This window comes from Neobacillus novalis NBRC 102450, assembly GCF_001591805.1.
Lineage (GTDB): Bacteria > Bacillota > Bacilli > Bacillales > Cytobacillaceae > Neobacillus > Neobacillus novalis.
This window is the reverse complement of record NZ_BCVP01000024.1, coordinates 57,672-115,342: the sequence shown is the minus strand read 5'-3', so window position 1 is coordinate 115,342 and position 57,671 is coordinate 57,672. Positions and strand designations below refer to the sequence as shown.

Genomic DNA, 57,671 nt, shown 5'->3' with positions numbered 1-57,671 from the left:
TCCGGAAAATCGTTTTCACGAGCAGCGGGGCAAGACCCATGGAAGGCTCATCTAACAGCAATAATCGCGGTTTGGCCATCAATGCCCGCCCCATCGCCAGCATTTGCTGCTCGCCGCCTGATAGCGTTCCTGACAGCTGCTTACGGCGTTCCTGCAGACGCGGGAAAAGCTGAAACACCTTTTCAAAGTCTTCGCGGATCCCTCTTTTATCTTTCCTTAAGTAAGCACCTAATTCGAGGTTTTCCTCAACCGACATGTTAGCAAATACACGGCGGCCTTCAGGTACCTGGGAAATACCACGCTTCACAACTAACTGCGGGACCTTCCCAGCTAAATGCTCACCCTCTAACAAGATTTCGCCGTTCTTCGGCTTTAATAATCCGGAAATGGTTTTTAACAGCGTACTTTTCCCGGCACCATTGGCACCAATCAGTGTGACAATTTCACCTTGTTTGATGTCGAGGGAAACTCCCTTTAATGCATGAATATTCCCATAGTAAACATTAATATCGTTTATTTTCAGCATTTAAGAGACCTCCTCGCCAAGATACGCTTCGATGACTTTTGGGTTATTTCTGATTTGCTCCGGATTACCCTGGGCAATCAATTGACCGTGGTCAAGTACATATATTCGTTCACACACTCCCATAACAAGAAGCATGTCATGTTCAATTAATAGAATCGTTAACGAAAAACGTTCACGGATCAGGGCAATTAAATTCATCAGCTCCTCAGTTTCCTGCGGATTCATCCCGGCAGCTGGTTCATCAAGGAGCAATAATTTTGGATTGGCCGCCAAGGCTCTAGCAATTTCAAGCCGGCGCTGCTGCCCATATGGCAGGTTCTTCGCCTGTTCATGCATGACCGACTCAAGCTTAAAGATTTTTAAGAATTCAATCGCCTTTTCCTCCATTTCCTTCTCACCGGAAAAATGGGAAGGGAGGCGGAGGAGGGAGCTGACAATCGAATGCTTGGCAAGCGAATGATAGGCAACTTTTACATTATCAAGCACAGATAAATCGCTAAACAGTCGGATATTCTGGAACGTCCGGCTGATTCCTTTTTGGTTAATTTTATAAGGGGCCAGCCCATTTAATTTTTCGCTTCCCAGCGAAATCATTCCTTCAGTCGGAACATAGACGCCTGTTAACAGGTTGAAAAATGTTGTTTTCCCAGCACCATTCGGGCCAATTAAACCGACGAGTTCTCCCTGATTTAATTCTAAATTAACATCTGAAACGGCCTTTAAGCCGCCAAAACGGATGCCGACATTTTCAACTTTAAGCAACGGTGTTTTTGCCGTCATGATGCACTCCTCCTTTAGCAGCTTTGCCTAGTTTCAAGAAAGAGGTAATTTCTTTCGATCCCATCAGCCCCTGCGGACGGAAAAGCATCATCACAATTAGGACAAGGCTGTAAATAACCATCCGTACTTCTGGATAACTGGAAAGGAAGGTTGAAATGATCGTTAAAGCAATAGCCGCAATCACTGCTCCCGACATACTTCCCAAACCGCCAATCACGACTAAAATCAAAATATCGAACGATTTCAGAAACCCGAAATTTGGCGGCTGGATAATATAAAAGTTATGGGCATGAAGCGCACCGGCAACACCGGCAAAGAAGGCACCAATGATAAACGCCATTACCTTATAAAATGTCGTATTAATCCCCATCGCATCAGCAGCAATTTCATTTTCCCTGATGGAAATACAGGCTCGTCCATGCGTCGAGTTCGTGAAGTTGACGATGACAACAATCGTAATGACGACACAGGCAATCAGCCATGGCCATGTTGTTAGATGGGTTACGGTCATGCCGCTGGCCCCGCCGATATAATCAATATTTAAAAAGACAATCTTGACAATCTCACCGAAACCCAGGGTGGCAATCGCCAAATAGTCCCCTCTCAGTCTCAATGTTGGAATCCCGATAATCAGACCGGCAATCGCTGCCGCCGCACCGCCAGCAATGATGGCCACTGGGAACGGCAGACCCAATTTCATCGTTATGATGGCGGAAGCATAGGCCCCAACCGCGAGGAAACCGGCATGTCCAATCGAAAACTGCCCGGTCACACCGATAATTAAATGAAGACTGGCGGCAAGGATGATATTGATGCCAATCGAAAATAACGTGTTGACATAGAAGGAGTTTAAGGTCCCCCCGTTAATGAGTAATTGCGTGACAACCGAAAAGATAACGACTAGAACGATTGTGCCCCAAAAACCCTTTGCTTTTTTTAGTAGATTCATCGCGTCATCCCCCCTAGACCTTTTCCCTGACATTTTTGCCTAACAGGCCTGCAGGACGGAAAATTAAGATTAGAATCAGCACCACAAAAGCAACGGCGTCTCGCCATAGCGAGCCACCTGTCGCACTTACAAGCGCCTCAATCACACCCAATATTAATCCGCCGGTCATTGCTCCTGGGATAATCCCTATTCCGCCAAATACGGCAGCGACGAAGGCTTTAAGTCCGGGGATAATTCCCATAAGTGGTTCAATTTTTGTATAATACATCCCGAAAATCACTCCGGCTGCACCGGCAAGGGCCGAACCAATCGCAAACGTGGCAGAAATCGTGTTATTGACATTAATCCCCATCAACCTTGCGGCGTCCATGTCATGGGAAACGGCCCGCATCGCTTTACCGATTTTGGTCTTATGAACGATAAATTGAAGCAACATCATTAAGAAGAGCGATACCGCTAAAATAAGGATCGACTTGCCGCTAATGGTCACACCGAAAATTTCAAAGTTCTTCAAAGGCACGATATTGTCCGGATAGGACTCGAGCTGGGCACCGCGAATATAGATCGTCCCGTATTCGATAAATAAGGACACACCGATTGCCGTAATCAGGGCGGCAATCCTGGTTGCATTCCTTAGCGGTTTGTAAGCAATCCGCTCGATTAAAACGCCAAAGACGGCGCAGGCAGCCATCGAAATAAGTAAGGCTGGGAAAAATCCGAAATGAAAAATAGTAATAGAATAAAAGCCGATAAATGCACCCACCATGAAGACATCTCCATGGGCAAAATTAATGAGTTTAACAATCCCGTATACCATTGTGTACCCAAGGGCAATCAGGGCATAAATACTACCGATGGAAATTCCATTGACGAGCTGCTGAATAAATTGTTCCATGTCGAAAACACTCCTTAGAAAGGACTCTGTAAAAGTGAATAGGGAGACATTAATTCTCCCTATTCATTTTGAAAACTATAAAATTTGTCTAGCTCCTGGCCATACGCCGCTGACCAGGGCGCTTCCGCTTTTTTATTTATGGATTTACCTTCGTTTTAAATGTTTGTTCGCCGTCTTTGTACTCTAGAATAACAGCTGATTTGATTGGATCATGGTTTTTATCAAGCTTCATTTTTCCAGTGACAAGGTCAAGCCCATCTGTCTCAGCAAGAGCCTTCTGGATTTTCTTTGGATCGCTGCTGCCGGCACGCTTGATGGCATCGGCAATGAAATAAGCAGAATCATAACCTAAAGCGTTGAAAGCATCTGGTGACTTATCTTTGTATTTAGCTTTGAAGGCTTTCACGAAATCTTGAACCTTCGGATCAGAATCCCCAGAAGAATAGTGGTTGGTAATAAACGTATTGTTTAAGGCATCCTTGCCGGCAAGTTCTACTAGTTTAGGAGAATCCCAGCCATCTGCGCCCATCATTGGCACCTTAAGTCCTAATTCACGAGCCTGCTTAACAATGAGACCAACCTCTTCATAATATCCAGGAACAAAGATGAAATCGGGATTTTTCCCTTTAATATTCGTTAATTGAGCGTGGAAGTCCGTATCCTTCGCTAAATATGCTTCTTCAATGACTACATTTCCACCCTCTTTTGCAAATAATTCCTTAAAGGAAGCAGCAAGACCCTTAGAATAATCACTTGCACTGTCAATGAAGACAGCAGCTGTTTTAACCTTTAATTCCTTCGCGGCAAAGTTCGCTGCCACCGTCCCTTGGAATGGGTCAATGAAGCAAGTACGGAAGACGAAATCATTCAATTTGCCTTTTTGCACGGTCACGTCAGCGCTTGTCCCGGTTGGCGTCAAGAGCGGAATGCTGTTGCTTTGAGCAATTTCTATCTGTGCTTTTGTATTTCCGCTTGTGGCGGCACCGATAATAGCGGCAACTTTATCTTGGCTAATCAGCTTTGTAGCACCGTTGATTGCTTCTGGTGCATCAGATTTATTGTCAAACGGTACAAGCTTCAGCTTCTTGCCATTAACTCCATCTTTATTAATCTCTTCGAGCGCCAGTTCAATCCCTTCTTTAATGGATTGTCCGTAAGAGGCAACACCTCCGGATAACTCAAGGTTGGCCCCAATCTTAATCACGCCATCCTTGTCCGCGTCCCCGCTTGTACTCGCAGATCCACAGCCTGCCATCACACCTGCCGCTACCATAAGCGACATGAAAATACCAGCTACCTTTTTCTTCCTCATGGCTTTACCCCCTGTTTTTTTCTCCAAATCAATTGTCTCGCTGTTGCTAAAAAAGATAATATTCTGAAAATATTGTACCTAATATTTTGGAGTTCGTCTAGTCATAAAGCACTTATTTTAAAATAATTTGGAATATAGTGATAATTGGCATAATTACTAACTGCATAGGATTAATTCGCATAAAGTGAATAGAGTTTTATTTTCTAAAGATAAATAAATCAGCTTTCAATTATTTTGTCGAAATATAAAATAAAAGAGACTCCTGATTTAGGAATCTCCTGATTCTAATGATTAAAGCAATTCTTTGCTCTTCGTTTCGGTTCCCAAAAAGAGAACGGTACATGCGCCAATTAGGACTGAAATACAAAAACAAGTAAAAATGGTGGAAATAGAAATGTTTTGTGCAACAAGATAACCGACCAATAAAGGCCCTAACACACCGCCAATCCGGCCAAAGGAAGCGGCCATCCCTGTACCTGTACCGCGGATAATCGTCGGATATTGTTCCGGTGTATAGGCGTAAAGGCCGCCCCAGGCGCCGAGATTAAAGAATGACAACAGAATTCCCGCCGTCATTAACATCGCAGTTGTTTCGGCTGACCCAAAAAGGTAGGCACTTACAGCCGTACCCGTTAAATAGACGACCAACACAAATTTTCGCCCAAACCGCTCTATGCACCAGGCAGCGGTAAAATAGCCCGGCAGCTGCGCCAGCGTCATGATTAGCACATATTCAAAACTCTTAATTAAGCTAAAGCCTTTCATGACCATCACACTTGGGAGCCATAGGAACATCCCGTAATAAGAGAAGACTACGCAGAACCAAACAATCCATAGCATCGCCGTCTGGCGGCTGTATTCTTTGGACCACAGCTTCTTCATACTTTGAAGGGCCGAGATTTTCTTTTCCTCCTTGATGGCAGAAAAGCGCGGCGAATCGGGAAGACCGATACGCAAAAATAAAGCATAGATCGCCGGAAGGGCACTGATTAACAAAGCAGCCTGCCAGCCATACCTCGGAATCACGAAATAGGAAATGACAGCGGCAATCAGCCAGCCTCCTGCCCAAAAGCTTTCTAGCAGTACGACAATCCGGCCGCGTTTCTCGACCGGGACACTTTCGGATACAAGTGTCGAGGCAACCGGAAGTTCCCCGCCTAAACCGGCTCCAACAAAGAATCTTAACACTAAAAAGACCGATAACGTAGATGTAAAGGCGGACGCTCCGCTCCCGACTGTAAATAATAATAACGTAATGATAAAAACATGTTTGCGGCCAATCCGGTCAGCCATTAAGCCAAACACGAGGGCCCCAACTGCCATTCCAATTGAATTAATACTGCCAATCCAGCCCATCTGACCCGGAGTTAAATCCCATTCCAGCTTTAAAGCCGCGATAATGAAGCTGAGCATGCCTACATCCATGGCATCGAACATCCAGCCCATCCCGGCAACTCCAAGTAATTTCCGTTCTGATATTTCCTTCTTGTTGTTCATTGGATCCCCCTTATGCTGCTACATCTGATTACATTATTCCCCAAAAAATAATTTTTTAGAGACTGACTGTATATCTATCAGCCATAAAGGTATTTTAGCAACTGTCTTTACAGCTGTCACTATTTTTAATAAAAAAAGAGAGAATACAAATCTCGTATTCGCTCTTTTACTCAATTATTTAATCCAAGCTCCATCTGCACCTACGCGGTATGAGCCGATTTTTGTATTAGCTGCCATGTGGCCGTCACTGTATAGGTAGTACCATTTTTTAGATACTTCAACCCAGCCTGTTTTCATTGCTCCAGAGCCATCAAGGTAGTACCATTTGTTCGATACTTTAACCCAGCCAGTCTTCATTGCACCAGAAGCATCAAGGTAGTACCACTTGTTCGATACTTTTGCCCAGCCTGTTGCCATTGCGCCGCTTGAATTTAAGAAGTACCACTTACCGCCTGTTTTAACCCAGCCAGTTTTCATTGCACCACTGCCGTCAAGGAAGTACCATTTACCTCCTACTTTTGCCCAGCCTGTTGCCATGTCGCCGTTTTCCAGATTAAGGTAATACCATGTTCCTTTGTCCTTAACCCAACCTGTTGCCATTGCACCGCTTGGATTTAAGAAATACCATTTGCTGCCTGACTTAACCCAGCCAGTCTGCATCGCACCGTCTTTACCCATAAAGTACCATGTTCCATTATCATCAACCCAGCCAGTGGCATAATCAGTCATGGAATTACTTTCTTGTCCAATGAAATACCATTTACCGTTTTGCTTTACCCATTGTGTTGATTTGAATGCTACAGAATACTCTGTTTCATTACCGTTATCATCTGCAACAAAAAGTGGAAGCGCTCCACCATCTGTGAAATATTTGAGATCTTGAACGAACGCTAACCCCTCGGATTCATCATTTTTAATCAAGTCAAGAAGATCTTCATCATCAATTTCACCCACACGAATAAGCCAATCTACTAATTTCGCTTTATCTAAATAGGCTTTTCCATCTGCAAAACGTAAATCAACGTCATCTGAATATTCTTCATCTGTTCTTTGAAAAATGGAAACAGTTGTAGCATTTGATGATTTAAATTCAATCCGGTTTATTTCAAGATTCCCATTTTTACCAACCAAATTAAAGGTAAAGTTGCTGCCCTTCTTTTCGGCTACAATTGTTTTACCATCATTGGTAAACAAGGTAATGCTTGTTAAGTCAACATTTTTAGCGGCTGCTGCATGTGAAACATTTGCTGGAAGCACGGCTAAAAGGAAAAGAAACAAAAAGCTGGATAAAGCAATAATCTTTTTCACAATAATCCTCCTTGGTGAATGTGATGACCCCATGCAAATAGAACTAGATTACTAGATTACTATATGATGCAATAGTATTATTTTACATAAAACTACCATTTTATACAACATTTTTCTGCATTATTCAACAAATTATTTTAAATAGGCAACCGCTTTATCCATTAATGCAGATCTTCGCTGCTTTTTTAGATTTTGATAATGGTCTTTAATGGACTTGGCTTCATTGGAACTGTAGCCGTTTTTCTCTAATTCTTTAACAAGTGCGTTGTAAATATAGTCAAATGATTGATCGGTGCTGGCTTCAAGCTTTTTCGCTGCCCCGTTATACTTCGAGTAAAAGTAAAAATAAGAAATTTCATCACCATTGGATTTCTTTGTTTGATACTCACTGAACGCATAGGATAAGAGGGCATTCAGCTTGCCGTCTGCCTGCGCTTGTAAATCATGGAAAGCCGGCTGGTATTTTTCCAAAATAGCGCCAGCAGTCAGTTTCACAACTGACGGTTTTTTGACCTGACCCGAATTTTTATTGGTGCTTTGACTTTGTGTTGTTCCTGCCGCTGAGTCAGCCGGGGCAGCTGTTCCAGACGCATCTGCCGTAAGATTGGAACTTTGCTCTGTTACTTCTGCACCAGATTCATCCTCGGAACCATCCTCGGAACCATCCTCAGAAACATCCTCACTAGGTAATTTGACCTTGAAATCATTTTTAACAATCTCATCTACTTTTGCATCAGCAGTTTGATAATCTTTTATATTAAGAAAATAATAAAGAGTACCTGCTCCCGCTGCCAACAGTAAAACAACGACACTTAAGATAATTTTCCACTTTTTCACGTTATGTCCACCTTTTGCTTTTCAATAATCTCCTTCTTCACATTAACATATTTCGGCATTTTTGCGACATATTTTTTTCCATTTTAGAAATAATTACGACAAAATTCGCTAGGGCTATTCTCCCTGGGTAAAAAGACCCCTGCTTCATGAAAACAGCAGGGGTCTTTGGTCAGCACATTAATCCAGCGCTTCTTCGACATTTTTAAATTGGTTAAAAAACATTTGATAATATCGGCCTTGGGCGCTCATTAACTCATCATGGCTTCCTTGTTCGACGATTTGCCCGCCATCAATCACCATAATCGTATCGGCATCGCGAATCGTATTTAAGCGGTGGGCAATGATAAAGCTCGTCCGCTCTTCCATCAGCTTGAGCAAGGCCGCTTGAATATGGAGCTCGGTTCTCGTATCAATACTGCTGGTCGCTTCATCTAAAATCAAAAGCGACGGTTTGGCCAACATTACCCTGGCAATCGCTAACAGCTGGCGCTCCCCTTGGCTGAGGTTGCCGCCATTTTCTGAAAGGATGGTTTCATATTGCTGGGGGAGCCGTCTGATAAAACTATCGGCATTAGCCATTCTCGCCGCCGATTCGACCTCGTCATCACCTGCGCCGGGTTTCCCGTACTTAATATTCTCCTTAATCGTTCCGGAAAATAAATAGGTATCCTGGAGGACAAAACCAAAGCAGCTTCTTAAGCTGTCTCTTGTATAGGTTCGAATATCGCGGCCGTCTAGAAGAATTCTCCCCTCGGTGACATCGTAAAAGCGTGTCAGCAGATTGACGATGGTCGTTTTTCCCGCCCCCGTAGGACCGACAAGGGCGGTACTGCTGCCGACAACCGCCTCAAAACTGACATTTTTTAAAATAGGCACATCCGGCCGATAGCCAAAGCTGACATTCTCAAAGACAACATGGCCTTTCGGATTTTCTAAGACCACCGCATTGGCTGTATCCGCTGTCTCTTCCTGTTCGTCAATAATTTCAAATACGCGCTCAGCACCGGCAACACCTGACTGGAGGATGTTAAAGATGTTGGCAAGGTCATTAAGCGGTCTGACAAACTGCCGCGAGTAGGTGATAAAGCTAGCGATGGCCCCAACGGTAATTAAGCTCTTAGCGGCAAGGATTCCGCCCAGGACGGCGACAATTGCAAAGCCAAGATTATTAATCACGTTCATAATCGGCATCAGAAATCCCGACCAAATTTGTGCCTTAAGGCCGACTGCACGGAGCTTTGTATTGACGACTTCAAACTCTTCAATCACCTTATCCTCATGATTAAACGCTTTGACCACTTCAATGCCGGAGATGGTCTCCTCAATATGGCCATTTAATTTCCCAAGCTGTACTTGTTGATTTTTAAAAAAGACACTCGTTCTTTTCGCAATCGTCCGTGTCAGCAAGAAGACGAGCGGGACGGTAACTAAGCTTGCCACCGTTAACACGGGGCTTAAGACTAACATCATGATTAACGAACCGGCAATGACAATCAGCCCTGACATCAGCTGTGTTGTTGATTGCGAGATTGTATTGCTGACGTTATCGACATCATTCGAAAGCCTGCTCATCAGTTCCCCGTGTGTTCGCGAATCAAAAAAGGAAACCGACAGCTTTTGCAGCTTTTTAAACAGGGCAGCGCGAAGGCGCATGACCACCCTCCCGGCAACACCAGCCATCAGCCATCCTTGTAAAAATGTCAGACCAGCATCGGCAACATAGGCGCAGGTTAAAACGACAATCACCATTTCCAGGAACGTAAAATCTACCTTTCCATTATGAAGGCTCATCGCATCCACTGCTTTCCCGATTAAGAACGGGGCGAGGAGCATGAGGACTGAATCAATTACGATAAAAAGAAAAATTAGCAATAGCATTTTGCGCTCATTGCCAAAATAATGCCAAAGACGCTTCAATGTCGCTTTAAAGTTCTTCGGCTTAACGACTGGGCCACGAAGCCGCTGGGCACCGCCGGGTCTCAATGGGGGAGGGGCAGTAGGATTACTACTCGTTTGTTCCGTTCCCTTTGACATCATAGCACCTCCTTGCCCATCTGAGATTGATAGATTTCCTGATACACGGTACATGTGTTGATTAACTCTTGATGGGTTCCAAATCCAACTGCTTCACCTTGGTCAAGCACAACAATTTTGTCAGCATCGATAATTGAACTAATCCGCTGGGCAATCAAGAGACACGTAAGATTCTCGGCATACTCTTTCAAGGCAGCCTTTATTTTTGCCTCAGTGGCTACATCTACCGCGCTTGTACTGTCATCCAAGATTAAAATCTCTGGTTTTTTCACCAACGCTCTGGCAATCGAAATCCGCTGCTTCTGCCCTCCGGAAAAATTAACGCCGCCTTGACCGATTCTAGTTTCATAGCCTTCCGGCGCGGCGGCGATAAAGTCATGGGCGCCGGCAACCGCCGCCGCGGATTCAACTTCATCTTGGGAGGCGTCTTCTTTTCCCCAGCGAATATTCTCCGCTACACTGCCGGTAAAGAGAATATTCTTCTGCGGCACCATTGCAATCTTCTCCCTTAGAATCCTTGGATTAAGAAGTTTAATATCTTCGCCACCTACTTTAATCGTGCCGCTTGCCGCATCATAAAAGCGGGGGATGAGCCCGACAAGGGTGCTTTTCCCCGAACCGGTTGAACCGATGATGCCGACTGTTTCGCCGGGCAGGATGGTAAGGTTAATATCTTTTAATACGGCTTCACCGGTTGTCCCGTCATAAGCGAAGGAAACATGTTCAAAATCGATTCTTCCTTTTTCCTTATAAGTTGGCGTTACAGCCTCGTTTTCCCAAGTGATGTCATCCTGTTGTGAAAATACTTCGTCAATTCTGCCTGCTGACGCCTTGGCCCGAACAAACATATTAAAAACCATGGAAATCATCATCAGCGAAAATAAGATTTGCGTCATATAGTTGATGAACGCAATAACATGACCGACCTGAATGTTTCCGGTGCTGACCCCGAATCCGCCAATCCAAAGGACGACGACAATGCCGAGGTTAACCGTCAGCATAATTGCTGGGCTAAAGGTAGCCATTAGGCGTCCGGCAGCGATCGACTGCTGCTTAAATTGTTCATTTACCTTGGTAAACTTGCCAATCTCAACATCAAAGCGATTGAACGCCTTCACGACACGGACACCTGATAAATACTCACGCATCACACCGTTCACCCGGTCCAATGCCTTTTGCACCTTGGCGAAGAGCGGAAACCCTAAGCGCAAATTGACGATAATTAACAGGGCTACAATCGGCACGACTACCGCGAGCACCACGGATAAATGGAGATTGAGTCGCGTTGCCATGATGAGGCCGCCAATCGCCAGCAGCGGGGCTTTCACGAAAATCCGCATCAGTCCATTGACAAACACCTGCACCTGTGTGACATCGTTTGTTAGCCGGGTAATGAGCGACGCACGGTCAAACTTATCAAGATTTTTAAAGGAGAGCGTTTGAATTTTCTTAAATAAATCCGAGCGTAATTCTGTTCCAAAATTTTGCGATACGATGCTGGCCATAATGCTTCTTGTTGAGGCAGCCACTGCCCCAAATGCGGTAATCGCAAGCATCAGGCCGCCCATTTTCAAGACATAATGGATATCCTTATTTGCCACACCTTCATCGATGATTTTCGCCATAATCGTCGGCTGTAGCAAGTCACTAATCGCTTCAAAGGTGAGAAATAAGACGGCAATGCTGAAAGACCTCCAATATTTTTTTATGTATTTTGATAAAAATTTCATCTTCCCACCTCAGAATTTCGGGTCTCGTAATAATCCTATTATAATTTCGTATTGGGCAATTAAACAATTAATTAGTTTGAAAAATAAGGGTTTAGCGAAATCCGCGGCCAGTTTGGCGAGATTAATGAGAAAGTTGGCGAAATAAATCCGAAGTTTAGCGAGATTCCTGTCCAGTTTGGCGAGATTCCAGCACAAATAGGCGAGATCATTGATAAGAGTGAATGATCGGAGTCTATTCCTAATAAAAGGGTAATAAAAAATGGCCCATAAACATGGACCACTTGTTAGTCATATTAATCTTCGACGGGGCGAAATTCATGGACCCAGACACGCATTTGCGGGAGCCACGGCATTCCCGGGTGGTAAGCTAGGATCGATTGTTTATAATCCTCTACCGTTTCAAAGCCCTCGCGGCGCGCATCAGCATCGGTCAGCTCACCAAGGCTTTGCGAATAAACATTTTCAACGACGAACTGACGGCCTTCAAGCGTCATGATTTCACCGGGGTCAGCATATCTGCCATTTCGGCGCGTTGCCGTTTTTTCTCCTGCCAGCACCTTCTTAACATCTGCTTCCATCGTCACTAACCGCTCAACGGAACATGTTTTCGGCGGCAACGTATTGTTTTCATGTTGTGTCATGCTTGTATCCTCCTTTTTCCAATTCATTTACCTATATTAACATTATTGTTAACGTAATAAAAGCGACAGAGTCTTTCCCTTACAGATTCAAATCTCTTTTTTTATAAAAGAAAAAGGTGGCAAAAGCAAGCACGCCGATTAACACAGCCGAGAGGACAACGAAGCTTGTCTCGAGTCCGCCGCCATACATGACATTTTTCGCTTCAAAATATTTAAACGGCGTCAAGTATTTTAGACCCTTGAGGTGTTCGTTCAAATCGACGGCGACCGCTAACCCATATGTCAGCAAAAGAATGGCCGTCGCTTGCGATGCCGCCGTCTTAGGTTTCCTTTTGACCGCAGCGAGGGCACTGCCGATGACCATAAATAAGATTTGCAAAATAAACATTCCCATCATTAACACGGCAATTTCACCAGCGACGTCCTCACCATGGCTGTATTTCCCCATAAGAAGGATGGAAGAAACAAGCGTTACAAGATTAAAGATGACAATATTCACGAAAGCAGCCAATAATTTTGCGGTAATGATGGTCGTTCTTGCTACCGGCTTGGTGAACAAAAACTCCGCTGTTTTATCACGCTCTTCTTTGGCGATAATCGTTGCCCCGAGCATCGCTGCATGGATGGTTGCCATCAATAACAAATAGAGGAAGAGCATGCCATAATAACCGCTGGCCATCGATAAATCCAAGTCGCTCATACCTAAGACCACCTTTAGTGATTTTGGTAAGTCGGCCATCATCGTATTAATCGATTGGCCTGATGATGAAAACGCCTCAAATTTAGCCATCCCTGATGCTACCATGAAGAAGACCCCGATGCTCCAAAAGATGAGCGATTTCCGGTGCGACTTCAATTCTTTTAAAAATATATTCACGATTGATCCACCCCCATATTAGACAGCATGAATATCCTTTTTCGCATATACCAAATAACTCGCCGCGATGGCAAGAATGATTATAATGACTCCAGCAATTAAGAAGGATGCCTCGAAGCCTTTATTTTTCAGAATATAGGCAGTTTCGAAATATTTAAACGGCGAAAGATAGCGTTTTGCTTCCTCACCAGATGCGCCGCTAAGCATCCCTAAAAAGTAAAAGCCAAACACGGTTGCAAGTGAGACAGTCAGTACCGACTTGATTTTTGGAACAATGACAGAAATGATGATGCCTAGTGCTAGAAAAATCAGCTGGATAAACAACAGCGTGAGTGACAGCATGATAAAAAGTTTGAAGCTAAAGTCTTCTGTCTTCACTTGAAACATCATGATGCTCGCAGCCACGATATAAACGATATTGGTGATGACAAGTGAAGTAAGTGCTGCCAGCAGCTTGGCTGTCAAAACCTGGGTGCGGGTAATCGGTTTTGTTAATAGAAAATCAGCTGTTTTTTCCCGGACTTCCTTGCTGACAATGGCTGTGCCCAGATTCATCGCCTGAATAGCGCCGCACAAGGTAATAAACGCTAGCGGAAAGCAGTAGAATCCTAGAATCGTAAAGAACCCGCCCAGGTTGATTCCGAGTGCATTGCGGATTGCCTCCGGATACCCTTCAAGGATTTTGGTAAACTCCGCTGCATCACGCGCAAATGAAGGATAAAGCGACATATAAAAGACTACAATCGCTGCTAATGAAATCGACCAAATCATTGTCGACTTCCGATATGCCCTCAACTCATGCAAAAAGATATTCATAGCTTACTAGACCTCCTTTTCGTAATAGTGCATAAAGATCTCCTCAAGGTCAGGCTCTTCAATCCAGAGGTTGGCAATTTCTGTCGCGGCAATTTTTTTCATAACATCGTTAATATTTCCTTTAAAAATAAAGCTGGTAACGTTATTGTTAACCTCTAAATTGTTAACGCCGCTAATATTGAAGTAATTTCTGTCAAGTTGGGTTTTTGTTTCAATTTTAAACTTTTTATAGTTGTTTTCTTGCAAGGTGCTAATCTTTTCAACGGTGACAATCTTGCCTTCCTTAATAATGGCGACGCGATTGCATAGTCTTTGAACCTCACTGAGGATGTGTGACGAAAAGAGAATCGTCGCACCTTTTTTATTCTCTTCCTCGAGGAGCTCAAAGAATTTCTGCTGCATGAGTGGATCGAGGCCGCTCGTTGGTTCATCGAGAATAATCAGTTTCGGCTCATGAAGCAGCCCCTGAACAATCCCGACCTTCTTTTTATTTCCCAGGGAGAGGTCATCGATTTTTTTATTAAGATCGAGATCCATGATTTCCGCCAATTCTTTGATTCGCTTATTGCAATCCTTTTTATAAAAACTAGCTGAGTATTTTAATAGGTCCTTTACTTTCATATTGTCATAGTAAAAAACTTCTGACGGAAGGTAACCAATTTCTTTTTTGATTTCAGGAGCTGCTTGCACACAATCCTTGCCAAAAATCGTTGCACTGCCGCTGGTTGGGTAAATGAGTGACAACAGGGTGCGGATGGTTGTCGATTTACCGGCCCCGTTTGGCCCAATGAAACCAAAAATCTCGCCTTGTTCAACATGAAAGCTGATGTCGGTAATTCCTCTTGCCTTGCCGTACGTTTTTGTCAGGTTATTAATTTCAATTACATTCATCTTTGCGCCCCCCTTATTTATAAAAACATGTCGTTAAAACCTCGAAATACTCTTCTGCTTTGATTTGCAGTTGTTGAAAATCGATTTCGTGTCCGGGTGACAGCTTTGCTTTGTTAAGCTCCTCTTCGCTTAATTTTTCAAAGGTCCAGGTAATAATCTTGAGGATTTTTTGAACATCGACGTCTTCTCGGAACTTCGACAAATCAATGCCTTGGTAAATTTTCCCAAAGTTGATATCCGTCAGTTCCTTTATCCGTTTTCCTAATTCGATTTTTATTAGTGGCGAGTCCTCAAAATATGCCTCTTCGATAAATTTAAAGATGTCCGGATACTGACTGAGTAAGTCCATTTTGATCGATACTGCATGCCGGATTCTTTTGAAAAAATCTTCCTCCGAAAAATTAATTTTTTTGTAAAATTCATCCGCAAGCAATTCGTAGCAATAATCAAACAAAAATAAGTAAAGCTGCTTTTTGTTTTGGAAATAATGAAACAGCAATCCCTTTGATATTTCCGCTTCTTTCACGATTTCATTAGTCGAGGCTGATGAATACCCTTTCTGGGCAAATTCCTTTATGGCAGCATTGATGATACGGTCTTGTTTTTCTTTATCTAGGTTGAGAAATTTCGAAAACATTGTTGTGTTTCCTCCTTTAAACGCTATTGACCACATCAGTCAATAGAGCCATTATATTCCCGCTGACCCACCTGGTCAATAGGTGGCAAGTTATATTTTTTACAAAATTATGAACTGTTTGTAATCGGTATAGTATGGCTTTCCAACAAGTACATTGCACCTATTGGGGGGTAATTCGTGGATAGGTGAGGGTAAAGTTTGCTTTTTATAGAATAATTCGTGAATCGAGAGTAAATTTCGTTTATCGGAGAGTATTTTCTTTCAATGAGAGTAAAATACTCTTATCCGAGAGTAAACTCTCCCATGCACTGTGTGTTTCTAAAAACGTGTTACCGCTCTCTCAAAATGATATGATATATATGAAAAAAACTTAATAAAGGGGAGTGCGTTAAATTGAAAAACGAATTGATTGAAAGGTTTACTTCCTATGTTAAAGTAGATACGCAGTCTGATGAAAACAGTGAAACCTGTCCATCAACTGAGGGGCAGTGGACGCTGCTTCACATGCTAGTCGATGAATTAAAAACGATTGGCATGGAAGAGGTGACGATTGATGAAAATGGCTATGTGATGGCGACTTTACCGTCCAACACAGAAAAGGAAGTCCCAACCATCGGCTTTCTCGCCCATGTGGACACAGCAACCGATTTCACCGGCACGAATGTCAATCCGCAAATCATCGAAAACTATGACGGCGGAGAAATCAAGCTTAACGAGGCCCTTAAGGTGGTCATGTCACCAACAGACTTCCCAAGCCTAAAAGAATACAAAGGGCACACATTGATCACGACCGACGGCACGACGCTCCTTGGCGCTGATAACAAAGCCGGCGTCACCGAAATCATGACCGCGATGGCCTACCTAACCGCACATCCGGAAATCAAGCACGGTAAGATCCGCGTTGCGTTCACGCCGGACGAGGAAATTGGCAGGGGACCACATAAATTTGACGTTGCGGCCTTCGAGGCCAAATACGCTTATACCGTTGACGGCGGCCCGCTCGGGGAGTTAGAGTATGAAAGCTTCAATGCTGCCTCAGCGAAAATCACGGTCAAAGGCACCAATATCCACCCAGGTTCTGCTAAGGACAAAATGGTCAACTCGATGAAAATTGCGATGGACTTACATAGTAAGCTGCCAGCACAAGAAGCACCGGAACATACCGATGGCTACGAAGGCTTCTACCATCTGCTCTCCTTCAATGGCGATGTAGAACTAACAAAACTGAACTATATTATCAGAGACCATAACAAGGAAATCTTCCAGGCAAGAAAAACGACGATTGAAAACATCGTCAATGAATTCAAGGGGCAATACGGCAGTGACAACATCATTCTCGAATTGAACGATCAATATTACAACATGGGTGAAAAAATCAAACCAGTCATGGAAATTGTCGACATTGCCCAAGAAGCGATGGAAAGCCTTGATATCAAACCGATTATCAAGCCAATCCGCGGCGGCACTGACGGTTCACAGCTTTCCTACATGGGGCTGCCAACACCGAACATTTTTACCGGCGGCGAAAACTTCCACGGCAAATACGAGTTTATTTCCGTCGATAACATGATTAAAGCCACACAAACGGTGATTGAAATCATCAAACTGACCGAACAAAAAGCTTAATTTTTTTAAAAAAGCTAACCCGGGGAAAAGTCACGGGTTAGCTTTTTCATAAACCTTCCAATCCTTCAAAAAGTGCTGCTGCACACTGCTTAAGACAAGAAACGGTCTCCTCAAGCTGGGCATTCAGCTGCTCCACTGGCCATTTTCCAGCGTCCGCATCCAAGTCCTTTTGAATAAGCAAAATCATCCAAATTGAGAAAATAGCTGAAAACAAATAGTACTCGTGCAAAAACGCCTCGCCATCAAGCTCCAGCTCCACCTCAGCAAGATAGGATCGCAAAGCGCGCTCCCGAAACTGGCTGGTCATTTTTTTAGGAAAAAGGGGATGGGACATGTCAAGCACATGGTACAAATCCCAGTAGGGTGTGTTTAAGTGCAGATGCTCCCAGTCTAACACCGCAAACCTATCAGCAGTGACCGCAAAATTCCCCGAATGCAAATCTCCGTGCGACAAAACCAATTTCTTCGAAAATACCAATCTATCAAACAGAGAGAAAATAGGCCGAACTTGCCGCTCCTCCATTTGCAACTTCGGCAGTAATTGAAAAAATTTCTCCTGCTGCCTGCTAATGTCGGCAACAATTTCCTCAATCCGCGGTTTCAGACCAGAACTCGGCACATCCGTAAATTGATCAGTCGGAAGGGAATGCCACCAGGCCGCCCATTTGATCACACCTAAAACAGTTTCCCCGTTAAAATCGTGTGAAAGCTGGCCAAGGTCCTCGAGAATCATCCAATTTAAATCCGGAGAATCACTAATCTGATAGGAAATAATTTTTGGAAAAATGGCTGGAAATGAGGGGAGGACATGCTCATGGACCCACACCTCGCGGCCTAATTGACCATTATTCGTTAATGGTTTAAAAATATAGCTAGCCGAAGGAGACAAATAGAATCTTTCGACAAATCTTCCATTCATCCCTTGATAAAGGGGTTCCTTCTTCAGGATTAGCCCTTCATTTAACATCCCGTTGGCTAAGACAATGTTTTCAGGCAGTTCCATAGACCACCCACCTATTCATATTCGTTTTAAGTTACCCAACATCCAAATTCTCAACATCAGTAAAAAGCTGTCTTTTCGGAAATTCCTCCAAGGTACCAGGCAGGGGAAACAGGTCGGACAGTCTTTTCACTTGGCCATCATCTGTTTTAAAAACAATATGCTCACGCGTGAATTTCCGCGGTGTATCGATGCCGCATGCAGCTCCGAGGGCATAAAGTCCTTGGCGGACATTGATAATATAATTCATCACACGCCATTGCTTTTCCTCAGACACAAGCGCTTCTTGATATTTCGGGTCGGTCGTCGTAACACCTGCCGGGCATTTACCGGTATGACACTGCATCGCCATAATGCAGCCATTGGCAATCATAAAGCCGCGCGCAGAGTTGACCGCATCGGCACCAATCCCAAGCGCAATCGCAATTTTATCGGCAGAAATTAGTTTCCCGGAGGCAAAAATTTTCAACTTATCACGCACGCCAAACTGCCATGCCTTGTCAACAACAGCCACTAAAGCCGGATATAGCGGAAGTCCCATACTATCCGCCATCGATTTGTACGTGGCACCCGTGCCGCCTTCACCGCCGTCAACGGTGATAAAATCAGGATAAATTTTCAGTTGATTCATTGCCTCGAAAAATTCATCGAGGTTCGAATGATAGCCGACGACGATTTTGATGCCGACAGGTTTGCCGCCTTCAGCTTGTAATGTTTGGATAAACTGCAATGTTTCATAGGAATTATGCAAAAATGGAAAACGGTTCGGCGAATTAATCGTCTGCCCTACAAGCACTTTACGAATGCTGGCCACTTTTGGCGTGACCTTCGAGCCTTCGAGATGACCGCCACGGATTTTTGCCCCTTGACCAAATTTAAGTTCGAATGCTTTCACATTTGGTTCGAGTGCCTTCAACTTAAATTCTGCCAGCGAAAAATTCCCATCCGGATCACGGTAGCCAAATAAACCAGGACCAATTTGCGCGACAACATCGGCACCGCTTTCTAAGTGTTCCGGCGCAATGCCGCCTTCACCGGTATTAATCCATGAACCGCCCGCCATACTGCTGCCGCGGCCTGTCGAAAGGATATAGTGTTCCCCAACCGCCCCGTAAGAGGTTGCCGAGGCGCCGAAGGGTCCACACAGACGCCACGGGAAATCCCGCTCCGGACCAACGACAATCGCGTCCTCTTCAGGAAAGAGCCAGCGGGTAACCTCATCCTTTTCAATGTGTTCTCTTCGAGTAAACAAGCCTTCATGGTCAATCTTGTATTTCATCGCATGAATTTTTTCTTGATTGTCGACCCTCAATTCTTCATTTAACAACGGGAATAAACCGTTGGCTATATAATAGCCTGGTTTTTCAAAGTCACGTTTGGAACCAAAGCTTAACAGGTCGCTGCGATATTTGGCGGAAAAAACAATCCCCAAGAAGTCGGAGCGTGAAAAGGGACCGCTGCCATTATCGCTGTCAAACCAATATTGCCTGAGCTCAGGACCCATTTTTTCCAACAGGTAACGCATCCAGCCCAAATACGGATGGGCGCGGATAATCGAATGCTGCGGTTTTTTTGCGACAAAATGGAGCCAGATAAACAAACAAAGTGGAGCACCGATAAAAACAACCAATAAAATAAGCAAAACCGTCAATAACAAATTCATTTCCCCCTCGGGTGTCAGGCACCATCCCACTTTAATAACATATGTACAATAGCAATGTGTTTAAACCTAATTTTACCACAACGGACTACTTTCGAGCAGGAATTATTAATTTTGAAAGCTATTTAATATACTGAAAAACTCGCTTAGAAACTCATAAAACAGCTTTTCTGTTGGGAGCAGTTCGCGCTCACTGGGAATAATCACCCCGACGGTCCGGCTAACGTTAGGCTCCGTAATTGGAATCTTAACCGTTGAACGCGGCAGGCTGTCAATTAAGGTAATCTCAGGAATCAGCGTCACCCCAAGCCCGGCTGAGACCAAGCCTTTAATAGCGTCAATATCCTGCCCCTCAAATGATACCTTTGGCTGGAACCCAAGCTGATTGCAAGCATTAACAATAATTTCTCGCAAGACAAAACCATTTGGAAAGAGGACAAAGGAATCCTCGCGCAATTCACTTAATGTTAAGATCCGTTTGCTGGCAAGCGGATGGGTATGCGGCACTAGGGCAACAATATTTTCAGTAAATAATGTTCTTCCTTTAATTTTTTTTTCCTTTTTCGGCACCGGACCAAGCAGCGCAAGGTCAAAATCCCCTTTTATAACACCATCAATTAAATAGGGGTAGGACCCTTGATTTAGCTGAAATTTCACTTGCGGATAGCGCTCGCGAAATGCGGAAATACAAGTTGGCAGTATGTAGGCCGCCAGACTGCTTGGAAAGCCAATCCGAATCGTTCCTTTCTCCGGGTCCAAAAATTCCTCCACTTCCCGTTTGGCATTGTCAATCAGCTTCATCGCCTGCTCCATTTGCTCCAAAAATAGGGATCCAATCGGCGTCAGCTTCACATTTCGTCCTTCTCGAATAAATAAATCGACACCTAACTCCGCTTCCAAATTGACGATTTGTCTGCTCACTGCGGATTGGGCGACATGCAGGGCGTGGGCGGCCTCGGTCACATGCTCCCGTTTGGCCACCTCGATAAAGTATTGAATCTGTCGTAACTCCATCAAATTCCACCTCATTTTTTCAATCAATCTATTTTCGGCATTAATCTTATCTATTTTTCATATTGCTTAGATTATTTATCAATTATAAAATAAAACGATACTAATATGAAGAATATTCGGATTTTATATACGGCATAATAATGACTTATTTTATAAAAGGGGTGAATTCTATGCAAACAATTGAGGATGTAAAACAATCGGGGACACAAGCAGCAAGGAATTATGTGAATGACGTGTTCGAAACCGTGAAAAATCGCAATGCCTTTGAAAGTGAATTTCAGCAAGCGGTAAAGGAAATCTTTGATTCCCTTGTACCGGTTTTTGCGAAACACCCAAAATATATCGAGCAAGGGATACTAGAAAGAATCGTCGAACCGGAACGAGTCATTACCTTCCGGGTCCCATGGGTAGATGATTGCGGCAGAGTCCAGGTAAACCGCGGATTCCGTGTTCAGTTCAATAGCGCTATCGGTCCTTATAAAGGGGGATTGCGCTTCCATCCATCCGTGAATGCCAGCATTATTAAATTTTTGGGCTTTGAACAGACTTTCAAAAACTCTTTAACCGGCCAGCCAATTGGCGGTGGTAAAGGCGGTGCTGATTTCGATCCAAAGGGTAAATCAGACGGCGAAATTATGCGCTTCTGCCAAAGCTTCATGACCGAGCTTTCTCGCTATATTGGTCCGGATGTCGATGTTCCGGCAGGGGACATTGGCGTCGGGGCAAGAGAAATCGGCTATATGTTTGGCCAATACAAGAAAATCCGCGGCAGCTTTGAAGCAGGAGTGCTGACAGGAAAAGGCCTCGGCTATGGCGGCAGCCTAGGACGAACAGAAGCGACAGGCTATGGCACCGTTTATTTTGTCCACGAAATGTTAAAGGACAAAGGGTTAAGCTTCGCCGGCAGCACGGTCGTTGTATCCGGCTCCGGCAATGTTTCTATTTATGCGATGGAAAAAGCAGCGCAGTTTGGCGCCAAGGTCGTTGCCTGCAGCGATTCCAATGGCTATGTCTATGACGAAAATGGGATTGATTTAGAAACCGTCAAACAATTAAAAGAAGTGGATCGCAAACGAATCAGCGAATATGTGAAGTTCCACCCGCACGCCCAGTACTTTGATGGATGCTCCGGAATCTGGTCCATCCCATGTGACATTGCCTTACCATGTGCGACTCAAAACGAAATTGATGAAACCTCAGCCAAAATCCTTGTGTCTAACGGCGTCAAAGCAATCGGCGAAGGCGCAAACATGCCGTCAACACTGGACGCGATTGATGTATTCCTTAATAGCGAAGTGCTATTCGGCCCTGGAAAAGCAGCTAATGCCGGTGGTGTCGCTGTTTCCGCCTTAGAAATGGCACAAAACAGTGCAAAATTGTCGTGGTCGTTTGAAAAAGTAGATGCCAAACTCCACCATATCATGATTAACATTTATAAAAACAGCGTAAAAGCCGCTGAAGATTACGGCTTCCCAGGTAATCTCGTGGTCGGCGCCAATATCGCCGGATTCCTAAAAGTTGCCGATACAATGATCGCACAGGGTGTCATTTAAAAATCTCCTTAATAGGAGATTTTTTTATTTGTATGTTTTCGACTTCGGCTGGTTACATTAACATTGGTTCAATTATCAAGGAGGTTTTGCGATATGGATAATAAAGATACCCATGAGTTTGTCGAAAAGCTGCAGGAAAATCAGGAAAAGGCCAAGAAGAATAAAGAACAGCATGGCAAAGGAAATCCAAGCGGGAAACTGCCGAATCATAAGCATTAGTTGGCTGCACACGCATCCAGCTGCCAAATAAAACAAACAGCCCCGCAATAAGACAATGCGGGGCTGCAACCTTTTACTTATTCATATTCGCCAAAAACCCGCCAAGCAGGTCGTCTATATCAGGTTCTTCTGTTTCATCCGTTTGCTGAGGCTTCTTTTTTGCACTTTCCCAATCAAAGTCATCGAGATCATCCGCGCTATCCTTTAAGTCAATCGCCGCGGCTATTTCGTCGTGACCGCTGACTTCTACATCAGTTGAATCAGTAAGTTCATCGTGACCGCTGACTTCTTCTTCAGTTGAAGCAGCAAGTTCCTCAGGAAATATTTCCTCCTGTAAATACAACGCCTCTTCTATATCCAACGAGTTACTATTTAAGGCAGCGAGTAGGGAAGTCGACCGAACAGGGTCAGAAATCAGCTGATAAACAATGCTCCCTAATAACGCCTCGGAATGCTCATGCTTTAACCAATCCCGCTGTATCTTCGTCAACTTTTTCGGAAGCGGAATGGTAACAGACTCCTTTTCCCTTGAAAAAGAACTGCTTACACCCTGTACCACAAACTCCGCCAGTTTACTGGAAAAGTTTCGTCTTTCTGTTTCCTTTAATTTTTGCAGCTGTTTTAAAATATGGTCCGGGATATCGGAAGGGACGCGAAAAGACAGCGCCTGGCCTCTGTTAATTTCATTTGCGGCAGTTTTTTTCATCGGATCACCCTAATTTAACTCTTTACCGGGTCAGCTTTTTGTTTCTCCGTTCTTCTAACAAAGTCGGTAATTAGCTTATAATAGGCATTGGCCATCATCCAAATACTTTCCTTATCATCTTCAAAGAATTCAATATTATATCCGTCCAAATTGTTATTTAATGTTTTTAGATAATCCTTTAAAACATGGGAGCCGCCGCCGACAAAGTAACAAATTTCCGTTTGCGAGTTCTTTGACCACACATTTCGCAATAAACGGTATTCCTTTTTCGCTAAATCAAGAAGGATGCGATCAGTAATATCGTGAACACTCGTCCTGCTTCCTTTGACCATGATATGGTTACGGTTGTTTTTCCGTGTAATAATTTCAACGACATCACGGCGGCTGTCGAGCTCTACGCCATGTTTCGTTCTAATTTCTTCACGAATAGCCTCCAATGATTCCGACACCCCTAAGTTAAATCCCTGTGCCTTATCATCGTCAACATTGCGATTCTTAATGACCGCGATATCTGTTGAAAGCCCGCCAATATCTTGAATTAATATCCGCTTATCAATTAAATCTTTATTAATAATTTTTAAGTTATTATCCATCACAAGGTTAATAAAGGCGGCAAATCCTTCTGGATAGACCTTTACTTCAGTAAATTTAATATTTACCTTTAATCCCTGATACTTCGGTGTGACGAGAAATTCGACCTGATGAACGGAGCCGATTAATTTGGAGCGGTAGCCGGCGTCCTTGCCTTCCTTTACTTCCCTTAACGGAAGGCCCGTTCCCAGCGTATAGTTGGCATCAATGACATTCTTTGTGCGTGGAAACTCCCCTTTTACCGCATCTAAGGCCAGTGCTGCAAACAGCATAATTAACGTTTGATCTTCCTCTGACTTGCTGCTGCCAGGGTCTAATTCGGCAGCGTTATTACTTTTAGCTGCTAAATTTCCAACACGATAGATGAGATTATTCTCCTTCAGGGCAGGGGAGTGCACCTTGATATGAATCCCATCCATCGGCTCTTTTGTATCCAGCTCTTCAATACCGATTACAGGCCGGTCTTCCGTGTCTCTTGCGACAATGTTAGGAATATTCAATTCATACTCTAATTCTCCGAAAATAGCCTTGATGGAGTCATTGCCTACATCGACTGCAGCAATTCTTGATTTAGTCATAAAAAATCATTCCTTCCGATTTAATAGTTTTATGTGTAAAGGTAGTTATGTATCTCTCGTCCGTCCTCTTAAGGCTATAGTAGATTAATAGATTCTTCAATGGGGGGACCAAAACGAAATACAAGTGTAAAAAAGTAAACATTTTGTAAACATTGAAAGCCACGTAAACATATTTGTATACATTGCTGACAATATTGTATACATGGCGTAATTGGGGGATGTACACAGATTTGTATACATGTAAACGAATTTGTAAACAAGATGTATACGAAAAGTAAACAAGTTTACATCTTTGTAAACGATGCCCTGAATGTTACAAATATTTCAATCCTACCCCTAATAAAAACAAAAATAAGGCACCCTATAATGGGTGCCTTCGAAAAATATTAGACTGTTAAATTCCAAATGATTTCTTACACCATCTACTGCATGACCTTCCAGAACTCACCGGCTACTGCTTGATATCCAGTTAAGCTAAGGTGGATATCCTGTGGATTTGGCAGGTATTCTTTATATTTGCTTGCAATCAGGATATCAGTTGGGACAAAAGTGTCGCCGTGCTGGATAGCCTGTGCTTGAATTTGCCCATTTAATCCTTGCATTAATTGCAATATCTGTTCTTGCTGTTCTTGCGGATAATATGGCAATGGGTTGTAATAGCCCATAACATATACCTTTACCTTCGGATTCAGTTGATCAATTTTACCCAAGATGGTGTTTAAATTTGCTGCTATTGTTCCAATTACCGCTGGTGCTTGAGCAGGATTTGTTTGAAGAACAGGAAGAAAATCATTGGCACCGATATCAAGGGTAAGATGGGTCGCTTTTTTGATTTCCTTTTGAACTTCTGCTTTATTTAATTGGGCCATTAGATCAGCAGTTGTAAATCCTGAAACACCATAGTTTACAAAATCAAGTAACTGGTAGGATTTTTTGAAATTTTCGGCAATATAATTAGGATAACCCCAATCTAAATCTACACCGTTTACCGGAATTCTATCTACACCCAATGGAGTCATACCCGCTGCCAAGGAATCACCTAAGGCAACATACTCAACCTGAACCCAGACACCATCTTCGCCTAAAATATACCCGTTAATTGTTGTTTTTGCCGCCATTTCTCCACTTGTATAGAGATAATACCATTTCCCGTCAATTTCTAACCAGCCGGTTGCCATGGCACCGCTGCCAGTAAGGAAATACTTCTTCCCGGCTTTATCGAGCCAGCCGGTTTTCATGGCTCCGCTGGATTCTAGGTAGTACCACTTGCCATTAAGGGAAGTCCAGCCCGTTCTCATGGCACCGCTCGCATCGAGATAGTACCATTCATTGCCGGTTTTTAGCCAGCCGGTCTTCATTGCTCCAGACTTTTCTAAATAGAACCACTTACCGCTGCTTGATAACCAGCCCGTTTTCATGGCCCCGGACTTTTCGAGGAAATACCACTTGCCGCCATTTAACAACCAACCGGTTTTCATGGCGCCGCTTTTTTCGAGGAAATACCACTTGCCATTATTTAATACCCAGCCGGTCTTCATCACACCGGAGTTATCTAAGAAATACCAAGTTCCCCCTTGAGAAAGCCAGCCCTTTTGTGCAACACCATTACTATAAAAATACCAATTACCATTTGCTAGGACCCAGCCATTCGTGCTGACAGAATATCCATTTGCTTTAGCAATGGAATCGAAGCTGCTATCACTATAGGTGATAATTACTGGTGTATACAGCTGTATTTTGTCATACAGCCAACGGACCTCTTCATTATGCATCCGTACACAGCCGGAACTGACATACTTGCCTATTGAACTCTCATTTGCATTTCCATGGATGGCATATGTTGTACCATACGTACCCATTGCTTCTAACCCCATCCAGCGGTTGCCTAACGGGTTTCGCGGGTCGCCGCCTGGAATATTCTCCTTGTAATACGGACGATTGACAATCTTAGTTACAATCCTAAAATTACCTTCCGGGGTTAAATCCCTTGATCTACCTGTTGCCACCTTAAAGGTTTTGACTAACTTCCCGCCATCATAATAGGCGAGTGTGTTAATCTTTTTGTTAATAATAAGCAATTGCGAACTGCCTGCCGCATCTGTTTGAGTGGTAAAGAAAAAGATACTAAACAGCAAAACAAAAATTACCGATATTTTTTTCATATCAATCTCCCTATTATGTAGTTTATATTACAATAACATGACACACAGAAGAATTTTGTCACAATTTGGAGAAAGAATTGTAATATTTTTTGATTTTAATAGAAAAAAAGAATAATTGCCACTTTTTTCTTCGACATCCTTATCCATTAGGCAAAAATAGGAAAATGGTGCCTGACACCCATGAACTTGAAAATAAGCTGACAGTTGGGTATTCTTAGACTAAAATTATCCGCTTAAGGTGTGGTTTCAATATGCGTATCAATAAATTTATTAGCGAGTCTGGTAAGGCCTCCAGAAGAGGGGCAGATAAATTAATTAGTGAGGGGAGAGTCACGATCAACGGCAAGGCCGCCGAAATCGGCAGCCAAGTTGAACCGGGAGATGATGTCCGGATTGATGGCAATGCCATTAGTGTTTCAATGAATTATGTCTATATCGCTTTAAATAAACCCGCCGGGATTACTAGTACAACAGAACGGCATGTGAAGGGGAATATTGTTGATTTCGTCAACCATCCATTACGAATTTTCCATATCGGCCGCTTGGATAAAGATTCCGATGGGTTGATCCTGCTTACGAACGATGGCGATATTGTCAACGAAATACTTCGAGCCGAATATAAGCATGAAAAAGAATATATTGTGACCGTCGACAGGCCGATTACGGCTGAATTTTTAAAGCGAATGGCAGAGGGCGTTGAAATTCTAAATACAAAAACGCTGCCCTGCAAAGTTAACCAGCTTTCTAAATATGTATTGGAAATCACGTTAACACAGGGATTAAATCGCCAAATTCGCCGGATGTGTTCGGCACTTGGCTTTGGAGTTGTCAGACTTCAGCGGACGCGCATCATGAATATCCATTTGGGCAATTTACCAATCGGCCAGTGGAGAGATTTATCAAAAAGGGAACGCAATCAATTATTTGAAGAGCTAAACTATCAGCCTAAGGGGTTGTAAAAAAATAAAGGATGAACCTAAACAAAGACATTCGTTTGGGTTCATCCTCTTTTTTTGGCTCTGTTAATGAGCATTAACAGAGCCTTTTTTTAAAATTATACAGTTGATTCGCGTGGCTGCTTTTCTTCCTTACGCTGTTCTTTAATAAGAAGTCCGCCCATCAAACCAAGCAGCGAGAATAGGACGGGGATAATAAACCCATAGTGGTAGCCAACACTACTCGCCGAAGAATGGAAATGGTCTAATACTTTCCCAAAAATGATGGGTAATAGAACTGCACTTAAAAATCCTCCTGTATTCGCAAATCCTGAGATCACACCGACCTCTTTCATCGGAAAATATTGGCGAACAACCGCGAAGGTCAAGGCACTTGCTCCATTTCCATACCCAATAATGAAGAATAGCATAACAAGCATGAAGAAGGGCGGCCTGCCGTTAAATAAAACAAAGGCAATCCAACATAGAAGTACAATAAAATGAACGACAACATAGGGCCGTTTGATAGTTGCTAACCGGCTGGAAATCCAGCTTGTCAGCGGTGCACCAATGATGGCCCCAATCAGTCCAACCATAATCAACTGACTCGCAGCAGAACGGCTCATTTCATAAACATGCATCCCATAAGGAACGGCCCATGAACCGATAAAGCCAACATACGAGCCAACAAGACCAAAGTGACAGAGAAAGGTAGCCCATGCCTGGCGGGTGGAAAAGATCCGCCGTAACAGAATCAGCGTATTTTCCCGCCTTTTCTCCTTTTTAACCTTGATAGAATCGTCATGGAATAACTGCTTTGGTTTTTTTACAAGGACAATATAAAGGAGAACGGCGTTCAAACATAGAATAATTCCTGTGATAAAAAATGGCGGTCTCCAGCCTGATAAAGAAATCCATGCAGAAAATGGAACAGTCGCCATTAAGAAACCAAAACTGCCAGCCATACCTGCAAGGCCGAGTAAGCCGATAAATTCCTTCACTTTAAACCATTGGCTTAAGATGATCACCAGGTTGACCCAAATGGCCGCATCCCCCATTCCTGCCAATAATCTAGCAAGAAGAAGACACGCTTCATTTCCTGCAAGACTATAGACTAGCGCACCCAAACCATTCAGCAGTGCCCCAAAGACCAGAAAAAGATTAGGACCATAGCGGTCAGACAAGATTCCAATTGGAATTTGCAAACCTGCATAAGCCAAGAATTGAATACTCGTCAGCAGCCCAATCACCGATGCTGTCACATGGAATTCTTTCATCAATTGATCGGAAATCAGTCCCGGAGCCGTTCGTTGACTGACGATTAAAAAGTAAGTAAAAAAAACTACGGCCAAAACGACCCATCTATAGCTGCTATTCTGCTTTTCCAATGGCCTCTACTCCTGTTAGCTCTTATTTATCTCATTATTATACTACAGAGGGATTGGCTATAGTCGGATTTGGAATTCAAAGTCAGATTAGATGGAGCAGGCTCACTGTCCCAGGAAAATAAAGGAGGGACAAGGTGCCTGTCCCCCCTGTCCCTTAGTTTTCTTCTATTTCTTTACGGTTTTTCTTGAATAGTTTGGATAGTATTTCGTAGACAATTGGTACTACGATTAATGTTAATAGTGTTGAGCTGGTTAGACCGCCGATTACAGTGATGGCAAGGCCTTTCGAGATTAAACCGCCTCCGCCGCCTGCGCCTAGTGCTAATGGGATTAACGCCCCGATTGTGGCGATGGCTGTCATTAGGATTGGACGAAGACGGGTTGCCCCAGCTTCGAGAATGGCTTCACGCATTTTCATGCCATCCCGTTCCATATGAATAATTCGGTCGACGAGAACAATGGCGTTCGTGACGACGATACCGATTAACATTAATAGCCCCATCATGACGGAGACCGAGATCGTTTCACCTGCAATTAATAAGCCAACAAATGAACCAATGACGGCAAATGGTAACGAGAATAGGACCGAAAATGGTGCGACTCCTTCTCGGAATGTGACAACAAGGATAAAGTACACGATGGCAACAGCCGCTGCCATAGCGATACCAAGCTGTGTAAAGGTGTCAGACATATCTGCCTGTACCCCGGCAACGCCAACGGTCACACCTTTTGGTAAATCTAAGTTATCCACTTCTTTCCCAACTTTAGCGGTTACTTTTGAAATATCAGCACCTTTAATTTTTCCAGAAACGGTTGCGTAGTATTCACCTTTACTGCGTGCAAGTGTATTTAGCGTTGTCCCTTTCTTCACGGTGACAAGCTCAGATAAAGGCATTGTCGTACCAAGTGCTGTCGGGATTTGTTTTGCTAAAAGATCATCGATTGATTCCGGTTGTGCAGCTTGTTCCTGCTGAACGATGACATCTAAGGAGTTACCGTCCTTTTCAACCGTCGTTAACACATCTTGTGTTTTTTGCGGGCTTAACAACATGACTAACTGACCTGCTGTTAAACCAACCTTCAACAATTCATCTTGAGCAACTCTGAATGTGTACTCCACATACGCATCCTCGGCACTTGTCGTCACGCCTTTCAAGTCGCTTTGTTGTTTCATCACCTTTTCTACTTGTTTGACCGATTTATTTAGTTTGTTTAAATCTTCACTGTAGAAGGTGTAACTAACTTCATTGGTAGCGCCGCCCATCGAACCAAAGGCCTGGCTCTTCCATTTACCAGTTTGACCAATATTAGTGACGTATTTTTCAATTTTTTCTTTCACATCTGGGAAATTCTTTGTTTCCGGGTCAAAAATAAGATACATTAAAGCACCGCCTGAACCGCCGCCGCCCATCATGGCAGCAGTCGTATCGCCAGCCTTCGTGACAGATACTTGAACGATATTGACATCATCACGCTTTAGCATCTTCTCTTCGACCACTTTAACGTTGGCCAATGTATCTTCTGGAAGCTCGCCAGCTTTTGGTGTGTACGTTAAGTACATCACTTTATCCTCTTCACTGCCCATGAAACTAAAACCAATTAGCGGCGTTAACGCCAAACTGCCAGCCAGTAAAACAATCGCAAGGATGGAGGCTATTACTTTATGGTTAAGGGTCTTTTCTAGGAACCATTTATACCATTTCGCCATTTCACCGACTTCTTTATGGCTCTTGGCTGTTTTCACACCATATAATTTTTTCTTAAATAAGAAGTGAGATAGGGCCGGAACGATGGTAATCGCAACGAGTAATGAAGCCCCAAGCGCAAATGCCATTGTTAACGCGAATGGTGCGAACAGTTCGCCAACCATACCGCCAACGAAGATCAATGGTGCGAAAACGGCAACTGTTACTAAGGTTGATGACATAATCGGTTTGAACATTTCAATCGTCGCTTCACGGACAAGGGCGCGGCCATTTAATTTCTCTTCTTTCAAATGCAGACGCCGGTATATATTTTCAACAACGACAATCGAGTCATCGATAACCCGCCCGATGGCAACAGTAATCGCCCCAAGGGTCATAATATTTAAAGTAATATTCATCCAATGTAACAGCAGTAACGCCATGAAAATTGACACTGGGATTGAAACAATCGAAATAATCGTTGATTTAAAGTCACGCAAGAATAACAGGATGATTAAAACGGCAATTAAACCGCCAAATACTGCCTTTTCAATCATCGTCGTCACGGATTCTTCGATTGGTTTCCCTTGGTCAAGGGTCACATCAATGACAAGGCCATCGACTTTTGTCTTTTCATCCTTGATGACCTTCTTCACCTTGTTGACTACATCAACCGTGTTTGCCTGCTGGCCTTTAACAATTTGGATCGCAATCGCATCTTTACCATTTGTTCGTGAGATCGATTGTACTTTACCCACTGTATTAATGGCCGTGATGTCGCCAAGCTTTACAAAAGGTGACGGATTAGCAGCTGATGGTGTGACAGGAATCAGCATGTTCTTTAATTCATCCGCCGTTGTGAACTTGCCGTCAATGGCGACTGCTTGTTCACTTTCTTTAAACTGGTAAAGGCCTAATGAAACAGACAGATTACTTGCTTGAATCATTTGCTTTACTTTATCTTCCGTTAAACCAAATTCAGCCAATTTGGCTTTGTTATACGTAAGGTCCACTTCTTCAATATGCTGGCCGGTAATCGTTGCCGACGCAACACCCTCGATTTTCTCAATCTTTGGAAGTAAGCTTTCCTGTACGGTTGAAGTTAGTTCAACGATATCCTCTTTTGAACTACTTACACTTAAGGCAACAACCGGCATCATGTTCATACTAATCGCAGTCGTTGTCGGTTCTTGTGCCCCTTCTGGCAATTTCACGGCATCTAACGCCGATTGTAAGGCCCGTTTCGCCTCGTCCATATCGATGCCATATTCGTATTCCACTTGAATACTTGACATGTTAGAATAGGAATTTGAATAAACGGCTTTTACGTGTTCAAGGTTTTCAACCGCTTTTTCTATCGGCATGGACACATCTTCCATTACCTTCTTAGGAGTTGCTCCAGGATAGACATCCATGACCATTAAGTAAGGAATCGAGATATTCGGTATCGTCTCCATATTCATTCGTGTCCCTGAATAAATACCAGATGCCGTTATGATAATCGTAAGCAGCCAGACTGCTAGTTTATTCCTTAAAACAAAATTAACTAAACCCTTCAACTATTACACCCACCCTTAATTGACTAATCAAACTCATTTCCTTATAATAATGACTATTGGGTCATTTGTCAATAATTTGACTATAGGAGCGATCAACTAACATGCTTAAAAAACAATTAATTATGGAGCGTGCGTTAGAACTTTTTGCAAAACAAGGGTTCGAATCCACCTCTGTACAACAAATAACCGAGCATTGCGGTATTTCAAAAGGAGCCTTTTACTTATCCTTCAAGTCAAAGGATGAATTAATTATTGCCTTGATTGACCATTTTATGATGCAAATAACGACGGAAATTGACCAGATAGTCAGAAACACTCCTAATGACGAGGAACTTTTATATAAATTTTATTATGCTATTTATCATTCTTTTCATAAGCAGTCTGATTTCGCCAAAGTTCTTATCAAAGAGCAGTCGCAAACATTTAATAAAGATCTCATATTAAAAATGCGGTACTATGACAAATTAATCGAGAACAATATCCTCTCGATGATTGAACGTTTATACGGCGAGGAAGTTAGACAGACAAAATATGATTTAATGTATTGTATTAAAGGCTTTATGAATACTTATTCACAGTTATTTGTCTTCTACAACGTGCCGTTGGATTTAAAGCTGCTATCGGAGTCACTTGTGGAAAAAACAAACCTATTAGCAAGACATACAACCGTCCCATTTATTTCACAAGAGCTAATTGAAATCGTTAAGCAGCCGATGAATGCAGAAGTAACAAAGGAGCAAATTCTCGAAATCGTCGGGCAAAGAATAGAAGAAATAGAAACATCGATTGAAAAAGAATCGTTAATCCTCTTGCAAGGGCAGCTGCTTGAACCGACTCTACCGCCTGCAATTGTAAAAGGATTACTAGGAAATATTAGCAATCACCCTCATTGCAAATGGATTTCTTACTTACTTCGCCGCTACTATAATTTTTAAAAAAGAAGAAGGTCAAGACAGCTACTTCCATGGTGACCCGAAAATCAAAAGAGAAAATTCCACACTATCAAATCTTGTAGTATAATAGTAATAATTTAAGAGTCAGGTAAACGAAGCAAAAGTCTTTGTTTAAAATCCCACAAGGGTAAGTTGGAGGATGCTGATAGCTGGGTTACCAGGTAGCGAAGGGGATGTTTATGAGCACATTAGACCAAACAGTTGAAGAAGTTAATCATAGTCGGGTGAACCGATCCAAACGGCCAGCACGCCGAAATTTTGTTGTCATTGGAATTATCATTATTATTGCACTCCTAGTTGCGGGACTTTTCTATTATCAGACAACCCGGTTCAATTCGCAGATTACGATTAATGATACAAAGATCGGCGGTCTAACTGCTGATCAGGCCATAAAGAAATTAAAAACTTCTGTGTTAAAAAACAGAGTCTTTGTCGGAGAACAACAAATTTTTGACGGAAAAGATACACAAATGGGATTTACCGAAGAAGATTTGCCTGAGGTGAAGAAATTATTAAAAAGCCAGTGGACGTTTTTCCCTTCCTCAAAGGAAAAAACTTATTCATTGTTACCCAAAAAGGCGGATCAGTACCGAAGCCAAACGCTGAAAAAGCAAGTAGAAGAAAAGCTACTATCCATGAATAAGAATTTAAAAGCACCCATAGATGCGTCAGCGAAATTGGAACAGGGCGAAATTGTCATCTCCAATAGCATCGATGGAGAACAATATGACATTACCGGTCTATTAAAAGATTACGCGGAACAGAAGTATACTAGTGATATCCACCTGAAACCCGTATTCTTACAGCCAATTAAAGCGGACAGTCCGATTATCAAGGAAGAGGAGAAAACGCTGCAGGCTCTCCTTGGGCGGACCGTTGATTATAATGTACAGGGCAAAGTGTATACCTTAAATGGCAGTGAATTAATTAAAAATGCCACTGTGACAAAAGAGATGAACGTTACCATCACGATGAGTGACATTAAGAACAAGATAGCTGAAATTAATAGTGCACAATCAACATTAAATAAAAATTTCTCATTTAAAACCCATTCAGGTTCGGTCATTTCAGTAAAAGGAAAAGGCTATGGATGGGCATTAGATGTTGGCAAAGAAACGACACAGGTGCAGCAAGCATTTGAAAAAGGGGAAAAATCAATACCGGCCGCTAATATTTATGGTAACGGCTGGAGCAATGAAGGTATCGGCTATGAAACGACAACGAATAATGGCATTGGCGATACGTATGCGGAAGTATCGATTGCAGAACAACGGATTTGGATTTACAAAAAGGGGAAATTGGTACTCACAACGCAAGTAGTCACCGGCAAACATAGCACCGGTGAAGATACTTCACCAGGAGTGTGGTATATCCTCTATAAACGAACACAGTACACACTTAAGGGTACCGCAGTAGGAAAAGGGGATTATGCCGTTAAGGTAAATTACTGGGCACCGTTCACAAACAGCGGACAAGGATTCCATGACGCCAGCTGGCGGACAAACTGGGCAAGTAATGCCTATCTAACAGCTGGATCGGGCGGCTGTGTCAACACACCCCCAAACCTTATGAAAACCGTCTATGAAAATCTCAGCACCTACGATCCAGTCGTCATTTACTAGGGACACGGGAACAGACGCTAATATTGAAAAAGGGACAAGGAACCTGACCTTGTCCCTTTTTGTTATAAAAGTGATTGCGCTCCGTCAATATAGATTTCGCTTCCTGTAATGTGGCTGGATTGGCTAGAAGCCAAAAATAGGACGAGCTCAGCCACTTGTTCAGGTTTTCCAGGTCCGTCCTCCAACGGCTGGTCTCCTTCCGGATATTCGATGGGGACTTGGACCTTTTTTAATTTCTCATTTTCTCTCCAAGTGTTTTCACCGATATTTGTATCAATAGCACCTGGGCAAATAATGTTCACCCGAATCCGATAATGGGCAAGCTCGAGCGCTGCCATTTTACCGAAGCCCATCTGGCCAATTTTCGATGTACTATAGGCAGACATTCCAATATTTTTAAAGATCCTGTTTCCATTAATTGAACTCGTGATAATAATGCTGCCACCGTTTGTCTTCAAATGAGGAATAGCATATTTAACCGTTAAAAAGGTACTTGTTAAGTTATTGGAAATCGTCAAGTCCCAATCCTTCGGCTCCATATCTTCAATTGGTGTAACCTCCCCATTAATTCCCGCATTAGCAAAGACCACATCCAGTCTACCCCACTGATCCATTGTTTTTTGATAACAGTTCTCTACTTCTGCCGGATGAGAAACATTGGCTTCCAAGACAAGTGCTTCGCTGCCCATTTCTTCAATTTGTTTTTTAACCTCTTCCACGTTTTCTTTATGCAAATCCACTAAAGCAATTTTCCCTCCATTTTGGGCAAGCTTTATCGCCGCTGCCCTGCCTATTCCTGAGCCTGCCCCTGTCACAAAGGCAACTTGATTGTGAAGTAGTTTTTCCACCTTAAATGCCTCCTGAAATTGATGGTTAATAATTATTACTATACCCATCATCAAGGTTTTAAAGCGGAAGAATTACTTAAGTAGCGGTTTTTCATCTAACGGGGAATATCCGAGCCTGCTTAAAGCTAATGCCATTTGATAATACCCTTCACTATTAGGATGAATGCCTCCCCTTGATAATAAATCCTTTTCTTTCCCCTTAAATACACTATAGATATCAGCTACTTTCACATTCATTTCCCGGCCAAAACTGCTAATCAATGAATTAAACTCATTTATCGCCTGTTCCGCTATAGGAATATCGGGAAATGGATTATAGTATTCAAGTACCGGTAAACGGGACAGGAAGACAGGCAAAGGATATGACAGGTAATTGGCACCACTAGGTTTATTTTGTTCCACAAAGATTTGCCCACAATAGGCGTTTAAAAGGAGCATATTTTTCTAAAAATAAATTTTGTAAAATAAAGCCAAAATATTTATAATGGACTAAAGATTGTTCGTTTGCGAAGGAGAGTTTCGTATGGTGAAATTCAAACTACTAATCTTAATATTTTTAAGTACCTTAATAGTTTTACTGGTCTACTGGGGGAATACTGAAAAGGTTAGTGGAGGGAAATGCTTTGGGGAATCCATGGACTGCAAACAGCTTGGGGATTCTTATTACAATCAATTTAATGAAATAGCCTTTAATTTTACCCTTCTGCCTATTGCATTGGAGGAAGAGAATTCAAAGGTGCTGTTTCCCCTTGTTAATTATTCTATAAAAGATGATAATTTGGCAGACCCTCTTGTATTATCGTTTGATCCCAAAGAAAAAAAGTATGTAGAAGATGCGGATCAGCATCAAAAGATATGGAAAACTATATCTTCGATTACTCCGGTCAAAACGAAAAGTTTAGTAAAACAGTTTTATTTGGGCCTTTCGGAAAAGTCAAGATTACTTGGGGAAGTAACACCTATTTCCGACGACCTTAAAACCTGGAAGCTAATGATTAATATGAATCATATGGAAGATCGCTATGTGTTTATTCATACAATTAACCATGAAATTGGACATTTACTGACATTGAATGATTCGCAAATATCACCTTTTAAAAAGCAGTGCAACACCTATTTAAGTGATTTTGGATGCAGCAAGCCGTCTTCATACCTAAATTTATTTTACGGAGCCTTTTGGAAAGGAGAAGTGGAAGAGGACTGGAGAAAAGTGGATCCGAAAAATGATAAACAACTTGAAGAATTTTATGATAAGCATCCAAATGAGTTTATAAATTCATATGCTGCATCAAATATTTATGAAGATATCGCAGAATCTTGGAATGCCTTTATTTTTAATAAAGGAATAAAAGATACAACCCCTGTTTATGAAGAAAAAATTAATTTCTTTTATCAGTTTCCTGAGTTAGTTCAAATGCGGGCAGAAATATTAAAGAATGTAGCGGAAAAATTGCAAAACGATGGGGAATTAGAATACTAAATAGTTTAAGAGTATGAGTAGATTTAACACCCAACAAATATAATTTAAGGCTTGTATAAATTCCGAATAATCTAATAAAATATAAAAAGAGATTGTATATAGAGATGTAATAATGTAACAGAATCCGTATGAAACCTGATATAATTTGAATTTTCGTGGGTGATAAGATGAAAATTTCAATAGAAAAAATAAACAAAGAACTGGGAGAAGAAATCCTTATTAGGTGTCATGAGGTAGATGACGAAATACACGAAATCGTAAACAAGCTGAAAACTGAAAACCTCATTGTACTTGGATATCAAAATGATAAAGTTCACCGGATTAAGCTTAATGATATCTATTATTTCGAGGCAGTTGACGGAAAGGTTTTTAGTTACTCCAAGGACAACGTTTTTGAGGTAAAACAAAAGCTTTACGAGTTAGAGGAATTATACAAAAACAAGAACTGCTTTCGTGCATCAAAATCAACTATTTTGAACATAGCTAAAATTTCATCTATTTTTCCGTCCATAAGCGGCCGATACGAAGCAGTGCTCGATAACGGGGAACGTGCTGTTGTATCAAGGCAGTATGTGCCTGTCCTTAAAAATATGCTTGGCTTGTAAAAGGAGGGATAGATATGAAGATGCCTGAATTTGTACAAAAGATGATCAAGGATTTCTTAATCATCTTCGCATCCATCATCATTATTATTACTATTTTGCGACAAATATATTATCCAGATATGGTCTTTGATTTGAAGTCAATTTATATCATTATGGCTTTTTCATTTATAAGTGCATTAATCGGATTTATTTTGTATTCTCCTACCGATCTAAGTGAGAAGAAAATGCGAATAAGGATTACCTTTCATTTTTTCGCTTTGGAGATTGTATTGATTGCCCTTGGGAGCGTTTTTGGTATTGTGAATAGTGCAGTAGATGGCATCATTTTGGCCCTGCAAATTGCCGTGATCTATACCCTAGTTCGTCTGCTGTCATGGAAAAAAGATAAAAAAGAAGCCCAACAAATCAACGAAAAACTAAAGGCATTTAAGAAAGACGTTTAGTCAATAAACATACAGCAGCCTTGTCTGCAACAGATCATTTTACGGTAAGCAATATAGCTTACCGCTTTTTTTTGCATCTTACTTGCTCGTGGAAGCAACTTACCGTTTTTCTATATACTTCCTTTTAGGATTTTTTTATGATGTGTTCATAAGAAATTTTTCAAAAAAGAAGGGGTAATTACGATGGGAAATTTACTATTATTAATCGCTTTAACTTTTGAGATTGCCTTTGCAATCTACTGTGTGGTAACGATGCAAAACCATAAAAAAATGAAGAATTGGATTAGGATTGCTGTATTTATTGCATTTGTCATGCTCACACTTTCATCGGTGATTGAGTGGAGTTTCCGCTGGGTAATGCTTGCCGTCCTGCTTTTCATCTTAGCGGTACCTGCAGCGGTTTCGCTTATCCGTAACAAAACAAATACGAAAAAATACAAAACTTCTAAAATTGTCTGGAAATCGATGATGATGATAATTGTCTCGGTATTTGTACTTGCACCGGCAATTGTTTTTCCTCAGCATAAATCACCAAAAGTGACAGGTGACTATGAAGTCGCAACCGCTGCTTACACATATGTTGACAAGAACCGGATTGAGGATTTTACCGACATGGGTGAAAACCGATTTGTGAATGTGGAATTTTGGTATCCCAAAAAGGCAGATGAAAAATACCCTCTATTGGTGTTCTCCCATGGGGCATACGGTATTAAGGCAAGCAATACTTCTACTTATACTGAGCTTGCAAGCCACGGCTATGTAGTCGTTTCAATTGATCACCCCTATCACTCCTTTTATACTCGTTCAGAGGATGGAGCAGTGGCAATGATCAATACAGATTATAACAATGAAGTCAACGATTCCAATAAAGATGGCATTTACACGAAGGAAGAGCTCGATGAACTCATTCAAAAATGGATGAAACTGAGAACAGACGATATGAATTTTGTCATTGATACGATACTTGAAAAAGCCAAAAATGACAATAATCCTATTTATCAACATATCAATCCAGAGAAAATTGGCGTGTTCGGGCACTCAATGGGCGGCGCAGCAAGTGTTTGGCTAGGCAGAGAACGTAAAGATATAGAAGCTGTTGTAAATATTGACGCCCCGTTCTTTAGTGATCTGGTTTATAAGAAAGACATCGATGATTTTGTGGCACGGGACGAAGACTTCAAGACCCCACTTCTTAACATTTATTCCGACGATGTTTGGGGACAGCTCGATAGCAACTCCACTTATGTAGCGAACAAACTCAATAATGAACACTTTAAAGATGCATCTACTGTTCATTTTCAAGGCGCAAAACATTTAAGCTTGACCGATTTACCACTTTTCTCTCCTATACTTGCAAATTATATTCAAGGCGGAAAAGCCAACATTGATCAATATTACTGTATTGAAACGGAAAATGAACTAATTCTTAAATTTTTTGACGATAAATTAAAGGGCATTGGCCATTTCACTTCCAAAGAAACTTATTAAATAAACATTCGATAAAAGGCTGAACTATACGCATAAAGCCGTATATAGTTCAGCCTTTTCTATTTTACTTAGATAATTTTGATTAATAATAATCATAAAGGTTAAACTGAAAGGATCCACTCGCAAATATCATTTATCACTTGTCTATCGATATTTTGTGCAACCTTATACTCTTTTTGAACTTTTAGTATTTCACCATACGATTCACCCTATCTATTAAGCTGGATTTTTAGCTTTGTGAGGGCTTTAGGGAAACTATATTTTCTGATTATTAGTTTATTTTAGAAATATTATTGCAATATAAATGCCACAGATGTAAACGATTTAACACCTCCCTGTTCTTTTTCTCGAATAAATCTATGTTATCCTTATTAAAAATTAGCAACCAAAGAACACGGAGGGTAAAAGAATGCTTAAAAAAATGATAACCATTGTAGCAGTTGCTGTACTCTCAGTAACTGTAAGTGCTAATGTACAAGCTGCAACGATAACAGTACAAAAAGGGGATACCCTTTGGAGTCTATCACGCGAAAATAATACATCTGTAGAACATATCGAAAAGTGGAATCAGCTTACTACGGACCTTATTCACCCTGGAGATATACTAACAATCGTACCGGAAATACAATATACTGTTAAACAAGGTGACACATTATGGGCTATCTCCATGGATCATCATATAACGGTTTCGCAACTTAAAGAGTGGAACGACTTACATAGCGATCTCATCCATCCTGGTTTAAATCTATTAATCTTTGATGGTTTAGATACTACTAATAATGCTGTAACCGAAATGCAGGCTAAGCCTGCTGCACAAGCATCAAAGGAAAGTGCACCTCCCGTCCAAGCTGCATCAACAAGTAATACAAGTTCAAATGAAATGACAGTGACAGCAACAGCCTATACAGCTTCGTGTGAGGGCTGTTCCGGTACTACGGCCACTGGAATTGACCTTAACGTCAACCCAAATGCAAAGGTCATCGCAGTTGACCCATCTGTTATACCACTTGGCAGTAAAGTGTATGTAGAAGGCTATGGCGAAGCAATCGCCGGAGATACTGGCGGAGCCATTAAAGGAAATCGCATTGATATCTTTATTCCTTCTGAACATGATGCAATCAATTTTGGAGTAAAACAAGTAAAAGTGACAATATTAAACTAACATGCCCGATAAAACAGCCTAATTTGAAGATTACACTGCAACCCTTTATGTACCAATGGGTTGCAGTGTTTTGTAAATTACTTATTAAGAAATTATTGCCCTTTTAAAGAACTATCTAATAATAAAAAACCTCTAAATACTTATTAAATGTTCTACCCCTTACTCCGAAGTTTGGTTCATCATTACGGTTATTTCCGTTCCTTTTCCGAGTTCACTTTGGACCTGAATTCCCCATTTGTGCAAATCAATTATTTTTTTGACAATAGGCAAACCAAGCCCATTGCCCTCAAAATTACGATTTCTTGATGGATCAGCTTTATAGAACCGCTCAAATATATGCATTAATGTTTCTTTATTCATGCCAATCCCCTTGTCCGTTATTTTTACAAAGAGATGATTATCCGCCGTTTTCAGTGCTTCCACCTTGATAGTGCCTGCCTGCGGTGTGAATTTAATACTGTTGTGAAGTAGGTTAATCCAAACTTGATCAATCAGGTCCTCATTTGCTGTGATCGTTAAAGCTTCAAGGGAAATATCCATTTTAATGTTCTTCTCAGCCCATTGCGGTTCGTTAGCAAGGATGATGCGACGAAGCTGGCGGTCTACTCGATAGTCCTTCTGGTCAAATGGGATTTGATCTGACTCTAAAGAAGTGAGTCGAAGTAGATTTTCGCTCAATTTCGAGAGCCTAATACATTCCATTTCGATAATTTCTAAGTAATGTTTACGTTCCTTAGAACTCAAATCTTCGTTTTTTAGCGCATGGGCAAACCCACTAATTGACGTCAGAGGGGACTGGATTTCATGTGAGACATTCGAAATAAATTCTTGCCGCATTTCCTCCATTATTCCCAATCTCTCTGCCATATGGTTAATGCTTTCAATAAGCCCCGAATAGGGACGATGATTTTTATATTTAGATAAATCAATATTAAAGTTTCCCTCAGAAATCATTTTCATCGCATGAATGATTGGATATAACATATTTTCTTGCTTCTGTTTGACCCATTTAATATTTGTGAGAATGGCGATACAACAGCCGAACAGGAAAAAGCCCAAAAAGGAATTGATTAACAGTCTTGCATATTCATGAGGATTATAATGAATCACTGCAAAAAGCCAAGATGTCAGCCAATAGCTAAAAGACCAGCATAATAATAAAGATAGCGTAACAGCTACACAGCCCAATATTCGTTTCATGACCTCTGGCAGCTTCAATGGATTACCTCCAGACGATAACCAAGTCCGCGAATGGTTGTAATTTTGAAAGGACAATCGTAATGAGAGAAGCGCTGCCGCAGGCGCTTAATGTGGACGTCCACGGTCCGTTCATCCCCCTCATAATCAAATCCCCAAATATCTTCAATTAATTGTTCCCTTGAGAAGGTCTTCTGCTGATGAGTGGCCAGCTTAAATAACAGCTCAAATTCTTTAAGCGGTAAGGTTAGATCGTGATCCCCTAAATAAACTTTATAGGAAGTCCGATCAATTACAACATTTCCGATCTCAATTCGATTGGAGACGTTGATTTGATAGCGTTTGAGTAAGGCCTTTACTCGAGCAACGAGCTCAGGTGCAGCAAATGGTTTTACCATATAATCATCTGTTCCAAGCTCAAATCCTTTTACTTTTTGGGCGGTCTCCCCTTTTGCCGTTAACATTAAGATGGGAAGTGTATCAGAATAATAGGATCGTATTTCACGGCAAAATGTCCAACCATCCATATTTGGCATCATAATATCTAGAATAATAAGATCCATTTTATCCGTTTCGAGTATGGATAATGCTTCTTCTCCATCCGCTGCCTCTTCAATCGAAAAGCCTTCTTTAGAAAGAAGAACACAAAGTAATTCACGAATATTATCGTCATCATCTACAATTAATATTTTTGTCACTGTTTTCATTCCCTCATAAAGTTTTAAATAAGGCTATATCTAGTAAGGGTGAGTTGTCAACGGATGATTTATTCACTCGGGCTAAGTCCTGCGCATATAGGCACGTACCGTAAGAGGTGCGAAGATTGCCACAATAATCGCCGCTCCAATGAGCGAAATGGTTAAGTCCCAACCAATTGTACCAGAGTTGGATAGGTCTCTGACGGCAGTGACGAGGTGCGAGATTGGGTTGATTTTCACAAACCACTGAAGCCAGTTGGGCAATGTCTCGGCCGGCACAAATGCATTGGATAGAAACGTAAGCGGAAACAGCACAATCATGGAGATTCCTTGTACGCTTGAAGCAGTACGCGCAATCACACCAAAGAAAGCAAAGATCCAACTGATGGACCAGGCACACACAATTACAAGCAACCCGGCAATAGCGACATGCCCTAGCCCTCCATCAGGTCGATAGCCCATAATATACCCCATGGTGAAAGTGAGCACAGTCGCAATTGTATACCGGATGGTGTCTGCCAACAGGGCACCCGAAAGCGGAGCAATTCGTGCGATAGGCAGTGACTTGAATCGGTCGAAAACGCCCTTATCCATGTCCTCACGCAGTTGAACACCGGTGACGATTGAGGTGGTGATTACGGTCTGCACGAGGATACCGGGAATGATGACGGGCAAATAGTTTTGCACGTTTCCGGAGATGGCCCCGCCAAAAATGTAGGTAAACATTAGGGTGAAGATGATAGGCTGAAGCGTGACGTCGAACAATTGCTCAGGTGTGCGCCGAATCTTTAGAAGGCCCCGATAGGCCATTGTTAGCGAGTTGCTTACAGTCTGGCTGAAGCTCGTTTTATTACGTAGTTGACGGTCGGCAACTGGTGTAATAGAAGTACTTTTCATCCTCTTACCACTCCTTCTTTTTCTGATTCATCTGACGCCTTTGATGCGTCATCCTGAACACCATGTCCGGTGATGGTTAGAAAAACCTCATCTAGGGTCGGTTTCTGCACACTTAGCTCCGCCAATTGGATTCCCGCCCCGCGGAGTGCGATGAGCAGATCAGTGACTCGGACAGCATCCGCCATTGGAGCAATAATCTTCCCGGCTTCTGTTGAAGCGGATGAGCCAACATTTAGCACCCGCTCAACAATCTGACGGGCAGCCAGTATGTCCTGTAAATTTTTGATGCCTAAATATAAAGATGATGTGCCAACGGATGCTTTCAGTTCATTCACAGTACCTTCTGCAACAACTCGACCATGATCAATAACCGCGATCCGGTCTGCCAGTTCATCCGCTTCTTGGAGATATTGGGTTGTTAACAGTACGGTTGAACCCTCCTTGACCAATCGGCGGATCGTTTCCCACATTTGATTACGTGTTCGCGGATCTAGCCCCGTGGTCGGTTCATCTAAGAAGATTAGTGGTGGCTGTGCGATCAGGCTGGCCGCCAGATCCAGCCGGCGACGCATACCGCCGGAGAAGTTTTTTAAGGGACGCTTCGCAGCTTCCGTTAAGCCGAATTCCTCTAACAGGTCTGCCGCCTTCCGCTTTGCTTCTAAGCGGCCTAGTCCGAGTAGTCGAGAGAAGATGACCAAGTTCTCGGTAGCGCTGAGTGACTCATCGACAGAGGCATACTGACCGGTCACTCCAATCAATTGACGTACAATCTGCGCATCCTTTGCTACATCATATCCGAAGATACGTGCAGAACCTTCGTCCGCTCGCAGTAAGGTTGCCAGCATGCGGATTGTAGTCGTCTTGCCTGCACCATTGGGACCAAGCACACCGTAGATAGAACCGGTTGGGACTTTTAAATCTACGCCATCAACTGCTCGATTCGTGCCAAATGTTTTGACCAATCCAGATGCTTCAACAGCCCAATCACTATTGACTGCTATTTGTTCCCTTCTTTGATAATTACACAATGCAAATCCTCCCTTTGCTTCTATAACATACATGAATAATAAATGACTTTTATGAACTGAATATGAACAATGATGACAGTTGATTGGAGAGATCTAGTTGTTTTCTGACTACGGTGAAACGAAAAATTGAAGCTTCTAAATCGAGAGAATAGCAGATAATAGGAAGAAGTAAATTGGATAGTCAAATATTTTTCATTTACTTCACCGATTCTCAATTACACGATTGATATTGGGATAGGTTTATACGGTCATAGACGGATTCGGATGAATCTATTGCTTGGTATTATTTATTCCATTTCCACCAATTATTCAATGTTTACGCCAACTGCCAACATTATTTGAAAAAGCCTATTAAAATAAAGGCACATCCCTTATAATAATATTGATGTTATAATATCTATTATTTAATTAAAATAATTATTGTATTTTATTTGACAAAAATAATAATAGATGTTTATAATAACAAGTATAACTTAATAATAATTATAGATAAGCCGAATAAACCGGTATACACCGGACAAGCTATCTATGAATTAAAACATCTTGGGAGGAATTTTAATTATGTCTCTAATTGGAAAAGAAGTACAACCGTTCAAAGCACAAGCATACAGAAATGGAGAATTTCTAGAGGTTTCTGAAGCTGATTTCAAAGGTCACTGGAGTGTAGTTTGTTTCTACCCAGCTGACTTTACATTCGTTTGCCCAACTGAGTTAGAAGATCTTCAAGATCAGTATCCAGCTCTACAAGACCTTGGAGTTGAAGTATTCTCTGTTTCTAGGGATTCTCATTTCACACATAAAGCATGGCACGATTCATCCGAAGCAATTGGAAAGATTACGTATACAATGATTGGTGATCCTGCACATGTCATTTCTCGTAACTTCGACGTATTAGTTGAAGAACTAGGTCAAGCTGACCGTGGAACATTCATCATCGACCCGGACGGTATCATCCAAGCTGTTGAAATTAATGCAGACGGTATTGGCCGTGACGCCAGCATACTTTTCAACAAAATTAAAGCAGCACAATATGTACGTAACAATCCTGGTGAAGTTTGCCCGGCAAAATGGAAAGAAGGCGCTGCAACACTTAAGCCAAGCCTTGATCTTGTAGGAAAAATTTAAGGAGCAGATTACATGATACTAGATGCAGATATTAAAGCACAATTAGCCCAATATCTTCAAATGATGGAGGGCGATGTCCTGCTTAAAGTCAGCGCAGGTTCTGATGACGTTTCTCGTGACATGGTGGCTCTAGTGGATGAATTAGCCACCATGTCACCTAGAATTAAAGTCGAAAATACACCATTACCAAAAACACCAAGTTTTAGTGTCAATCGTATTAGTGAGGACACTGGGGTAACTTTTGCCGGTATCCCTTTAGGACATGAGTTTACTTCACTCGTGTTGGCTCTTTTACAGGTGAGCGGAAGAGCTCCGAAAGTTGAACAAAAGGTCATTGATCAAATTAAAAGCATTAAGGGTGACTATCACTTTGAATCTTACATCAGCTTGAGCTGCCACAACTGTCCTGATGTTGTACAAGCACTCAACTTAATGAGCATTCTTAATCCTGGCATTACCCATACCATGATTGATGGTGCGGCTTTTAAAGAAGAAGTAGAGAGTAAAAACATCATGGCAGTACCAACGGTGTTCCTAAATGGGGATTCATTTGGCAGCGGCCGGATGTCACTTGAGGAAATTCTTGCAAAAGTCAGCAGTGCTCCGGATGCTTCAGAGTTTGCTGATAAAGATCCATTTGATGTCCTTGTGGTTGGCGGCGGGCCCGCGGGTGCAAGTGCGGCCATCTATGCAGCACGTAAAGGCATTCGTACAGGCATCGTGGCTGAACGCTTTGGCGGTCAGGTTATGGATACTCTCGGCATCGAAAACTTTATTAGCGTAAAGCAAACAGAAGGTCCAAAACTTGCAGCAAGCCTTGAAGAACATGTAAAAGAATATGCTGTTGATGTCATGAATTTGCAGCGTGCCAAGCGCTTAGAAAAGAAGGATCTCATCGAAATTGAATTGGAAAACGGCGCTGTTCTAAAAAGCAAAACCGTCATCCTTTCAACAGGTGCCCGCTGGCGTAATGTCGGTGTCCCTGGGGAAGCAGAGTTTAAGAACAAGGGCGTAGCCTACTGTCCTCACTGTGACGGTCCGCTATTTACAGGAAAGCACGTAGCTGTTATTGGCGGCGGAAATTCCGGTATTGAAGCAGCAATTGATCTCGCAGGCATTGTGAAGCATGTGACGGTTATTGAATTTGCCCCAGAATTGAAAGCTGATTCTGTACTGCAAGATCGCCTATACAGCCTTCCGAATGTTACGGTCTTCAAGAATGCTCAAACAAAAGAAATTACCGGTACCGACAAAGTAAATGGTATTACCTACATTGACCGTGAAACGGGAGCAGAGCATCATATTGAATTACAAGGTGTATTTGTTCAGATTGGTCTTGTACCAAATACCGATTGGCTAGACGGAACGATTGAACGCACGAGAATGGGTGAAATCGTGGTCGATAAGCATGGAGCTACCACCATCCCTGGAGTGTTTGCTGCAGGTGACTGTACAGACAGCGCCTATAAGCAAATCATTATTTCAATGGGTTCAGGTGCTACTGCAGCCTTAGGTGCATTCGATTATCTAATCAGAAATTAACGAACGCACATGCCAAGACTGGTTACCGTGTGAATAGGATTATTAAGTTCAGTAACATTAAAAAAGGTAGAAGAGCGAAAGCACTCTTCTACCTTTTGATTTTGAAACTATCTATAACTAAACTGAAAGGATCCATTCGCAAATATCATTTATTACTTGTCTATCGATATTTTGTGCAACCTTATACTCTTTCTGAACTTTTAGTATTTCACCATAAATGGATGGCATAAACAAATGATTTAAGTTTGGATAAAGTTTAAATGTTGCATTTGGCTTTCCATCCAATAAATTTTTGTAAACTTCAAAATCCCTTTCCACTGTTGATTGGACATCTTTTTCTCCTTGCATGATTAAAACCGGTTTATCTAAATCTTTAAGATAATGACTGGATGGATGTTCACCCATCTCTTTAAAATAGTAAGCTCTGAGGTTTTTCCCCAAAACTTTAGTAGATTGTGCCTCATCATCACTTAGATTATAAATGTTATCAAACTTGGACGATAAAGCTGCTACTTGTTTCTTAGCAATTATTTTCAACAATTTATTCAACGAGTTTATAACATCATAATTTTGGTCCATCAAAATTTCTTCTAATTTTCGTGGAGAGCCTGCCATAATAATAATTCCTGCAAAATTTCCACCCTCTGCGTCAATACGAGGAGCTAACATCCCTCCAAAACTATGACCGATAATAAATATTTTGGTTGAATCAATACGTGAATCATTTCGTAAGAAGTTTGCTGCAAGGATGGCATCTTCAATTGTTTCTTCTTTAACTGATAATCCAGTATCGTTTTTCATCTCTTTACCGTAAACGAATGTCCTCTTGTCATAACGCAGTACTGCAATCCCTTTTTCCGACAAACCGTTGGCAAATTCCTTAAAAAGAAAGTTATTCCCGACTTTTCCGTCCATATTACTTGGACCAGATCCGTGAACCAATACAACGGCAGGAACTGAACCATTCATTTCATTAGGAATCGTCAATATTCCATTGAGTGGGTACTTGGTTTCAGAGCCTATTACAATTTTTTCATCAGCCAATGCGTTTACCTCCGCTCACTATTTTTTCTATCGAATTTGACTCTCAAACAAGACATTGCGATTATTGTATTTAGCCGTTAAGAATAACAAAAGGGCGACTATTCCAAACAAAAGCAGGCCAATCAGAAAACAAATCCATACCGTTAGTAAAAAAAGACCGGCCGTTTGAGAAATAACGAAACCTACTGCGGGAAGAATGATGATTCCTCCGAGCTGCTGGGCTTCTTGCAGTGTTTTCGAACGTGCTGAAACCAACACATTGAACAAAATGACGAGTAAAATGAGAGCTGGGGTGACCCAAAACATCATCACAAACCACAGCTCATTGAACATGATCAGTTTGGAATATACCGGATAGCTAATGGCATTGACAATGGTAGTGGAGAGATGTCTTTCTTGCTATTCAGCTCAAATCTTAATGTATTCTTTCGGATCGTTTGAAACGGATAACCAGCGAAGACTGTTTCCTCACCTGTTAACCCCGTTTCTATGTCTACACGTATATTTTTGAGGTGGCGCTTTTCAATTTCTTCCATCGAACCACCTTCCATTAATACGCCGTGTTTGATAAACAGATACATATTGCAAATACCCTCGAGTTGCTGCAGTACGTGGGAACAGATAATTACCGTAACACCTTCTTTCTCACACAGTACTTTCAGATAGTCGAGAACGAGATGAATTCCTTCAGGATCCAGTCCGTTTGTGGGCTCATCTAAAAATAGGATTCTTGGTTTTTGAAGCAAAGCTTTAGCAAGGGAAACACGTTTCTTCATCCCAGTAGAAAAGGTACTTATTGTACTGTCCTTATGCTCCCACATTCCAAACGCTATCAGCAGTTCTTCTGCTCTTTTTGAATCATGGACGCCGTAAATTTTAGAGAAAAACATTAGATTCTCCCAAGCTGTCATTTCTTCATATAAACTAGTGGTTTCGGTGACAATGCCTGAATTCTTCCTAATTTCCTCCCCATTTGTTAAAGGATTGTGACCCATTACCCGGATGTCTCCACTTGAAGGTTCTATGACCCCGCTTAACAATCGGATGATGGTTGTTTTTCCAGATCCGTTCGGACCGAGAAGTCCTGTGATACTTCCCTCCTTCACTGAAAATGATACATTTTTCACGATTTCCTTGCCTTTCATTCTTTTACATAAACCTTTCACTTTAATGATGTCATTTGCCATATCAAAACCCCCTTTACTAATCACTACCCGAAAAAAATAAATGAACCCCGTGTCATTAATAATAAATGACACGGGGTTCATTTTCAAGAATTTTTTTCCATTATTTTTAAAAAATTTACTGAGAGCATTTCCATTAACTGATTAATCAATAGGTTAACTTGTTGCACCGCATTAATTTGTTGGGAACCAAACGCCAAACTATGCAGCATAATACCGTCAAGACTAGAAATCATATATTTCACAATTTCATCCACAGATCGGGTTGGTTTGAATTCCCCATTTTCCACCCCCTTACCAATCACATCAATAAATATCGCAGTCACACGAATATATCGATTCACAAAATAATCACGCACTTGCTGCTCTCTCCAGCCTGTGGTACAAAATTCATAGATGGCAGGCACAACGCTGTCTTCAAGACGATCAATCGATTGGCTAGTCTCTTGAAAATAACTTATTAATACCCCGTGGGCGGACCCTTTATTTTCTTTTAATAAGGTCGATATCCGCTCCTCTAGTTGTGCATCTAAATAATCAATTAAAGCCAGGAAAATGGTTGTTTTATCTTTGAAATATAAATAGATCCATCCCCGGCTCATCCCTGCTTCCTCAACAATATCCTTCAATGTCGCTTGTTCATACCCTTTACTTTTGAACACCTCAGATGCTGCCAGAAGAATTTGTTGAATCCGTTGCTCCTTGTGTTCATCAGACACTTTTGGCATAACCCTATCACTCCCTATCAATGAATTCTCTATAATAATAAATGACATATGGTTCATTTTCAATATCTAAGATTATTTAAAATCAGTTGCTTCTCTTCATAGGTCGGCACAATATGCTCTAAAACGGTATCCGGCCCATTTTTGTAAATTACACTTGACTTGATGTATAGTTTATATTACATTATGTATACAAAACTTCACTCTAAGTGAAAATAAATGTAAAGAGGGTGTGGAAAATGACTTATCAAGAAAAGAAAAGCATCGTATCGTTGATCAGTGCTATCCTCATTTTCGGATCTTTTTGTTTATACATGTACCCGCAGTTTCCTGAGGGGGGGCTGGAGTCGACCGAAACCTTTCGCTTTTGGGGTTCCTTCGTCCTCATCTTGACTTTGGTTTCAATTGTCGCTCACATCATGATCAGCATTATTTTTAACATCGTCTTTAGAATAACGACCAATGAAAAGGAACCATCATTTGAAGATGAATTGGATAAGTTAATTACTCTGAAAGCGAACAGAAATTCCTTTTTTATGTTTATCATCGGTTTTCTTCTTGCAATGGGTTCGCTGGTCATCTCTCAGCCGTCACAGTTGATGTTCTTGATTTTAATCACTTCAGGATTCGTATCCGATGTGACTGGCTCCGTTACAAAACTTTATCACTATCGGAAAGGAGTCTAACAATGGGAAAAAATCTTGTCGGCAATCATATCAGAAAATTACGATTCAACCATGATGAAATGACTCAGCAGCAATTGGCTGACAAGGCAGGTGTAACAAGACAAACAATCGTGGCTCTCGAAAAGGGAAACTACTCCCCGTCTCTAGAATTGGCTTTTCGGATAGCTCATGCCTTTAACTTACCGTTGGAAGAGGTATTCTTTTATGGAGAAAACACCAAGAAGTAAGAACTAGGATTGTTTTTTGCTTTACCGTTTTTGAATTTATTAAAAAAGGGGATAAAAAGATGAATTCAAATAAAGAAAACTCACAGATTGGCGAGCCGTTAGGCGAAGACAGAGGCGTAGCTGCACATATGCGTGATAGGAAAGTTTATAGTTTCCTATCTGCCAAAAAAGCAGCAAGAATTGTGGGAGTACTGTTTTTACTTGCAGCCGTTACGGCGGTAATTGGTCTTACCTTATATGACCCTATCCTAAAGGGTCCCGATTACTTGATTAATGGCTCCGAACACGCCAACCAAGTGATATTGGGAGCGCTTATGGAGTTAATGCTTGTCGTTTCAGCGATTGGTACGGCAACGACGATGTTTCCCATTTTAAGAAAATATAATGAAACGATCGCTCTATGGCATGTTTGCTTCAGGTTTCTTGAAGCAATTATCATTACTGTTGGCGTAATCAGTGTACTGTCCCTATTGACCTTAAGCCAGGAATTTGTTGCAGCTGGTGCCCCGAATTCCTCCTCTTTTCAAGCTTCAGGAATTTTATTAAAAGCCATACATGACTGGACATTTATGCTTGGTCCTCTTTTCATGCTGGGCATCAATACAATGATGTACAGTTATATATTTTATAAATCCAAGCTCGTACCCAGGTTTATCTCTATCTTGGGTATGACAGGGGCAACACTTGTTTTTCTTTGTTCCTTGTTAGTTATGTTCGGTGTCATTCAACAAATTTCTGTTTGGGGTGCTATTTTGGCACTGCCAGTAGCAGCCAATGAGATGATTTTAGCAGTATGGCTCATCATGAAAGGATTCAATGATTCTGCAATAGCTTCCATATCTTCAAAAAGACAAAGCAACGAGATATAAGATATCAGTACCTGTGTCACTCCCCGAATAATGTCGATTAATTCGACAAAATACAGGGTGGCACTATTTTGTTGTTACACAAAAGAGGAGAAAGTTGGAAATTTGAAATAATAGGTGAGAAAAGGGTATGTTACTAATAACAGCTCCATTTGGTAAGTTTCCATTTGCTAATCATTATAATTAAACCTCATCCTCATTAACGCTATAATGAAAGAGACAATTGCTTCAACATATTTCTTGCTATGCCAATGGAGTTTGGTACGATTAAGGAAAAGGAGTGAAAGTAGATGCAACAAAATCAATTTGAAAAGATGAAAAACGGAAAAGGATTTATTGCAGCACTGGACCAAAGTGGTGGAAGTACACCTAAAGCACTAGCTGCTTACGGTGTCTTAGAGGATGCGTATAGGGACGAGGAAGAAATGTTCAATCTTGTACATGAAATGCGCACAAGAATCATCACATCACCCGCATTTGATTCGAGTAAAATTCTGGGTGCTATTCTGTTTGAAGAAACGATGGATCGCAAAATCGAGGGTAAATATACAGGTGATTATCTTGCTGAAGTAAAAGGCATTGTACCTTTTTTAAAAGTTGACAAAGGGCTTGCTGAGGAGACCAATGGCGTACAAATGATGAAGCCAATCACCGATTTGGACGAAACATTAAAGCGTGCGAATGAACGTCATATATTTGGCACAAAAATGCGTTCAGTTATAAAAAAAGCCAATACAGCAGGAATAAAAGACGTTGTTGATCAACAATTTGAGGTTGGTAAACAGATTATCAATGCAGGTCTGATTCCAATTATCGAACCAGAAGTGGATATTAACAGCCCCGAAAAGGAAAAGTGTGAGGAGCTATTAAAAGTAGAAATTCTAAATCATCTCAATAATTTGAGTGAAGATGAATTTGTGATGTTAAAATTAACGATTCCTACACAAGCAAACACGTACAAAGAACTTATCGACCATCCAAAGGTTGTTCGTGTCGTTGCACTATCCGGTGGTTATTCAAGAGAGGAAGCGAATGAAAAGCTAAAAGTTAATGAAGGACTAATTGCTAGCTTCTCCAGGGCTTTAAGCCAGGATTTGAATGTCAAACAAACAGATGAAGAATTTAATGCAGCACTTTCAAAAGCAGTTGAATCTATTTACGAAGCTTCAATTTAAAAAGAGCGGTGCCTGTCACGCCCCGAAATATGTCGATAAAAAAAAGGAGATACAGTTCAATCTAAATTGAAATGTATCTCCTTTTTTGCCATTCCTAAAAACTGTCCCTATTTATGGTAAGGTTCACCGCACCTACTTAACCGGCAGTTTTTTTACAAATCCAAATAAAAGAGAAGTTCTAATTAAAAAGATATTTTGGAAATATTCACCCTGCCTATAGCGCCAATCCCATCACCACTAATGGTTGTAGCACTTCGTGGTGGTAATCCCTTAATTGACTATAAAGAAAATTTACGAGAGAATATATAAAGAATGCTTAAAAGAAAGGAGGATTTCAGTGGAACATCGCTCACTAATTCTGCTTGGGTTACTCATGGGACAAAGTCAACACGGATATCAAATTAATGAATTTATTGAAAGAAACTTAAGTACAGTTACAGATATGAAAAAGCCTACTGCTTATGCTACTCTGGATAAACTAAATCAAAAGGGATATATAGATATTCAGTTAGAACAAGAAGGAAATAGACCCACCCGAAAAGTGTACTCTATAAATGAAAGCGGCCGAAACTATTTTTATCAATTACTATTGGATAATCTGTCTTCTGCGGAAAGTGTTAATTACCAAGGAGATATTGGGTTAATGTTTATTGATTTTCTTCCGATGGATAAAGCAATACCGGCCTTGAAGGAAAGATTAAAGAAAAACAAAAAACTAATAGATCTATTTAACCAAACCCCTGCACATGGAATACGAACCGGTGTTAATCTTGCAGTCAAACATAAAATTACAATGTTAGAAGCAGAAGTTGCCTTTCTTGAACAAAACATTCAACATCTTCTTCATTCGGATTAAATTTAATACCCATATGAATCAATGGAACCGACCGAGGGTTCCTTTTTTATTTGAATCTCAATAAAAAATTATCATATTTTAACCATATAGTCACGGTTGACTAATCAATAAAAAACTAGTATCATTTTAATAATCACACGTGATTAATCATATTTACATTAAAGGAGTGACGTACATTGTTTCTTGCTATAAAAGAGTTAAAGCATGGTAAATTACGGTTTCTGATGATTGGTGTTATAACTGTCCTGATTGCTTGGTTGGTATTCATTCTATCTGGGTTAGGTAACGGCCTTTCCACTCTTAGTGCGGCAACATTTAAAAATATGGATGCCAATTATGTGACCTTTGAAGATGGATCAAGAGCCTCTATGAGTCGATCGTTATTGAGTGAATTATTGGCAGAGAAACTAGAAAGCCAACCTAATGTTTCAGCTGCATCAGCAATGGGTGCAACCATGGGCACCGTACTTAATAATTCTGATTCTGAGACTAACGAAAAAGTAGATATTGCTATATTGGGAATAACACCCGATAGTTTTCTAGAACCCAATGTGTTTGACGGAAAGCCGCTTCAAGCAAATAAACCTTTGGAAGTGATCGCTAATGAAACTTTAAAGAAAAAGGGCTTTAAGATTGGTGATACGCTGAAGATAGAAGGGTCATTAGAAAAAATGAAAATTGTGGGGTTTGTTAAAAATGAAACATATAATCATTTACCTGCAATTTTTACTACACTGGATAAATGGCGCTCTATTCAATTTGCCGCACCTGGTTCTAATAAAGGAATTGAGAAACCTGTAAATGCGATTATGCTGCAAGGAGAAAATATCGATTCTGAGAAACTAAATCAGTTATTCAAGAATACGGAAACAGTAACCAAGAGCACAGCCGTCCAGGGTATGCCTGGTTATAAAGAAGAAAATGGCACGATTATGATGATGCTTGCTTTCCTATTGGCCATCTCGGCATTTGTACTGGGTGTATTCTTCTACGTGCTTACCTTGCAAAAATCAAATCAATTTGGCATCTTGAAAGCCATTGGCGCCAGCAATCGTTTCCTTGGTAGAGCCATTGTATCTCAAGTATTTCTATTATCATTTATTAGTATTGCAGCAGGAATCTTGTTAACTTATGGGACGGCCCTTATTCTTCCGGATGAAATGCCATTTTCACTTGATCTTAAATTAGTTATCCTTTATGCCCTTTTATTACTTGTCATTTCGATTCTGAGTTCATTGGTTTCCGTTCGAAAAATTACAAAAATAGACCCACTTCAAGCGATCGGGAGGATGGAATAATGTCAGGAATACAATTTAAAAATGTCTCAAAACTGTATCAACAGGGTGAAAACCAAGTTCTTGCCCTTGATGAAATCTCCCTAACGGTGGAACAAGGTGAGTTTATTGCCGTCATTGGCCCATCAGGTTCAGGAAAAAGCACATTTCTAGCTATTGCAGGAGCATTGCTCCATCCATCTAAAGGTGAGGTCATTCTTAACGGTAAGAACCTTAATGAATTAAAACCTAAGGATTTAGCGCAATTGCGGCTGGAGGAAATTGGATTTATCTTACAAACCAGTAATCTTGTCCCCTATTTAAATGTTCTAGAACAACTACTTGTAGTGAAAAGAATGGCAGGAAAACTTGCAAAAGCGGATAAGGAATATGCAAAGGAATTATTACAGAGTCTCGGTTTAGCAGCAAAACTGGGAAAATTACCTGAACAGCTATCTGGAGGAGAACGACAGCGTACGGCAATTGCTCGTGCTTTTATGAACAATCCATCAATTATTCTGGCAGACGAGCCAACAGCAAGTCTTGATTCGAAAAGGGCTCATGAAGTGGTTCAACTCATAGCCAACGAAGCAAAAACAAGAAACAAGGCAGCGATCATGGTTACCCATGACGAACGAATGCTGGAATACTGCGATAAAGTGTATCAAATGGAAGACGGCAGACTTAAACATGATGATTCTAACAGTTATGAAAAGTTGAAGGCAATCTCTACTAAAGGATAAACCTCTGCAAAGAAACTAAGGAGATCTCATGCATCTTACTCTTATTAGTTAACCACACAATTTGTTATATGAATATCTAAAGCACATTAGACAAAAAAGGCAGGCTAAACAAGTAGGCCAAAAATAATATATCTTGTTTAGCCTATACTTTTGTACAAATTCCTCGACCAATAGATAGAATTCATGTATAAAAACTACCCCTATTTATGGTACGGTTCCCCGTATCAATCTAAAGGTATCGGAAGATTTTCATTGAAATGAAGAATAAGTTATAATGTAAGAAAAACAGACAGATGTGATTTTTATGTATTTACGATTTTTTTGTAAATTTAAAGGGATTTTTTTAGCACTTTACCGTTTTCGGTAAGGTGCTTTTATTTTGTTGTAAATTATTTTTTACATAAAAAAGGAGGTGATGTATAACGGTTCATATTAGTATTGCTGTGTCAAATTAGTCGGTTGAAAAAAGTATGGAGGAGAACCATGGAAAAATCATTCGGAGAAGTATTAAAAGAAGCACGAATTTACAAGAATTGGAGCATTAAGGAATTAGCCACTCTTTCACGGGTTAATGAATCCCTTATAGCAAGACTGGAAAATGGCACGAATCGAAACCCAACCATTTTGACAATGCAAAAACTGGCAAATACTTTAGAAATTGATATTCAGGAATTGGTAAAATTCCACATTGAAGATGAACAAGAAAACCTAAACAAACTAACCTACTCGGTAAGCCTTAACTTGCTCCTCCCTACTAATTATGTAAAAGCACATTTAGAAATAAATGTCGAAGCCCAGAATGATGGAATCTTGAGACACATAATTGGTCATATGGCGAGTTACCCTGAACATCACATTGAAAAAATGGATTTTGTCCCTCTTGATGATGGAGATAAAACCTTTGTTAAGAAGTATAGGCAAGCCTATGATTATTTGAGGATATTATTGGAAAATGATTTGACGAGGACAGAGGAGAAAGATGGATTAAATATTGTGGTAATTAAGAAGGTGCCTAATCTGGCTCCTTTATACGATACTAACGATGTCGTTGGCATATTTTCACACAAGTGGAAGACTGCAAAGGGCGGTAACCATGCCCTTTTAAGCCTTCTTGCTAAGAAGGGTTTAACCGTTGAATTATCCATTACCGACTTGACAGGGCTTGTGAGGTATCAGTTCAAATCACTTAGCTGTAAAACATCCTTTTAAGGACTTTATGATTTATTCGGCAATAAAGTGGAGATTCAAAAGGAGGCGATTTATTGTAATGGAAAATCTCGCAGAAAGATACGTTCTTGCATTCGTTTCATTATACGAATTTTTGGAAAGTGGTAGAACGTACAAGGATATGACAGTAGAGGAATTTAAGACTGAAGTAAATCGGTTTTGGGAAAGGT

The 57,671-nt window shown here is 41.3% G+C and carries 55 protein-coding genes (2 of these 55 cut by a window edge); 22 read left to right on the top strand and 33 right to left on the bottom strand.

What is annotated here, in order from left to right:
- The 15 genes from BANVL01_RS18075 to BANVL01_RS18005 all read right to left on the bottom strand — a co-directional run.
- Window positions 1-526, bottom strand: partial view of an ABC transporter ATP-binding protein gene (locus tag BANVL01_RS18075; RefSeq protein ID WP_066094144.1) — the 5' portion only. It extends 182 nt beyond the left edge of the window; only the first 526 of its 708 coding nucleotides appear in the window; its start codon is at window positions 524-526; its stop codon lies off the left edge, out of view.
- Window positions 527-1,306 (bottom strand): ABC transporter ATP-binding protein, encoded by a 780-nt coding sequence (locus BANVL01_RS18070; RefSeq protein WP_066094147.1) that lies wholly within the window; start codon window positions 1,304-1,306, stop codon window positions 527-529. It abuts the gene before it with no gap.
- The gene (locus BANVL01_RS18065; protein WP_066094151.1) at window positions 1,281-2,255 is read right to left on the bottom strand and encodes a branched-chain amino acid ABC transporter permease; all 975 of its coding nucleotides are present in this window, start codon (window positions 2,253-2,255) and stop codon (window positions 1,281-1,283) included. Before BANVL01_RS18065 ends, BANVL01_RS18070 begins: the two co-directional genes overlap by 26 nt.
- A gap of 13 nt (window positions 2,256-2,268) precedes the next feature.
- Window positions 2,269-3,150: a branched-chain amino acid ABC transporter permease gene (locus BANVL01_RS18060; RefSeq protein ID WP_066094154.1), complete on the bottom strand. Its 882-nt coding sequence runs from the start codon at window positions 3,148-3,150 to the stop codon at window positions 2,269-2,271.
- 136 nt (window positions 3,151-3,286) lie between these two features.
- The gene (locus BANVL01_RS18055) at window positions 3,287-4,462 is read right to left on the bottom strand and encodes an ABC transporter substrate-binding protein (RefSeq protein ID WP_066094158.1); all 1,176 of its coding nucleotides are present in this window, start codon (window positions 4,460-4,462) and stop codon (window positions 3,287-3,289) included.
- 291 nt (window positions 4,463-4,753) lie between these two features.
- Window positions 4,754-5,959 (bottom strand): MFS transporter, encoded by a 1,206-nt coding sequence (locus BANVL01_RS18050; RefSeq protein ID WP_066094160.1) that lies wholly within the window; start codon window positions 5,957-5,959, stop codon window positions 4,754-4,756.
- A gap of 174 nt (window positions 5,960-6,133) precedes the next feature.
- Window positions 6,134-7,267, bottom strand: a complete 1,134-nt coding sequence (locus tag BANVL01_RS28705) for a cell wall-binding repeat-containing protein (protein ID WP_066094163.1) — start codon at window positions 7,265-7,267, stop codon at window positions 6,134-6,136.
- Window positions 7,268-7,399: 132 nt separating this feature from the next.
- Window positions 7,400-8,104 (bottom strand): hypothetical protein, encoded by a 705-nt coding sequence (locus BANVL01_RS18040; RefSeq protein ID WP_066094166.1) that lies wholly within the window; start codon window positions 8,102-8,104, stop codon window positions 7,400-7,402.
- 177 nt (window positions 8,105-8,281) lie between these two features.
- Entirely contained in the window at window positions 8,282-10,138 is a 1,857-nt protein-coding gene (locus tag BANVL01_RS18035) for an ABC transporter ATP-binding protein (RefSeq protein WP_066094172.1), read from the bottom strand.
- Window positions 10,138-11,868 carry an ABC transporter ATP-binding protein gene (locus tag BANVL01_RS18030; protein ID WP_066094175.1) on the bottom strand — a complete coding sequence of 577 codons (1,731 nt, stop codon included), beginning with the start codon at window positions 11,866-11,868 and terminating at the stop codon, window positions 10,138-10,140. The genes BANVL01_RS18035 and BANVL01_RS18030 overlap by 1 nt, the downstream gene beginning before the upstream one ends.
- Before the next feature lie 293 nt (window positions 11,869-12,161).
- Window positions 12,162-12,509 carry an ASCH domain-containing protein gene (locus BANVL01_RS18025; protein ID WP_066094176.1) on the bottom strand — a complete coding sequence of 116 codons (348 nt, stop codon included), beginning with the start codon at window positions 12,507-12,509 and terminating at the stop codon, window positions 12,162-12,164.
- A 79-nt stretch (window positions 12,510-12,588) separates the two neighbouring features.
- Window positions 12,589-13,386 carry an ABC transporter permease subunit gene (locus BANVL01_RS18020; protein WP_066094179.1) on the bottom strand — a complete coding sequence of 266 codons (798 nt, stop codon included), beginning with the start codon at window positions 13,384-13,386 and terminating at the stop codon, window positions 12,589-12,591.
- Between the two features lie 18 nt (window positions 13,387-13,404).
- Complete coding sequence (locus BANVL01_RS18015) at window positions 13,405-14,202, bottom strand: ABC transporter permease subunit (protein ID WP_066094182.1); 798 nt, start codon at window positions 14,200-14,202, stop codon at window positions 13,405-13,407.
- A 6-nt stretch (window positions 14,203-14,208) separates the two neighbouring features.
- Window positions 14,209-15,093, bottom strand: a complete 885-nt coding sequence (locus BANVL01_RS18010; protein WP_066094185.1) for an ABC transporter ATP-binding protein — start codon at window positions 15,091-15,093, stop codon at window positions 14,209-14,211.
- A 13-nt stretch (window positions 15,094-15,106) separates the two neighbouring features.
- Window positions 15,107-15,730 carry a TetR/AcrR family transcriptional regulator gene (locus BANVL01_RS18005; protein ID WP_066094186.1) on the bottom strand — a complete coding sequence of 208 codons (624 nt, stop codon included), beginning with the start codon at window positions 15,728-15,730 and terminating at the stop codon, window positions 15,107-15,109.
- 393 nt (window positions 15,731-16,123) lie between these two features.
- Here BANVL01_RS18005 and pepT point away from each other — a divergent pair, with 393 nt between their 5' ends.
- Window positions 16,124-17,356, top strand: coding sequence for a peptidase T (gene pepT / locus BANVL01_RS18000; RefSeq protein WP_066094189.1), 1,233 nt, complete (start codon window positions 16,124-16,126; stop codon window positions 17,354-17,356).
- Window positions 17,357-17,402: 46 nt separating this feature from the next.
- Here pepT and BANVL01_RS17995 read toward each other — a convergent pair whose 3' ends face one another.
- The 3 genes from BANVL01_RS17995 to gltC form a co-directional block, all read right to left on the bottom strand.
- Window positions 17,403-18,359 (bottom strand): phosphotransferase family protein, encoded by a 957-nt coding sequence (locus BANVL01_RS17995; RefSeq protein ID WP_066094193.1) that lies wholly within the window; start codon window positions 18,357-18,359, stop codon window positions 17,403-17,405.
- A gap of 31 nt (window positions 18,360-18,390) precedes the next feature.
- Complete coding sequence (locus BANVL01_RS17990) at window positions 18,391-20,019, bottom strand: FMN-binding glutamate synthase family protein (protein ID WP_066094197.1); 1,629 nt, start codon at window positions 20,017-20,019, stop codon at window positions 18,391-18,393.
- A gap of 105 nt (window positions 20,020-20,124) precedes the next feature.
- Window positions 20,125-21,030, bottom strand: a complete 906-nt coding sequence (gene gltC / locus BANVL01_RS17985) for a glutamate biosynthesis transcriptional regulator GltC (RefSeq protein WP_066094199.1) — start codon at window positions 21,028-21,030, stop codon at window positions 20,125-20,127.
- A gap of 170 nt (window positions 21,031-21,200) precedes the next feature.
- Here gltC and gdhA point away from each other — a divergent pair, with 170 nt between their 5' ends.
- Window positions 21,201-22,583 (top strand): NADP-specific glutamate dehydrogenase, encoded by a 1,383-nt coding sequence (gdhA, locus tag BANVL01_RS17980; RefSeq protein WP_066094202.1) that lies wholly within the window; start codon window positions 21,201-21,203, stop codon window positions 22,581-22,583.
- Window positions 22,584-22,676: 93 nt separating this feature from the next.
- Window positions 22,677-22,802 (top strand): DUF4023 domain-containing protein, encoded by a 126-nt coding sequence (locus BANVL01_RS26870; RefSeq protein ID WP_082805057.1) that lies wholly within the window; start codon window positions 22,677-22,679, stop codon window positions 22,800-22,802.
- 73 nt (window positions 22,803-22,875) lie between these two features.
- Here the strand turns inward: BANVL01_RS26870 and BANVL01_RS17975 are convergent, their stop codons facing one another.
- The 3 genes from BANVL01_RS17975 to BANVL01_RS17965 form a co-directional block, all read right to left on the bottom strand.
- Window positions 22,876-23,508: a hypothetical protein gene (locus BANVL01_RS17975; protein WP_066094205.1), complete on the bottom strand. Its 633-nt coding sequence runs from the start codon at window positions 23,506-23,508 to the stop codon at window positions 22,876-22,878.
- A 14-nt stretch (window positions 23,509-23,522) separates the two neighbouring features.
- On the bottom strand, window positions 23,523-24,677 hold the full coding sequence (locus BANVL01_RS17970; protein ID WP_066094207.1) for a ParM/StbA family protein: 1,155 nt from the start codon (window positions 24,675-24,677) through the stop codon (window positions 23,523-23,525).
- A gap of 422 nt (window positions 24,678-25,099) precedes the next feature.
- On the bottom strand, window positions 25,100-26,839 hold the full coding sequence (locus BANVL01_RS17965) for a L,D-transpeptidase family protein (protein WP_066094210.1): 1,740 nt from the start codon (window positions 26,837-26,839) through the stop codon (window positions 25,100-25,102).
- A 251-nt stretch (window positions 26,840-27,090) separates the two neighbouring features.
- Here BANVL01_RS17965 and rluF point away from each other — a divergent pair, with 251 nt between their 5' ends.
- Window positions 27,091-27,798 (top strand): 23S rRNA pseudouridine(2604) synthase RluF, encoded by a 708-nt coding sequence (gene rluF, locus BANVL01_RS17960; RefSeq protein ID WP_066094213.1) that lies wholly within the window; start codon window positions 27,091-27,093, stop codon window positions 27,796-27,798.
- A 95-nt stretch (window positions 27,799-27,893) separates the two neighbouring features.
- On the opposite strand, the gene BANVL01_RS17955 is transcribed toward rluF, so the two are convergent.
- The gene (locus tag BANVL01_RS17955) at window positions 27,894-29,162 is read right to left on the bottom strand and encodes an MFS transporter (protein ID WP_066094217.1); all 1,269 of its coding nucleotides are present in this window, start codon (window positions 29,160-29,162) and stop codon (window positions 27,894-27,896) included.
- 154 nt (window positions 29,163-29,316) lie between these two features.
- Entirely contained in the window at window positions 29,317-32,406 is a 3,090-nt protein-coding gene (locus BANVL01_RS17950) for an efflux RND transporter permease subunit (RefSeq protein WP_066094220.1), read from the bottom strand.
- 101 nt (window positions 32,407-32,507) lie between these two features.
- Here BANVL01_RS17950 and BANVL01_RS17945 point away from each other — a divergent pair, with 101 nt between their 5' ends.
- Together BANVL01_RS17945 and BANVL01_RS17940 are read left to right on the top strand one after the other, a co-directional pair.
- Complete coding sequence (locus BANVL01_RS17945; RefSeq protein WP_066094223.1) at window positions 32,508-33,341, top strand: TetR/AcrR family transcriptional regulator; 834 nt, start codon at window positions 32,508-32,510, stop codon at window positions 33,339-33,341.
- A 197-nt stretch (window positions 33,342-33,538) separates the two neighbouring features.
- Entirely contained in the window at window positions 33,539-34,981 is a 1,443-nt protein-coding gene (locus BANVL01_RS17940; protein WP_425311850.1) for a L,D-transpeptidase family protein, read from the top strand.
- 62 nt (window positions 34,982-35,043) lie between these two features.
- On the opposite strand, the gene BANVL01_RS17935 is transcribed toward BANVL01_RS17940, so the two are convergent.
- Window positions 35,044-35,877 (bottom strand): SDR family oxidoreductase, encoded by an 834-nt coding sequence (locus tag BANVL01_RS17935; RefSeq protein ID WP_066094229.1) that lies wholly within the window; start codon window positions 35,875-35,877, stop codon window positions 35,044-35,046.
- A gap of 24 nt (window positions 35,878-35,901) precedes the next feature.
- Window positions 35,902-36,231, bottom strand: coding sequence for an SGNH/GDSL hydrolase family protein (locus BANVL01_RS17930; protein ID WP_066094232.1), 330 nt, complete (start codon window positions 36,229-36,231; stop codon window positions 35,902-35,904).
- Between the two features lie 121 nt (window positions 36,232-36,352).
- Here BANVL01_RS17930 and BANVL01_RS17925 point away from each other — a divergent pair, with 121 nt between their 5' ends.
- The 5 genes from BANVL01_RS17925 to BANVL01_RS17905 all read left to right on the top strand — a co-directional run bounded on the left by BANVL01_RS17925 (window position 36,353) and on the right by BANVL01_RS17905 (window position 41,007).
- Window positions 36,353-37,309, top strand: coding sequence for a hypothetical protein (locus BANVL01_RS17925; RefSeq protein WP_066094235.1), 957 nt, complete (start codon window positions 36,353-36,355; stop codon window positions 37,307-37,309).
- Window positions 37,310-37,476: 167 nt separating this feature from the next.
- The gene (locus BANVL01_RS17920; protein WP_066094237.1) at window positions 37,477-37,914 is read left to right on the top strand and encodes a LytTR family DNA-binding domain-containing protein; all 438 of its coding nucleotides are present in this window, start codon (window positions 37,477-37,479) and stop codon (window positions 37,912-37,914) included.
- Window positions 37,915-37,928: 14 nt separating this feature from the next.
- A complete protein-coding gene (locus tag BANVL01_RS17915; RefSeq protein WP_066094239.1) occupies window positions 37,929-38,357 on the top strand; it encodes a DUF3021 family protein in 429 nt (142 codons plus the stop codon).
- Window positions 38,358-38,540: 183 nt separating this feature from the next.
- Window positions 38,541-39,845, top strand: coding sequence for an alpha/beta hydrolase family protein (locus BANVL01_RS17910; RefSeq protein WP_066094241.1), 1,305 nt, complete (start codon window positions 38,541-38,543; stop codon window positions 39,843-39,845).
- Between the two features lie 409 nt (window positions 39,846-40,254).
- Window positions 40,255-41,007: a LysM peptidoglycan-binding and 3D domain-containing protein gene (locus BANVL01_RS17905; protein ID WP_066094243.1), complete on the top strand. Its 753-nt coding sequence runs from the start codon at window positions 40,255-40,257 to the stop codon at window positions 41,005-41,007.
- A gap of 159 nt (window positions 41,008-41,166) precedes the next feature.
- Here BANVL01_RS17905 and BANVL01_RS17900 read toward each other — a convergent pair whose 3' ends face one another.
- The 4 genes from BANVL01_RS17900 to BANVL01_RS17885 form a co-directional block, all read right to left on the bottom strand.
- A complete protein-coding gene (locus BANVL01_RS17900; RefSeq protein ID WP_066148020.1) occupies window positions 41,167-42,225 on the bottom strand; it encodes a sensor histidine kinase in 1,059 nt (352 codons plus the stop codon).
- A complete protein-coding gene (locus tag BANVL01_RS17895) occupies window positions 42,222-42,902 on the bottom strand; it encodes a response regulator transcription factor (protein WP_156482356.1) in 681 nt (226 codons plus the stop codon). Before BANVL01_RS17895 ends, BANVL01_RS17900 begins: the two co-directional genes overlap by 4 nt.
- A gap of 81 nt (window positions 42,903-42,983) precedes the next feature.
- Window positions 42,984-43,799, bottom strand: coding sequence for an ABC transporter permease (locus BANVL01_RS17890; RefSeq protein WP_066094250.1), 816 nt, complete (start codon window positions 43,797-43,799; stop codon window positions 42,984-42,986).
- The gene (locus BANVL01_RS17885; RefSeq protein ID WP_066094253.1) at window positions 43,796-44,827 is read right to left on the bottom strand and encodes an ATP-binding cassette domain-containing protein; all 1,032 of its coding nucleotides are present in this window, start codon (window positions 44,825-44,827) and stop codon (window positions 43,796-43,798) included. The genes BANVL01_RS17890 and BANVL01_RS17885 overlap by 4 nt, the downstream gene beginning before the upstream one ends.
- A gap of 561 nt (window positions 44,828-45,388) precedes the next feature.
- Here BANVL01_RS17885 and ahpC point away from each other — a divergent pair.
- Both ahpC and ahpF read left to right on the top strand, forming a co-directional pair.
- Complete coding sequence (gene ahpC, locus BANVL01_RS17880) at window positions 45,389-45,952, top strand: alkyl hydroperoxide reductase subunit C (protein ID WP_066094256.1); 564 nt, start codon at window positions 45,389-45,391, stop codon at window positions 45,950-45,952.
- A 12-nt stretch (window positions 45,953-45,964) separates the two neighbouring features.
- Window positions 45,965-47,494 (top strand): alkyl hydroperoxide reductase subunit F, encoded by a 1,530-nt coding sequence (gene ahpF / locus BANVL01_RS17875; protein WP_066094258.1) that lies wholly within the window; start codon window positions 45,965-45,967, stop codon window positions 47,492-47,494.
- Between the two features lie 117 nt (window positions 47,495-47,611).
- On the opposite strand, the gene BANVL01_RS17870 is transcribed toward ahpF, so the two are convergent.
- The 4 genes from BANVL01_RS17870 to BANVL01_RS17855 form a co-directional block, all read right to left on the bottom strand.
- Window positions 47,612-48,538 (bottom strand): alpha/beta hydrolase family protein, encoded by a 927-nt coding sequence (locus BANVL01_RS17870; RefSeq protein WP_066094261.1) that lies wholly within the window; start codon window positions 48,536-48,538, stop codon window positions 47,612-47,614.
- A gap of 27 nt (window positions 48,539-48,565) precedes the next feature.
- Window positions 48,566-48,871, bottom strand: a complete 306-nt coding sequence (locus BANVL01_RS17865; protein ID WP_156487473.1) for a hypothetical protein — start codon at window positions 48,869-48,871, stop codon at window positions 48,566-48,568.
- Between the two features lie 2 nt (window positions 48,872-48,873).
- Window positions 48,874-49,725 (bottom strand): ABC transporter ATP-binding protein, encoded by an 852-nt coding sequence (locus BANVL01_RS17860; RefSeq protein ID WP_066094266.1) that lies wholly within the window; start codon window positions 49,723-49,725, stop codon window positions 48,874-48,876.
- A gap of 83 nt (window positions 49,726-49,808) precedes the next feature.
- Window positions 49,809-50,450, bottom strand: coding sequence for a TetR/AcrR family transcriptional regulator (locus BANVL01_RS17855; RefSeq protein WP_066094267.1), 642 nt, complete (start codon window positions 50,448-50,450; stop codon window positions 49,809-49,811).
- 236 nt (window positions 50,451-50,686) lie between these two features.
- Here BANVL01_RS17855 and BANVL01_RS17850 point away from each other — a divergent pair, with 236 nt between their 5' ends.
- From BANVL01_RS17850 to BANVL01_RS17810, 9 genes are all read left to right on the top strand, one after another.
- Complete coding sequence (locus tag BANVL01_RS17850; protein ID WP_066094268.1) at window positions 50,687-51,133, top strand: hypothetical protein; 447 nt, start codon at window positions 50,687-50,689, stop codon at window positions 51,131-51,133.
- 2 nt (window positions 51,134-51,135) lie between these two features.
- Window positions 51,136-51,360 (top strand): helix-turn-helix transcriptional regulator, encoded by a 225-nt coding sequence (locus BANVL01_RS17845; protein WP_066094271.1) that lies wholly within the window; start codon window positions 51,136-51,138, stop codon window positions 51,358-51,360.
- 59 nt (window positions 51,361-51,419) lie between these two features.
- Window positions 51,420-52,229 carry a DUF4386 domain-containing protein gene (locus BANVL01_RS17840; RefSeq protein WP_235845647.1) on the top strand — a complete coding sequence of 270 codons (810 nt, stop codon included), beginning with the start codon at window positions 51,420-51,422 and terminating at the stop codon, window positions 52,227-52,229.
- 287 nt (window positions 52,230-52,516) lie between these two features.
- Entirely contained in the window at window positions 52,517-53,401 is an 885-nt protein-coding gene (locus tag BANVL01_RS17835; RefSeq protein WP_066094273.1) for a fructose bisphosphate aldolase, read from the top strand.
- A gap of 337 nt (window positions 53,402-53,738) precedes the next feature.
- On the top strand, window positions 53,739-54,257 hold the full coding sequence (locus BANVL01_RS17830; protein WP_066094274.1) for a PadR family transcriptional regulator: 519 nt from the start codon (window positions 53,739-53,741) through the stop codon (window positions 54,255-54,257).
- A 176-nt stretch (window positions 54,258-54,433) separates the two neighbouring features.
- A complete protein-coding gene (locus BANVL01_RS17825; RefSeq protein WP_066094276.1) occupies window positions 54,434-55,555 on the top strand; it encodes an ABC transporter permease in 1,122 nt (373 codons plus the stop codon).
- On the top strand, window positions 55,555-56,274 hold the full coding sequence (locus BANVL01_RS17820) for an ABC transporter ATP-binding protein (RefSeq protein ID WP_066094277.1): 720 nt from the start codon (window positions 55,555-55,557) through the stop codon (window positions 56,272-56,274). Before BANVL01_RS17825 ends, BANVL01_RS17820 begins: the two co-directional genes overlap by 1 nt.
- A 483-nt stretch (window positions 56,275-56,757) precedes the next feature.
- Window positions 56,758-57,483 (top strand): helix-turn-helix domain-containing protein, encoded by a 726-nt coding sequence (locus BANVL01_RS17815; RefSeq protein WP_066094282.1) that lies wholly within the window; start codon window positions 56,758-56,760, stop codon window positions 57,481-57,483.
- Between the two features lie 58 nt (window positions 57,484-57,541).
- Window positions 57,542-57,671 carry the 5' portion of a hypothetical protein gene (locus BANVL01_RS17810; protein WP_066094288.1) on the top strand. 104 nt of this gene lie beyond the right edge of the window, so only the first 130 of its 234 coding nucleotides appear in the window; the start codon lies at window positions 57,542-57,544; its stop codon lies beyond the right edge, outside the window.

Excerpts from the sequence above, each read along its gene's own strand:
- gltC (WP_066094199.1), bottom strand. The coding sequence starts at position 21,030 with ATGGAGTTACGACAGATTCAATACTTTATCGAGGTGGCCAAACGGGAG.
- BANVL01_RS18030 (WP_066094175.1), bottom strand. The coding sequence starts at position 11,868 with ATGAAATTTTTATCAAAATACATAAAAAAATATTGGAGGTCTTTCAGC.
- BANVL01_RS17845 (WP_066094271.1), top strand. The coding sequence starts at position 51,136 with ATGGGAAAAAATCTTGTCGGCAATCATATCAGAAAATTACGATTCAAC.
- BANVL01_RS17860 (WP_066094266.1), bottom strand. The coding sequence starts at position 49,725 with ATGGCAAATGACATCATTAAAGTGAAAGGTTTATGTAAAAGAATGAAA.
- BANVL01_RS17910 (WP_066094241.1), top strand. The coding sequence starts at position 38,541 with ATGGGAAATTTACTATTATTAATCGCTTTAACTTTTGAGATTGCCTTT.
- BANVL01_RS17975 (WP_066094205.1), bottom strand. The coding sequence starts at position 23,508 with ATGAAAAAAACTGCCGCAAATGAAATTAACAGAGGCCAGGCGCTGTCT.
- BANVL01_RS18055 (WP_066094158.1), bottom strand. The coding sequence starts at position 4,462 with ATGAGGAAGAAAAAGGTAGCTGGTATTTTCATGTCGCTTATGGTAGCG.
- BANVL01_RS17940 (WP_425311850.1), top strand. The coding sequence starts at position 33,539 with ATGAGCACATTAGACCAAACAGTTGAAGAAGTTAATCATAGTCGGGTG.
- BANVL01_RS17920 (WP_066094237.1), top strand. The coding sequence starts at position 37,477 with ATGAAAATTTCAATAGAAAAAATAAACAAAGAACTGGGAGAAGAAATC.
- BANVL01_RS17905 (WP_066094243.1), top strand. The coding sequence starts at position 40,255 with ATGCTTAAAAAAATGATAACCATTGTAGCAGTTGCTGTACTCTCAGTA.
- ahpC (WP_066094256.1), top strand. The coding sequence starts at position 45,389 with ATGTCTCTAATTGGAAAAGAAGTACAACCGTTCAAAGCACAAGCATAC.
- BANVL01_RS17815 (WP_066094282.1), top strand. The coding sequence starts at position 56,758 with ATGGAAAAATCATTCGGAGAAGTATTAAAAGAAGCACGAATTTACAAG.
- BANVL01_RS17840 (WP_235845647.1), top strand. The coding sequence starts at position 51,420 with ATGAATTCAAATAAAGAAAACTCACAGATTGGCGAGCCGTTAGGCGAA.
- BANVL01_RS18015 (WP_066094182.1), bottom strand. The coding sequence starts at position 14,202 with ATGAATATCTTTTTGCATGAGTTGAGGGCATATCGGAAGTCGACAATG.
- BANVL01_RS18050 (WP_066094160.1), bottom strand. The coding sequence starts at position 5,959 with ATGAACAACAAGAAGGAAATATCAGAACGGAAATTACTTGGAGTTGCC.
- BANVL01_RS18025 (WP_066094176.1), bottom strand. The coding sequence starts at position 12,509 with ATGACACAACATGAAAACAATACGTTGCCGCCGAAAACATGTTCCGTT.
- BANVL01_RS17995 (WP_066094193.1), bottom strand. The coding sequence starts at position 18,359 with ATGGAACTGCCTGAAAACATTGTCTTAGCCAACGGGATGTTAAATGAA.
- BANVL01_RS17915 (WP_066094239.1), top strand. The coding sequence starts at position 37,929 with ATGAAGATGCCTGAATTTGTACAAAAGATGATCAAGGATTTCTTAATC.
- BANVL01_RS17965 (WP_066094210.1), bottom strand. The coding sequence starts at position 26,839 with ATGAAAAAAATATCGGTAATTTTTGTTTTGCTGTTTAGTATCTTTTTC.
- BANVL01_RS17890 (WP_066094250.1), bottom strand. The coding sequence starts at position 43,799 with ATGAAAAGTACTTCTATTACACCAGTTGCCGACCGTCAACTACGTAAT.
- BANVL01_RS17855 (WP_066094267.1), bottom strand. The coding sequence starts at position 50,450 with ATGCCAAAAGTGTCTGATGAACACAAGGAGCAACGGATTCAACAAATT.
- BANVL01_RS17850 (WP_066094268.1), top strand. The coding sequence starts at position 50,687 with ATGACTTATCAAGAAAAGAAAAGCATCGTATCGTTGATCAGTGCTATC.
- BANVL01_RS26870 (WP_082805057.1), top strand. The coding sequence starts at position 22,677 with ATGGATAATAAAGATACCCATGAGTTTGTCGAAAAGCTGCAGGAAAAT.
- rluF (WP_066094213.1), top strand. The coding sequence starts at position 27,091 with ATGCGTATCAATAAATTTATTAGCGAGTCTGGTAAGGCCTCCAGAAGA.
- gdhA (WP_066094202.1), top strand. The coding sequence starts at position 21,201 with ATGCAAACAATTGAGGATGTAAAACAATCGGGGACACAAGCAGCAAGG.
- BANVL01_RS17935 (WP_066094229.1), bottom strand. The coding sequence starts at position 35,877 with ATGGGTATAGTAATAATTATTAACCATCAATTTCAGGAGGCATTTAAG.
- BANVL01_RS17820 (WP_066094277.1), top strand. The coding sequence starts at position 55,555 with ATGTCAGGAATACAATTTAAAAATGTCTCAAAACTGTATCAACAGGGT.
- BANVL01_RS17990 (WP_066094197.1), bottom strand. The coding sequence starts at position 20,019 with ATGAATTTGTTATTGACGGTTTTGCTTATTTTATTGGTTGTTTTTATC.
- BANVL01_RS17925 (WP_066094235.1), top strand. The coding sequence starts at position 36,353 with ATGGTGAAATTCAAACTACTAATCTTAATATTTTTAAGTACCTTAATA.
- BANVL01_RS17865 (WP_156487473.1), bottom strand. The coding sequence starts at position 48,871 with ATGTTCAATGAGCTGTGGTTTGTGATGATGTTTTGGGTCACCCCAGCT.
- BANVL01_RS17970 (WP_066094207.1), bottom strand. The coding sequence starts at position 24,677 with ATGACTAAATCAAGAATTGCTGCAGTCGATGTAGGCAATGACTCCATC.
- BANVL01_RS17945 (WP_066094223.1), top strand. The coding sequence starts at position 32,508 with ATGCTTAAAAAACAATTAATTATGGAGCGTGCGTTAGAACTTTTTGCA.
- BANVL01_RS18070 (WP_066094147.1), bottom strand. The coding sequence starts at position 1,306 with ATGACGGCAAAAACACCGTTGCTTAAAGTTGAAAATGTCGGCATCCGT.
- BANVL01_RS17835 (WP_066094273.1), top strand. The coding sequence starts at position 52,517 with ATGCAACAAAATCAATTTGAAAAGATGAAAAACGGAAAAGGATTTATT.
- BANVL01_RS18035 (WP_066094172.1), bottom strand. The coding sequence starts at position 10,138 with ATGTCAAAGGGAACGGAACAAACGAGTAGTAATCCTACTGCCCCTCCC.
- BANVL01_RS18005 (WP_066094186.1), bottom strand. The coding sequence starts at position 15,730 with ATGTTTTCGAAATTTCTCAACCTAGATAAAGAAAAACAAGACCGTATC.
- ahpF (WP_066094258.1), top strand. The coding sequence starts at position 45,965 with ATGATACTAGATGCAGATATTAAAGCACAATTAGCCCAATATCTTCAA.
- BANVL01_RS18065 (WP_066094151.1), bottom strand. The coding sequence starts at position 2,255 with ATGAATCTACTAAAAAAAGCAAAGGGTTTTTGGGGCACAATCGTTCTA.
- BANVL01_RS18060 (WP_066094154.1), bottom strand. The coding sequence starts at position 3,150 with ATGGAACAATTTATTCAGCAGCTCGTCAATGGAATTTCCATCGGTAGT.
- BANVL01_RS18010 (WP_066094185.1), bottom strand. The coding sequence starts at position 15,093 with ATGAATGTAATTGAAATTAATAACCTGACAAAAACGTACGGCAAGGCA.